The organism is Haematospirillum sp. H4485, from assembly GCF_012102745.1.
Classification (GTDB): Bacteria; Pseudomonadota; Alphaproteobacteria; order Rhodospirillales; family Rhodospirillaceae; genus Haematospirillum.
On record NZ_JAAVSY010000004.1, the window covers coordinates 115,344 to 161,146 of the forward strand.

39 protein-coding genes and 4 tRNA genes (1 of these 43 only partly in view) are annotated in these 45,803 nt (G+C 54.7%); 15 read left to right on the top strand and 28 right to left on the bottom strand.

The features are described 5' to 3' along the window. From tuf (HEQ61_RS05035) to HEQ61_RS05110, 16 genes are all read right to left on the bottom strand, one after another. Positions 1 to 504, bottom strand: partial view of an elongation factor Tu gene (gene tuf, locus HEQ61_RS05035; RefSeq protein ID WP_168019992.1) — the 5' end (the start) only. Its footprint begins 687 nt before the window's first position; the window shows 504 of its 1,191 coding nt (coding positions 1-504); its start codon is at positions 502 to 504; its stop codon lies beyond the left edge, outside the window. Positions 505 to 539: 35 nt separating this feature from the next. Continuing rightward, positions 540 to 2,618 (bottom strand): elongation factor G, encoded by a 2,079-nt coding sequence (fusA, locus tag HEQ61_RS05040; RefSeq protein ID WP_168019994.1) that lies wholly within the window; start codon positions 2,616 to 2,618, stop codon positions 540 to 542. 27 nt (positions 2,619 to 2,645) lie between these two features. Next, positions 2,646 to 3,116, bottom strand: coding sequence for a 30S ribosomal protein S7 (gene rpsG, locus HEQ61_RS05045; RefSeq protein ID WP_066132251.1), 471 nt, complete (start codon positions 3,114 to 3,116; stop codon positions 2,646 to 2,648). 28 nt (positions 3,117 to 3,144) lie between these two features. Continuing rightward, a complete protein-coding gene (gene rpsL / locus HEQ61_RS05050) occupies positions 3,145 to 3,516 on the bottom strand; it encodes a 30S ribosomal protein S12 (RefSeq protein WP_066132254.1) in 372 nt (123 codons plus the stop codon). 427 nt (positions 3,517 to 3,943) lie between these two features. Next, positions 3,944 to 8,176, bottom strand: a complete 4,233-nt coding sequence (gene rpoC, locus HEQ61_RS05055; RefSeq protein WP_168019996.1) for a DNA-directed RNA polymerase subunit beta' — start codon at positions 8,174 to 8,176, stop codon at positions 3,944 to 3,946. 116 nt (positions 8,177 to 8,292) lie between these two features. Then, complete coding sequence (gene rpoB, locus HEQ61_RS05060; protein WP_168019998.1) at positions 8,293 to 12,474, bottom strand: DNA-directed RNA polymerase subunit beta; 4,182 nt, start codon at positions 12,472 to 12,474, stop codon at positions 8,293 to 8,295. Between the two features lie 380 nt (positions 12,475 to 12,854). Further along, a complete protein-coding gene (gene rplL, locus HEQ61_RS05065) occupies positions 12,855 to 13,235 on the bottom strand; it encodes a 50S ribosomal protein L7/L12 (RefSeq protein ID WP_168020000.1) in 381 nt (126 codons plus the stop codon). Positions 13,236 to 13,326: 91 nt separating this feature from the next. Then, complete coding sequence (gene rplJ / locus HEQ61_RS05070; protein ID WP_168020002.1) at positions 13,327 to 13,845, bottom strand: 50S ribosomal protein L10; 519 nt, start codon at positions 13,843 to 13,845, stop codon at positions 13,327 to 13,329. Positions 13,846 to 14,155: 310 nt separating this feature from the next. Further along, a complete protein-coding gene (gene rplA, locus HEQ61_RS05075; protein ID WP_168020004.1) occupies positions 14,156 to 14,851 on the bottom strand; it encodes a 50S ribosomal protein L1 in 696 nt (231 codons plus the stop codon). Positions 14,852 to 14,857: 6 nt separating this feature from the next. Beyond that, positions 14,858 to 15,289 carry a 50S ribosomal protein L11 gene (rplK, locus tag HEQ61_RS05080; protein ID WP_168020006.1) on the bottom strand — a complete coding sequence of 144 codons (432 nt, stop codon included), beginning with the start codon at positions 15,287 to 15,289 and terminating at the stop codon, positions 14,858 to 14,860. Between the two features lie 105 nt (positions 15,290 to 15,394). Continuing rightward, positions 15,395 to 15,925, bottom strand: coding sequence for a transcription termination/antitermination protein NusG (gene nusG, locus HEQ61_RS05085; protein WP_066132269.1), 531 nt, complete (start codon positions 15,923 to 15,925; stop codon positions 15,395 to 15,397). 3 nt (positions 15,926 to 15,928) lie between these two features. Next, positions 15,929 to 16,126, bottom strand: a complete 198-nt coding sequence (secE, locus tag HEQ61_RS05090) for a preprotein translocase subunit SecE (protein WP_168020008.1) — start codon at positions 16,124 to 16,126, stop codon at positions 15,929 to 15,931. A gap of 157 nt (positions 16,127 to 16,283) precedes the next feature. Next, positions 16,284 to 16,359, bottom strand: a tRNA-Trp gene (locus HEQ61_RS05095). A 175-nt stretch (positions 16,360 to 16,534) separates the two neighbouring features. After that, entirely contained in the window at positions 16,535 to 17,725 is a 1,191-nt protein-coding gene (gene tuf / locus HEQ61_RS05100) for an elongation factor Tu (protein WP_168019992.1), read from the bottom strand. Positions 17,726 to 17,815: 90 nt separating this feature from the next. Further along, positions 17,816 to 17,889: transfer RNA gene (locus HEQ61_RS05105), tRNA-Gly, on the bottom strand. A 53-nt stretch (positions 17,890 to 17,942) separates the two neighbouring features. Then, positions 17,943 to 18,028 (bottom strand) — tRNA-Tyr (locus tag HEQ61_RS05110). Between the two features lie 132 nt (positions 18,029 to 18,160). On the opposite strand from HEQ61_RS05110, the gene rlmB reads away from it, so the two are divergent. The 5 genes from rlmB to HEQ61_RS05135 all read left to right on the top strand — a co-directional run bounded on the left by rlmB (position 18,161) and on the right by HEQ61_RS05135 (position 20,661). After that, positions 18,161 to 19,006, top strand: coding sequence for a 23S rRNA (guanosine(2251)-2'-O)-methyltransferase RlmB (gene rlmB / locus HEQ61_RS05115; protein ID WP_168020010.1), 846 nt, complete (start codon positions 18,161 to 18,163; stop codon positions 19,004 to 19,006). 76 nt (positions 19,007 to 19,082) lie between these two features. Beyond that, positions 19,083 to 19,158: transfer RNA gene (locus HEQ61_RS05120), tRNA-Thr, on the top strand. 318 nt (positions 19,159 to 19,476) lie between these two features. Further along, complete coding sequence (locus HEQ61_RS05125) at positions 19,477 to 19,935, top strand: hypothetical protein (protein WP_168020012.1); 459 nt, start codon at positions 19,477 to 19,479, stop codon at positions 19,933 to 19,935. A 43-nt stretch (positions 19,936 to 19,978) separates the two neighbouring features. Continuing rightward, positions 19,979 to 20,362 carry a hypothetical protein gene (locus HEQ61_RS05130; protein WP_168020013.1) on the top strand — a complete coding sequence of 128 codons (384 nt, stop codon included), beginning with the start codon at positions 19,979 to 19,981 and terminating at the stop codon, positions 20,360 to 20,362. Continuing rightward, positions 20,359 to 20,661: a hypothetical protein gene (locus tag HEQ61_RS05135; RefSeq protein WP_168020014.1), complete on the top strand. Its 303-nt coding sequence runs from the start codon at positions 20,359 to 20,361 to the stop codon at positions 20,659 to 20,661. The genes HEQ61_RS05130 and HEQ61_RS05135 overlap by 4 nt, the downstream gene beginning before the upstream one ends. A 3-nt stretch (positions 20,662 to 20,664) precedes the next feature. Here the strand turns inward: HEQ61_RS05135 and cyoE are convergent, their stop codons facing one another. Genes cyoE through HEQ61_RS05150 form a run of 3 tightly spaced genes read right to left on the bottom strand, consistent with a single transcriptional unit; the run spans position 20,665 to position 23,165 of the window. Beyond that, positions 20,665 to 21,531, bottom strand: coding sequence for a heme o synthase (gene cyoE / locus HEQ61_RS05140; RefSeq protein WP_168020015.1), 867 nt, complete (start codon positions 21,529 to 21,531; stop codon positions 20,665 to 20,667). Positions 21,532 to 21,583: 52 nt separating this feature from the next. Next, entirely contained in the window at positions 21,584 to 23,002 is a 1,419-nt protein-coding gene (locus tag HEQ61_RS05145) for a cbb3-type cytochrome c oxidase subunit I (RefSeq protein WP_168020016.1), read from the bottom strand. Between the two features lie 10 nt (positions 23,003 to 23,012). After that, on the bottom strand, positions 23,013 to 23,165 hold the full coding sequence (locus HEQ61_RS05150) for a hypothetical protein (RefSeq protein WP_168019837.1): 153 nt from the start codon (positions 23,163 to 23,165) through the stop codon (positions 23,013 to 23,015). Positions 23,166 to 23,420: 255 nt separating this feature from the next. Between HEQ61_RS05150 and HEQ61_RS05155 the strand changes: the two genes are divergently transcribed. Next, entirely contained in the window at positions 23,421 to 24,260 is an 840-nt protein-coding gene (locus HEQ61_RS05155; RefSeq protein WP_168020017.1) for a DUF2189 domain-containing protein, read from the top strand. On the opposite strand, the gene HEQ61_RS05160 is transcribed toward HEQ61_RS05155, so the two are convergent. Continuing rightward, the gene (locus HEQ61_RS05160) at positions 24,257 to 24,523 is read right to left on the bottom strand and encodes a sulfurtransferase TusA family protein (protein WP_209315642.1); all 267 of its coding nucleotides are present in this window, start codon (positions 24,521 to 24,523) and stop codon (positions 24,257 to 24,259) included. The genes HEQ61_RS05155 and HEQ61_RS05160 overlap by 4 nt on opposite strands. Before the next feature lie 94 nt (positions 24,524 to 24,617). Between HEQ61_RS05160 and HEQ61_RS05165 the strand changes: the two genes are divergently transcribed. Beyond that, positions 24,618 to 24,977, top strand: a complete 360-nt coding sequence (locus tag HEQ61_RS05165; RefSeq protein ID WP_168020019.1) for a rhodanese-like domain-containing protein — start codon at positions 24,618 to 24,620, stop codon at positions 24,975 to 24,977. 160 nt (positions 24,978 to 25,137) lie between these two features. Continuing rightward, complete coding sequence (locus tag HEQ61_RS05170) at positions 25,138 to 25,707, top strand: universal stress protein (protein ID WP_168020020.1); 570 nt, start codon at positions 25,138 to 25,140, stop codon at positions 25,705 to 25,707. 82 nt (positions 25,708 to 25,789) lie between these two features. Here the strand turns inward: HEQ61_RS05170 and HEQ61_RS05175 are convergent, their stop codons facing one another. Next, positions 25,790 to 26,293 (bottom strand): MarR family winged helix-turn-helix transcriptional regulator, encoded by a 504-nt coding sequence (locus HEQ61_RS05175; RefSeq protein WP_168020022.1) that lies wholly within the window; start codon positions 26,291 to 26,293, stop codon positions 25,790 to 25,792. Positions 26,294 to 27,103: 810 nt separating this feature from the next. Here HEQ61_RS05175 and HEQ61_RS05180 point away from each other — a divergent pair. The 4 genes from HEQ61_RS05180 (at position 27,104) to HEQ61_RS05195 (ending at position 31,511) form a co-directional block, all read left to right on the top strand. Continuing rightward, positions 27,104 to 28,933 carry a ribonucleoside-diphosphate reductase subunit alpha gene (locus HEQ61_RS05180; RefSeq protein WP_322099198.1) on the top strand — a complete coding sequence of 610 codons (1,830 nt, stop codon included), beginning with the start codon at positions 27,104 to 27,106 and terminating at the stop codon, positions 28,931 to 28,933. A gap of 55 nt (positions 28,934 to 28,988) precedes the next feature. Next, the gene (locus HEQ61_RS05185) at positions 28,989 to 29,951 is read left to right on the top strand and encodes a ribonucleotide-diphosphate reductase subunit beta (protein WP_168020024.1); all 963 of its coding nucleotides are present in this window, start codon (positions 28,989 to 28,991) and stop codon (positions 29,949 to 29,951) included. After that, positions 29,938 to 30,399 carry a YaiI/YqxD family protein gene (locus HEQ61_RS05190; protein ID WP_209315643.1) on the top strand — a complete coding sequence of 154 codons (462 nt, stop codon included), beginning with the start codon at positions 29,938 to 29,940 and terminating at the stop codon, positions 30,397 to 30,399. Before HEQ61_RS05185 ends, HEQ61_RS05190 begins: the two co-directional genes overlap by 14 nt. A 149-nt stretch (positions 30,400 to 30,548) precedes the next feature. Continuing rightward, positions 30,549 to 31,511, top strand: coding sequence for a protein phosphatase CheZ (locus tag HEQ61_RS05195; RefSeq protein ID WP_322099199.1), 963 nt, complete (start codon positions 30,549 to 30,551; stop codon positions 31,509 to 31,511). A gap of 13 nt (positions 31,512 to 31,524) precedes the next feature. Here HEQ61_RS05195 and HEQ61_RS05200 read toward each other — a convergent pair whose 3' ends face one another. Continuing rightward, positions 31,525 to 33,363, bottom strand: a complete 1,839-nt coding sequence (locus HEQ61_RS05200; protein ID WP_245183133.1) for an aminopeptidase P family protein — start codon at positions 33,361 to 33,363, stop codon at positions 31,525 to 31,527. 363 nt (positions 33,364 to 33,726) lie between these two features. Between HEQ61_RS05200 and HEQ61_RS05205 the strand changes: the two genes are divergently transcribed. Then, positions 33,727 to 33,957 carry a DUF1127 domain-containing protein gene (locus HEQ61_RS05205; protein ID WP_168020025.1) on the top strand — a complete coding sequence of 77 codons (231 nt, stop codon included), beginning with the start codon at positions 33,727 to 33,729 and terminating at the stop codon, positions 33,955 to 33,957. A 39-nt stretch (positions 33,958 to 33,996) separates the two neighbouring features. Here HEQ61_RS05205 and HEQ61_RS05210 read toward each other — a convergent pair whose 3' ends face one another. From HEQ61_RS05210 to HEQ61_RS05235, 6 genes are all read right to left on the bottom strand, one after another. Then, positions 33,997 to 34,926: a 50S ribosomal protein L11 methyltransferase gene (locus HEQ61_RS05210; protein WP_168020026.1), complete on the bottom strand. Its 930-nt coding sequence runs from the start codon at positions 34,924 to 34,926 to the stop codon at positions 33,997 to 33,999. An 84-nt stretch (positions 34,927 to 35,010) separates the two neighbouring features. Continuing rightward, positions 35,011 to 35,316 (bottom strand): Dabb family protein, encoded by a 306-nt coding sequence (locus tag HEQ61_RS05215; protein WP_168020027.1) that lies wholly within the window; start codon positions 35,314 to 35,316, stop codon positions 35,011 to 35,013. A gap of 108 nt (positions 35,317 to 35,424) precedes the next feature. Further along, positions 35,425 to 37,698 (bottom strand): ATP-dependent helicase, encoded by a 2,274-nt coding sequence (locus HEQ61_RS05220; RefSeq protein ID WP_168020049.1) that lies wholly within the window; start codon positions 37,696 to 37,698, stop codon positions 35,425 to 35,427. A 64-nt stretch (positions 37,699 to 37,762) separates the two neighbouring features. Next, positions 37,763 to 41,284: a methionine synthase gene (gene metH, locus HEQ61_RS05225; RefSeq protein ID WP_168020052.1), complete on the bottom strand. Its 3,522-nt coding sequence runs from the start codon at positions 41,282 to 41,284 to the stop codon at positions 37,763 to 37,765. A 27-nt stretch (positions 41,285 to 41,311) separates the two neighbouring features. Further along, entirely contained in the window at positions 41,312 to 42,190 is an 879-nt protein-coding gene (gene metF / locus HEQ61_RS05230) for a methylenetetrahydrofolate reductase [NAD(P)H] (protein ID WP_168020028.1), read from the bottom strand. Between the two features lie 22 nt (positions 42,191 to 42,212). Beyond that, positions 42,213 to 43,184: an ArsR/SmtB family transcription factor gene (locus HEQ61_RS05235; protein WP_168020029.1), complete on the bottom strand. Its 972-nt coding sequence runs from the start codon at positions 43,182 to 43,184 to the stop codon at positions 42,213 to 42,215. Positions 43,185 to 43,534: 350 nt separating this feature from the next. Between HEQ61_RS05235 and HEQ61_RS05240 the strand changes: the two genes are divergently transcribed. Both HEQ61_RS05240 and HEQ61_RS05245 read left to right on the top strand, forming a co-directional pair. Next, entirely contained in the window at positions 43,535 to 44,314 is a 780-nt protein-coding gene (locus HEQ61_RS05240; RefSeq protein ID WP_168020030.1) for a VacJ family lipoprotein, read from the top strand. Between the two features lie 37 nt (positions 44,315 to 44,351). Next, positions 44,352 to 44,987 carry a phospholipid-binding protein MlaC gene (locus HEQ61_RS05245; protein WP_168020031.1) on the top strand — a complete coding sequence of 212 codons (636 nt, stop codon included), beginning with the start codon at positions 44,352 to 44,354 and terminating at the stop codon, positions 44,985 to 44,987. Positions 44,988 to 45,803 lie beyond the last annotated feature (816 nt).

Sequence of the window (45,803 nt, forward strand, 5' to 3'; positions counted from 1 at the left end):
AATATCATCCCCGGGGAAGTCATACGAGGACAGAAGCTCGCGGATTTCCAGCTCAACCAGCTCCAGAAGCTCTGGATCGTCAACCTGGTCAACCTTGTTCAGGAACACAACCAGGGCCGGAACACCAACCTGGCGAGCCAGCAGAATGTGTTCGCGGGTCTGCGGCATCGGGCCATCCGCGGCAGAAACAACCAGAATGGCACCATCCATCTGCGCGGCACCGGTGATCATGTTCTTCACATAGTCAGCGTGACCCGGGCAGTCAACGTGTGCGTAATGGCGGTTTGTCGTTTCATACTCAACGTGGGCCGTCGAGATCGTAATACCGCGGGCGCGTTCTTCGGGAGCCTTGTCAATCTGGTCATACGCAGAAAACGTAGCACCACCTGTCTCGGCCAGAACCTTCGTGATCGCCGCCGTCAATGACGTCTTCCCATGGTCAACGTGGCCAATCGTGCCAACGTTGCAGTGCGGCTTCGTCCGCTCAAATTTTGCCTTGCTCATTGTCTACTCCATCAGGCCGTAAGGCCACGTTTTCATCAACCAGCCAATTTGGCCTTGATTTCTTCAGAAACGTTATTGGGCACTTCAGCGTACTTATCAAACACCATGCTGTACTGGGCACGCCCTTGGGACATCCCGCGCAGAGTATTTACATACCCAAACATATTCGCCAAGGGAACAGATGCATCAATAACACGGGCATTGCCACGCTGATCCATACCACTAATCTGACCACGACGAGAGTTGAGATCCCCAATTATATCGCCAAGATACTCGTCAGGGGTGACAACCTCAACCTTCATCACGGGCTCAAGCAAACGAGGCCCCGCATTTGGCATAGCTTCACGGAAAGCAGCACGAGCCGCAATCTCGAAGGCAAGCACACTGGAGTCAACGTCATGGAACCCGCCGTCAGTCAACGTAACCTTGAAGTCCGTAACAGGGAAACCGACAATTGTCCCCGTATCCATAGCGGAACGCAGGCCTTTTTCCACACCAGGGATATATTCTCTTGGAACAGCACCACCAACAATGGCGCTTTCAAAAACAAACCCTGAACCAGGCTCCAACGGCTCAAACCTCAACTGGATCTTGGCAAATTGCCCTGTCCCACCAGATTGTTTTTTGTGTGTATAGTCGCAAACGTACGCCTTTGAGATTGTTTCGCGATACGCAACCTGTGGCGCACCCACGTTTGCATCAACCTTGAACTCGCGACGCATACGATCGACTATAATCTCGAGATGAAGTTCGCCCATCCCCTTGATCACGGTCTGACCTGATTCTTGGTCACTGGATACACGGAAAGAAGGGTCTTCGGCAGCCAAGCGCGCCAAAGCCATCCCCATTTTCTCCATATCCGCCTTGGTCTTGGGCTCAACAGCAACCTCGATAACCGGCTCGGGGAACTCCATGCGCTCCAGAATTACCGGCTTAACTGGGTCGCAAAGCGTATCGCCGGTCGTTGTATCTTTCAACCCAACAACAGCGACGATATCCCCGGCAGAGGCGACTTTTATTTCTTCACGGTTATTTGCATGCATCAAAAGCATGCGACCGATACGCTCACGCTTTTCCTTGACCGTATTCATAACATACGACCCAGACTCAAGGATACCGGAGTAAATGCGAACAAATGTCAGCGAACCAACAAACGGATCATTCATAATCTTGAATGCAAGAGCAGAGAAGGGCTCAGCATCAGAGGACTGACGCGTAACCTCCGTTTCCCCATCAACCAGAACTCCCTTGATAGCCGGTACATCAACAGGGGCAGGAAGGAAATCAATGACAGCATCCAGCATAGTCTGGACACCTTTGTTCTTGAAAGCAGAGCCGCACAGAACAGGGACAAAGCGACGATCGATCGTCCCTTTGCGAATACAGGCTTTCAGCGTAGCTTCATCAGGCTCTTTGCCCTCCAGATACGCCTCCATCACAGCATCATCAACCTCAACTGCTGTCTCCAGCAGCTTTTCACGGTATTCCGCAGCCTTGTCCTTGAGTTCACCCGGTATATCAACGTATTCATACGCCGCACCAAGGTCGTCACCTTTCCAGACAACAGCCTGCATCTTGACGAGATCAACAATGCCAGCGAAATCTGACTCCGCACCAATCGGAAGATTGACAACCAAAGGCACAGCCCCCAGCCGATCAACAATCATGTCGACACAACGATAGAAGTTCGCGCCCATACGGTCCATTTTATTGACAAAGCACATGCGCGGAACGCCGTACTTGTCAGCCTGACGCCAGACAGTTTCTGACTGCGGCTCGACACCGGCCACAGAGTCAAAAACGGTCACCGCGCCGTCCAGAACGCGCAGCGAACGCTCAACTTCAATCGTGAAATCAACGTGGCCTGGCGTATCAATAATATTGATACGATGGTCTTTCCAGAAGCAGGTGGTAGCAGCAGAGGTAATCGTAATACCACGCTCCTGCTCTTGCTCCATCCAGTCCATGGTCGCAGCACCCTCATGGACTTCGCCAATCTTGTGCGACTTTCCTGTGTAATACAGGATACGTTCAGTTGTCGTCGTTTTACCGGCATCAATGTGCGCCATGATGCCAATATTACGATATCTCTCAAGCGGAGTTTCGCGCTTCATAATGAGACCTTGCACCCTCTATTCACGTTACCAGCGGTAATGAGAGAAGGCCTTGTTGGCCTCTGCCATACGATGGGTATCCTCACGCTTCTTGACAGCGCCACCACGATTGTTGGCAGCATCCAGAAGCTCGCCGGAAAGACGATCAATCATCGTGGACTCAGAACGCTTGCGCGCAAAGTCTGCCAACCAACGGAAGGCCAGCGCCTGACGACGCTCAGGACGCACCTCCACAGGAACCTGGTAGGTCGCACCGCCAACACGGCGGGAACGCACCTCAACAGAAGGCTTTATATTATCAACCGCACCATGGAACAGCTGCACAGGATCAGAGCCTGACTTGGCACCAATCTTATCCAGAGCACCGTAGACAATCTTCTCAGCAACGGCCTTCTTGCCATCCAGCATGATGGAGTTGATGAACTTGGCGATTACAAGATCACCAAATTTCGCATCGGGCAGAATTTCGCGCTTTTCAGCTCTATGACGACGAGACATGGGTTATATTTCCCTGGAACCTGAGGACTTACTTCGGACGCTTCGCGCCATACTTCGAGCGACGCTGCTTGCGATCCTTCACGCCCTGGGTATCCAGGGTACCGCGGATGATATGGTAACGCACACCCGGCAAGTCAGGCACACGCCCACCGCGAGCCAGAACGACAGAGTGCTCCTGAAGATTATGACCCTCACCAGGAATATAGGCCGTCACCTCAAAACCATTGGTCAGACGAAGACGCGCCACCTTACGAAGCGCCGAGTTCGGCTTCTTTGGGGTCGTCGTATAAACACGGGTACAAACGCCACGCTTCTGTGGGCAACCCTGCATAGCCGGGGCCTTGTTCCGTTTTACAGCCGGCTGGCGGCCTTGACGGACCAGCTGATTGATTGTCGGCATTGCCGTTCCTTCTTTACTTACGCTTGCGCGTTGCCTTTTTCGACACCTTGAATGGCGCCACTATTCCGCACGGCCGACGTCAAAAGACGCCTGCTCACACACCCCCGACCCAAAGCTGCTCCACGATAAGTTCCATAGAACAGACGAGCACAAAACACCCTACAGAGACCCGAAGGCGATTCGGCTCTTATGCACGAAAGAGGCTGGCTTCAGAAAAACCGCCACATAATCATGGCACACGATAAAACCGGGCAATCGAGGCGCGCATACTATGATCAGCCCCTGCCAGCGTCAAGAAAAAGCTTTTGAACAGGATTTCTGACGAGCACTGGCACGAAAAAGGCCCGGGTCACAAAAATAATCATGACCCGGGCCATCTTGGCAAAACATGTTAAATCAACGGCAAAATACCAAATCCTGCACAAAATTACTCAGCAGGAGGAACGACTCCAGCCGCTGATAATGACGAGATAACAGGTACCGACTCGGCTGCGGCCTCTTGGACAGCCGCAAGCTCGCGATCGCGACGTGCCGCAACCTGACGGTACTTGTTCATCGCAGCACCCGTTCCGGCTGGAATCAGGCGACCGACGATCACATTTTCCTTCAGGCCTACCAGAGCATCCACCTTTCCAGAAGTAGATGCTTCGGTCAGAACCCGGGTCGTCTCCTGGAACGAAGCCGCAGAAACGAAAGAGTGGGTCTGCAAAGATGCCTTGGTGATACCCTGAAGAACAGGAACACCCACAGCCTCACGGCCACCTTCACGAATGGTCTTCTCGTTTTCGTTCTGGAAGTCGATACGATCGACCTGCTCACCAACCAGGAAGGTGGTGTCGCCAGCCTCGGAGACTTCAACCTTCTGGAGCATCTGACGAACAATGACCTCAATGTGCTTGTCATTGATCTTGACGCCCTGAAGACGATAAACGTCCTGGATCTCCTTGATCAAATAGTCAGCCAAAGCCTCAACTCCCATGACCCGCAAGATATCATGCGGGACGGGGTTTCCATCCATCAACGGATCGCCTCTCTTGACATAATCACCTTCCTGGACGGCCAGGTGCTTACCCTTGGGAACCAAGTATTCCATCGGCTCGCCCGGACCATCTTCTGTGATGGGAACGACCAGAACACGACGCTTGTTCTTGTAGTCCTTACCGAACTCAACCCGACCATCGATCTCGGCGATAATCGCGTGATCTTTCGGCTTCCGTGCTTCAAACAACTCCGCAACCCGGGGCAGACCACCGGTGATGTCGCGTGTTTTGGAGCTTTCGCGCGGAATACGAGCCAAAACGTCACCCGCACTGACACGCTGCCCCGGCTCGACAGAAAGGATCGAGTCGACAGACATGTAATAACGTGCTTCAACCCCGCTCGGCAGCATGATCAGCTCACCGGCCTCATCACGCAGAGTAATTCTGGGGCGCAGATCCGCACCACGCGGCTGCGATTTCCAGTCCACGACCACACGCGAGGAAATACCGGTCGCTTCGTCCATCTGCTCACGCATGGACACGCCTTCGACGAGATCCATGAAGTGAACCGTACCTTCTTTTTCAGTAATGATGGGCAGCGTATACGGATCCCACTCGGCCATCTTGGTCGCACGGGTTACATTCTGACCATCCGTTACATACAGCTTTGCGCCGTATGGAACCCGATGACGGGCGCGCTCACGACCCGAAGCATCCAGCAGGACAACTTCGCAGTTGCGCGACAAGACGATATTGATGCCTTCGGAATTGCGGACAATACCAAGATTTTCCAGCTTCACGCGGGAGTCGAACGATGCCTCGATACTGGACTGCTCCGCACCACGCTGGGCCGCACCACCGATGTGGAACGTACGCATGGTCAACTGCGTGCCCGGCTCACCAATGGACTGCGCGGCAATCACACCAACAGCCTCACCGATATTTACCGGCGTTCCACGTGCCAAGTCGCGACCGTAGCACTTCGCACAGGTTCCTGTCTGCGTTTCGCATGTCAGAACTGACCGAATAAGCAAGGATTCAATCCCGGCTGCCTCAATCCGCTCTACATCGGCTTCGGTAATAATCTCACCTTTGGGGAAAACGACTTCACCCGTGGAAGGGTTCAGCGCATCTTCCGCAGCCGTCCGACCCAGAATACGTTCAGCAAGGGAAACAACCAGCTCACCACCGTCCATCACCGGAACAGCGGTTAAGCCGCGCTCTGTTCCGCAGTCTTCTTCGGTGATGATGGCATCCTGGGCCACATCGACCAGACGGCGGGTCAGATATCCGGAATTTGCTGTTTTCAGAGCGGTATCCGCCAGCCCCTTACGGGCACCGTGAGTAGAGTTGAAGTACTCAAGAACCGTCAAACCTTCCTTGAAGTTCGACAGAATAGGCGTCTCGATGATAGAACCGTCCGGCTTGGCCATAAGGCCACGCATCCCGGCCAGCTGCTTCATCTGGGCAGCTGATCCACGCGCACCGGAGTGTGCCATCATGTAAACTGAGTTGATCGGCTTGCCCGGCTCGATGCGCGAGATTTCCTTCATCATCTCGTCGGCAACACGATCCGTACACTGCGACCAAGCATCAACAACCTTGTTGTACTTTTCGCCCTGGGTAATCAGGCCTTCCTGGTACTGCTGCTCGAACTCCTTGACCTGGGTCTCGGTCTCCAGCACCAGCTTTTCCTTGGTGGCTGGGATGACCATGTCGTCCTTGCCGAAGGAAATACCGGCCTTTGCAGCCTGACGGAAGCCCAGAGCCATGATGCGATCACAGAAAATCACGGTCTCTTTCTGACCGCAGTGACGGTAAACCGTATCAATAACGTCCTGGATATCCTTCTTGCGCAGCAAGCGGTTGATCAGTTCGAAAGGCACCTTGGCGTGGTGCGGCAACACACTGGCCAAGATCATCCGGCCCGGGGTTGTAACCACCGTACGCACAACAGGCTGACCTTCTGCATCCACGGTTTTCAACCGGGCCTTCACCCGGGCATGCAGAGAAACAGTGCCGGCATTCAAGGCATGCTCGATTTCAGCCAGATCGCCGAACGTGGTCCAGCGCTCATGCTCAACGCCACCAACCATGACCTTGGCGACACCGCCCTTCTCGCCTTCGCGTTCGAGACTCATGTAGTACAGCCCAAGAACCATGTCCTGGGTTGGCACAATAATGGGCTTTCCGTTCGCCGGGCTAAGGATGTTGTTGGTTGACATCATCAACACACGGGCTTCCAGCTGTGCCTCAAGGGACAGCGGAACGTGTACGGCCATCTGGTCACCGTCAAAGTCGGCGTTGAATGCCGTACACACCAACGGATGCAGGTTAATCGCCTTACCTTCAACCAGAACCGGCTCAAACGCCTGGATCCCCAGGCGGTGCAATGTCGGAGCACGGTTGAGCATCACGGGATGCTCGCGGATGACCTCTTCCAGAATATCCCAAACCTCGGGACGCTCCTTCTCGACCATACGCTTGGCCGCCTTGATGGTCGTGGCCAAACCGTACAGTTCAAGCTTGGAGTAAATAAAGGGCTTGAAGAGTTCCAGCGCCATCTTCTTCGGCAAACCGCACTGGTGCAGCTTCAACTCCGGACCAACCACGATGACCGAACGACCGGAATAATCGACGCGCTTGCCAAGCAGGTTCTGACGGAAGCGACCCTGCTTGCCCTTGAGCATGTCAGCCAAAGACTTCAGCGGACGCTTGTTGGCCCCGGTAATCGCACGACCACGACGACCGTTGTCGAACAGGGCATCTACAGATTCCTGCAGCATACGCTTTTCGTTGCGGATAATGATTTCCGGACAACGCAATTCGATCAAACGCTTGAGGCGGTTGTTACGGTTGATCACACGCCGGTACAGATCATTGAGGTCCGACGTGGCGAAACGACCACCGTCAAGAGGCACCAGCGGGCGCAATTCAGGCGGGATAACTGGAATAACTTCCAGAATCATCCACTCCGGACGACAGCTGGATTCCAGGAAAGCCTCAACAAGCTTCAAGCGCTTGACCAACTTCTTGCGCTTGGCTTCCGAAGACGTCTCACGCATCTCAGTGCGAATCTGAACCTTGAGCTCCTCAAGATCCAAGGCCATCAGCATATCGCGAATCGCCTCGGCACCAATTCCGGCCGTAAAGCTGTCCTCGCCATATTCTTCCTGGGCACGCTGGTACTGCTCTTCTGTCAGCAGCTCATACTGCTTCAGAGGGGTCAGCCCAGGTTCGATAACCAAGTAGTTTTCAAAATACAGAAGGCGTTCCAGATCCTTCAGCGTCATGTCCAGCAACAAACCGATGCGGCTGGGCAACGACTTCAGAAACCAGATATGAGCCACGGGAGCAGCAAGCTCGATATGGCCCATACGCTCGCGGCGGACTTTGGAAAGGGTGACTTCAACACCGCACTTTTCGCAGATAATGCCGCGGAACTTCATGCGCTTGTACTTGCCGCACAAGCACTCATAGTCCTTCACCGGCCCAAAGGTGCGGGCGCAGAAAAGCCCGTCACGCTCTGGCTTGAAGGTACGATAGTTTATCGTTTCCGGCTTTTTGATCTCGCCAAAAGACCAGGAACGGATCTTCTCAGGGCTGGCGATGGAAATCTTGATCTGGTCAAATGACTGGCTGCCGCTGGCCTGACCGAAGATCTTCATGAGGTCATTCATGCCTGCTCTCCTGTCGCGGGAAGGGATGAAACCGCTCTTTGGTTTTCATCCCGCTGTCCGCGCTCTTCCTTTAAAAATGGTTACGTCAGGGGCTGTTCGATATGGACAGGGATTGCCTAGCTGTCGCTCTGCAAAAGCTCCACATCCAGACCCAACGACCGCATCTCTTTCACCAGAACGTTGAACGATTCAGGGATACCTGCCTCGAACGTATCGTCACCGCGCACGATCGCCTCATAGACCTTCGTACGACCGGAAACATCGTCCGACTTGACCGTCAACATTTCCTGCAGGGTATAGGCTGCCCCATACGCCTCCAAGGCCCACACTTCCATTTCCCCGAAGCGCTGTCCACCAAACTGGGCCTTACCGCCCAGAGGCTGCTGGGTCACAAGCGAATAGGGGCCGATGGAACGGGCGTGTATCTTGTCATCAACCAAGTGGTGAAGCTTGAGCATGTAGATATAGCCCACAGTAACTTCCCGGTCGAACGGTTCACCCGTCCGGCCATCATACAGCATCACTTGACCAGATGTCTGCAGGCCGGCCATGGCCAGATGCTCAGCGATGTCGCTTTCACGCGCACCATCGAACACAGGCGTGGCAATGGGGATGCCATTTCTCAGGTTGGAAGCCAGCTCACGCACTTCCTCGTCACCCAGATCGGCCACCTCGGCTTTGTAGGCTTCTGGCCCATAGACAGCTTTCAGCTTGTCACGCAGATCATCCATGGTCCGGTTGTTATACCGCACGGCATCCAGATACTCACCAACCTGCTTGCCAAGACCACGGCAGGCCCAGCCCAGATGGGTCTCCAGAATCTGTCCGACGTTCATACGGGAAGGCACGCCCAACGGATTGAGCACGATATCCACCTGCGTTCCATCAGCAAGGTAGGGCATGTCCTCAATCGGAACAATGCGGGAGATAACACCCTTGTTCCCATGGCGTCCGGCCATCTTGTCTCCGGGCTGCAACTTGCGCTTCACAGCCACGAAAACCTTGACCATCTTCAAAACGCCCGGAGGCAGCTCGTCACCACGCTGCAGCTTCTCCACCTTGCTTTCAAAGCGAGCCTGAAGCTGGGCAATAGCCTCCTCGTGGGTCTTCTTCATCCCCTCGATCTCGGCCATGACATCATCCGCTTCAAGAGCAAACTGACGCCACTGCCCCGGAGTATATTCCTTCAGCACTTCATCTGACAGCACGGCTCCAACACGGAAACCACGTGGGCCGGCCACAGCCTTCTGCCCCAGCAGCTTCTCCTTCAGGCGATTGCTGAAAGAACCGTCCAGGATAGCCCGTTCGTCATCACGATCCTTGGCCAAGGCCTCGATCTCGGCACGCTCAATCGCCAAGGTACGCTCGTCTTTTTCCACACCGCGGCGGTTGAAAACACGCACTTCGACCACAGTACCCTGAACACCCGGCGGCAAGCGCAGCGATGTATCACGGACATCAGAAGCCTTCTCACCGAAAATGGCACGCAGAAGCTTTTCTTCCGGTGTCACGGGGCTTTCGCCCTTTGGCGTTACCTTGCCGACCAGAATATCCCCGGCCTTGACCTCAGCACCGATGTAAACAATGCCGGCTTCATCAAGATTGCGCAGGGCATCCTCACCAACATTGGGAATGTCGCGGCTGATTTCTTCCTGACCCAGCTTGGTATCACGTGCCATGACTTCAAATTCTTCGATATGAATCGAGGTGAACACGTCATCGCGCACGATCCGTTCAGAAATCAGGATCGAATCTTCATAGTTGAAGCCATTCCATGGCATGAAGGCGACCAGCACGTTACGTCCAAGAGCCAGTTCACCCAAGTCCGTCGATGGACCATCGGCAATAATATCACCCTTGCGGACGATATCACCCACCTTGACCAAAGGACGCTGGGTAATACAAGTGCTCTGGTTTGAACGCTGGAACTTGGCCAGACGATAGATATCCACACCAGAACGCGCCGCATCTACATCTTCGGTTGCCCGAATCACGATACGCGTTGCGTCAACCTGCTGGACAATACCGGTCCGGCCAGCTGAAATGGCCGCCCCGGAATCACGGGCCACGACACCTTCCATACCAGTACCGACAAAAGGTGCTTCGGCACGGATCAGAGGCACAGCCTGGCGCTGCATGTTCGATCCCATGAGGGCGCGGTTGGCATCGTCATTTTCCAGGAACGGAATCAGGGCTGCAGCCACAGAGACCAGCTGCTTGGGCGACACGTCGGCATAGTCAATGTCCGAAGGCGGCACCATAACGTAGTCACTAGCCGCCCGACAGGACACCAGATCGCCGACAAAACGACCCTCTGCATCCAGTTCGGCATTAGCCTGGGCCACTGTGTAGCGACCCTCTTCCATTGCGGACATGTAGATGACTTCATCGGTCACACGCCCGTCGACAACCTTGCGATAAGGAGCCTCGATAAACCCGTACTGATTGACACGAGCATACGTTGCCAAGCTGTTGATCAGACCAATGTTCGGCCCTTCCGGCGTTTCAATCGGGCAGATACGACCGTAGTGGGTCGGGTGAACGTCTCGAACCTCGAACCCGGCACGCTCACGCGTCAGACCACCTGGACCCAAGGCCGACAAACGCCGCTTGTGCGTCACTTCCGACAGTGGGTTGGTCTGGTCCATGAACTGCGAAAGCTGGGAAGACCCAAAGAACTCGCGCACAGCAGCAGCAGCAGGCTTGGCATTGACAAGATCATGAGGCATGACCGTATCAATATCCACGCTGGACATACGCTCGCGGATTGCGCGCTCCATACGCAGCAAGCCAACACGGTACTGGTTTTCCATCAATTCGCCGACAGAGCGAACACGACGGTTACCCAAGTGATCGATATCATCGATCTCCCCACGCCCGTCCTTCAACTCTACCAGAACCTTGATAATACGCAGGATGTCATCCCGACGGAGAACACGAACCGTATCCGGCACCTCATCCATCGACAGACTCAAGCGGGAGTTCATCTTCACGCGACCAACGGCCGAAAGGTCGTAACGCTCCGGATCGAAGAACAAGCCACGGAACAGCAGTTCAGCTGCCTCAAGTGTTGGCGGCTCACCCGGGCGCATAACACGGTAAATATCGATTAGCGCTTCTTCACGGCAGGCATTCTTGTCCGCGAACAACGTATTACGGATATACGGCCCAACCTGAACATGATCAATATGCAGGGTTGGCAACTCGTCAATACCGTTCCTGTCAAGCTCCGCCAAGCTTGACTCGGTAATTTCCTGACCCGCTTCAAGGAACACTTCCCCTGTCGCCGGATTAATGATGTCTTCGGCAACATAGCGCCCGACGAGGTCCTCGACAGGGACACGCATCTCCGAAAGTCCATCATCGATCAGCTTCTTGCCAAGACGTGGGCTAACCTTGGTACCGGCTTCCGCTTTCAGCTCACCCGTAGCAGCATCAATCAAATCATAGGGAAGCTTCACGCCCTTCAGACGTTCGGGAACAAAAGCCGTCTTCCACCCACGAGCATCGGCCGTATAGACGATACGGTCGTAGAAATAGTTCAGAATATCTTCGGCACACAGCCCGGTCAGCTCAGCAGGATCCAGTGGCTGGCGGGCACGGGCGCGCTCCACACGCAAAGCCTCTGCAGCCTTGGAATCAAGCGCATACAACAGGGTGCTGACCGGCAGCTTGCGGCGACGGTCGATACGGACATAGACCATGTCCTTTGCATCAAACTCAAAATCCAGCCACGAGCCACGGTAGGGAATCACGCGCGCGGCAAAGAGGTATTTGCCCGACGAATGGGTCTTGCCCTTGTCATGATCAAAAAACACACCAGGAGAACGGTGCATCTGGGAAACGATAACACGCTCGGTACCATTCACAATAAAGGTACCATTACGGGTCATCAGGGGCATATCCCCCATGTACACATCCTGCTCCTTGATATCGCGAACAGAACGGGCACCCGTATCTTCATCAATGTCCCAGACGACCAAACGAAGCGTTACCTTCAGCGGAGCCGCAAAGGTCATTCCACGCTGCTGGCACTCGTCAACGTCATACTTGGGATCTTCCAGCTCATAACGGACAAACTCAAGCTCGCCCTTCCCGGCAAAATCCTTGATCGGAAAAACTGACTTGAACACTTCCTGCAAACCCGAAGGGGTTCTTTTATCCGCAGGGATTCCTGTCTGAAGGAACTGATCGTAGGAGTTTTTCTGAACCTCAATCAGGTTCGGCATGGGGGCCACCGTGCGGATGCGCCCAAAACTCTTACGTACCCGTTTCCGACCTGTAAAGGACCTAGCCATTGTCGCTCCTTAGTCTGTGACATGCCCGCGTGGATCTTTGAAGATCTTGCAGACTGAACGCGGCCCACTCCTGAAATCTACAGAAGAAGGCCGTGGCAGAAGGCGCCAGAGCATGCACCAAACCGCCATTCCCAAATACAAGGTGGCTCAGTCCTACTGCCCGCATGTGCCCTGTCATACGGCGTCCGGACTGACCTCCGCAAAACCTAGAACAGCCAGATTCTGGGGAGGAACCCTGAACTATTAAAATACGCTGCCACGCAGCAAGCTCCGCTTTTCTAACACCACACGCCTCATCCTGCAATTCAGGATATAAGAACGACAGCGTGCCGGGGGTCGCATTTGTGACCCCCGGCAAAACTGGGACAGCAGAACGGAAATTACTTCAGCTCAGCCTTAGCGCCAACTTTCTCCAACTGCTCCTTGATCTTTTGAGCCTCTTCCTTGGAAACAGCTGCCTTCACAACTTTCGGCGCGCTTTCAACGATCTCCTTCGCTTGTTTCAGATCCAATTTGGGATCTATAACGCGAACTTCCTTGATTACGGCAATCTTTACGCTCTGATCGACGGAAGCGAGAACAACATCAAATTCTGTCTTTTCTTCAGCGGCCGGGGCAGCAGCACCCGGGGCAGCGGCAGCGACAGCCACCGGAGCGGCAGCGGAAACGCCCCACTTCTCTTCCAGCAGCTTGGACAGTTCAGCGGCTTCAAGAACAGTCAGGGAGGACAGTTCATCAACAAGCTTGGCAAGATCAGCCATTTTTTTACTCCGTATGTCAGCCGGACCCAATACACATCAAGCAATCCGGCAAATGTTTTTTCTTCCCCGCCTACTGCGGGAAAACAGCGGCTCAGGCGGCTTCGCCCTTGGTTGCATAGGCGCTGAGAACACGAGCCACACCGGCGCCGGGCTGAGACAGCACGGTCGCCACACGCGTGGCCGGGGTTTGCAGCATGCCAACCAGCTTGGCACGAAGTTCATCGAGGCTGGGCAAGGATGCCAAGGCCTTGACGCCATCGACGTTCAGGGCATTTCCATCCATGACACCGCCAAGAATAATCAACTTTGGATTCGTCTTGGCAAACTCGACCATGGCCTTCGCAGCAGCTACCGGGTCAGCCGACACGGCCATGCCGGTCGGTCCGGTAAGAAGGCTGGAAAGGCCATCAAACTTCGTACCCTCAAGAGCAATACGCGTGAGCCGATTCTTGGTTACACGGAAACTGGCGCCTACTGCGCGCATCTGTTTACGAAGAGATTCCAGATCCGCCACGGTCAGCCCGGAATAATGGGCAACCACAACGGTGGATACTTCTCCGAACAGACCGTGGAGTTCGGACACCAACTCCTGTTTCTGTTCACGGTTCACGGTGCGTCTCCGCTTCTTCACCCTGACCCGGCAAACATACCGGACAGGATTGGTTGCGACGTCCTCCAATACAAAAAGTACGGAGGGTATCATCTGCCCCGGAAGCTGAAACTCGACAACGGAACTCTGACACACAGGCATCAGGAAAACCGACTGACAAACTCTTCAACTCCCGTCTGTACAGGCGGGGCGCTCCCCTCTTAGAACCTTGCCCACGCAAGGTACCCGTAGTCTTGGACAGGTCATAAACCCCGGATCAACCAGAGCTTCCGCCAAGGCGGCATAAAAACCGCCCTGACAGACAACAGCATTACCCCGCAATGGAAGGAATGCTGACCTTAACACCCGGCCCCATGGTGGAGCTGAGCGAAACTTTCTGCATATAGGACCCCTTCGCCCCAGACGGCTTCGCCTTCTGAAGAGCATCAACAAAGGCCCGGACATTCTCTACCAGCTTACCCTCATCAAAGGAAGCCTTACCAATACCTGCGTGAACAATACCGGCTTTTTCGACACGGAACTGAACCTGACCTGCCTTGGCTGCCTTGACAGCAGAGGCGACATCAACCGTCACGGTACCCAGCTTTGGGTTGGGCATCAGACCACGAGGACCAAGGATTTTTGCAACACGCCCAACCAGACCCATCATGTCAGGCGATGCAATGCAGCGATCAAAGTCGATCTTGCCCTGCTGGATTGTTTCCAGAAGCTCTTCGGCACCGACAATATCAGCCCCGGCAGCCTTTGCTTCATCAGCCTTGCCGGCCTTTGCAAACACAGCAACCCGAACAGCCTTGCCTGTTCCGTGCGGCAACTCCACGACACCACGAACCATCTGGTCAGCGTGCCGGGGATCAACACCCAAATTAACCGCAACCTCGATCGTCTCGTCGAACTTGGCCCGGGAGCCTTCCTTCACAAGACCAACTGCCTCAACCAATGTGTACAGCTTCTCGCGATTAACGCTTTCATAAGCTGCGGACAGACGCTTGCCAAGCTTTGCCATCGTCCCTTACTCCTCAACCACCAGACCCATGGAACGGGCAGAACCCCTGATCATCTCAGCGGCGGATTCAACTGTATCGCAGTTAAGATCAACCATCTTGACCTGAGCAATCTTGTGAACCTGCGCCATTGTGACCCGACCAACACTGGCACCGCGACCCGGCGTTGTAGACCCCTTGGCAACACCTGCTTCTTTCTTCAAGAAGAAGCTGACAGGCGGCGTCTTAAGAATAAAGGAGAACGTACGGTCACCATAGGCCGTAATGACAACCGGAATTGGCGTACCCGGCTCAATTCCCTGGGTTGCAGCATTGAAGTTCTTACAGAACTCCATGATATTCAGGCCACGCTGACCAAGCGCCGGACCAATAGGCGGAGACGGATTAGCCTTGCCCGCCGGCACCTGCAAATTGATATAGCCAACTATTTTTTTTGCCATTTTTTACCTCATCACAAAGAAAGGCTGTGGTACAGCCCGGCACAGGCCTTCCACACAAAAATTCCTGCTCAGCGCAAAGCATAGCCGCAGAAGCAGAAACACTCCCTAGACCTTTTCGACCTGGGAGAACTCAAGATCCACGGGCGTTGCACGACCGAAGATAGACACAGAAACCTTCAAACGGGCGCGCTCTTCGTCAACTTCCTCAACCATTCCATTGAACGAAGCAAACGGGCCATCCGCAACACGAATTTGCTCACCTACCTCAAACGTAACAGAGGACTTGGGATGCTCAACGCCCTCACGCACTTGATTGATAATGCGCTCAGCCTCTTGCTGAGTGATCGGAACAGGACGCCCGCGACCACCCAGAAACCCTGTGACCTTCGGCGTATCCTTCACCAAATGCCAGCTCTCGTCCGTCATCTGCATCTTGAGAAGAACATAACCGGGGAAAAACTTGCGATCAGCATGAACCTTGGAGCCACGGCGGATTTCCACCACCTCCTCGGTCGGCACCATAATTTCCTCAAACTGCGCATCCAGCCCCTTGCGAACAGCCTGCTCGCGAATGGACTGGGCAACCTTGTTCTCAAACCCGGAATAAACGTGCAGAACGTACCAACGCGCTTCCATAGATCAGCCTCCCAGGCCAAAAATCAGCTTCACGCCCCAAGCAAGAACCTGGTCCACCATCAAGAAAAAAAGCGCTGCGAGAACAACCATCACAAAGACCATGACGGTAGATACCGCGGCCTCCTTGCGGGTTGGCCACACAACACGCGCAACCTCTTGGCGGACCTGCCGCACAAACTGACCAAGATTGGTTTTTGCCATGGCTCTACTCAACACCCACCGGAAAACTGCACAACATCAAACACAGGAAACGACACAACAAGGAGGCTCCGGACCAACTTGTGCAGGAACCACACACAGACACCAACACGATACGACAGCGCCCGGCATTGGCCGGGCACGGTCTTTCAGAAATCCTTGGCAGGGGCGACAGGGATCGAACCTGCAACCCCCGGTTTTGGAGACCGGTGCTCTACCAGTTGAGCTACACCCCTTCAGGACGCCTAGACCGAACCAAAAAACACAAGATGCGCATTACACTGCAAATTTTGCCTTGGCTTTTCTCCGAAATGACCGGAGCGGCAGGGTATAACCGGACACCCCGGAAAGATCAAGCCTTTTCCGGAAGATTTCATTCAAACCTTCCGGAACGACTTCGATTTTGGATTGTTACTTGTTAATTTTGGAGACGACGCCGGCGCCGACGGTTCTGCCGCCTTCACGGATGGCGAAGCGGAGACCTTCATCCATGGCAATGGGGGCAATCAGGCGAACGCTGATACGGATATTGTCTCCGGGCATGACCATCTCGGTACCTTCCGGCAGCTCGATTGTTCCGGTCACGTCGGTAGTACGGAAGTAGAACTGCGGACGGTAATTGGAGAAGAACGGCGTATGACGGCCGCCTTCATCCTTGGACAGGATATAGCATTCCGATTCAAAATCGGTATGCGGCGTAATCGAACCTGGCTTGGCCAGAACCTGGCCACGCACCACGTCGTCACGCTTTACGCCACGCAGCAGCGCACCGATGTTGTCACCGGCCTCACCCTGATCCAGAAGCTTGCGGAACATTTCCACACCGGTACAGGTGGTCTTGGTGGTATCTTTCAGGCCAATGATCTCGACTTCGTCGTTGACCTTCAGGATACCGCGCTCCACACGACCGGTTGCAACAGTACCACGACCCGAAATCGTGAACACGTCTTCGATCGGCATCAGGAACGGCAGATCTTTCGGACGATCCGGCTGCGGGATGTATTCATCAACAGCACGCATCAGCTCCAGAATTGCTTCCTTGCCGATCTTCGGGTCACTGTCTTCCAGAACGGCCAACGCGGAACCCTTGATGATAGGAATATCATCCCCGGGGAAGTCATACGAGGACAGAAGCTCGCGGATTTCCAGCTCAACCAGCTCCAGAAGCTCTGGATCGTCAACCTGGTCAACCTTGTTCAGGAACACAACCAGGGCCGGAACACCAACCTGGCGAGCCAGCAGAATGTGTTCGCGGGTCTGCGGCATCGGGCCATCCGCGGCAGAAACAACCAGAATGGCACCATCCATCTGCGCGGCACCGGTGATCATGTTCTTCACATAGTCAGCGTGACCCGGGCAGTCAACGTGTGCGTAATGGCGGTTTGTCGTTTCATACTCAACGTGGGCCGTCGAGATCGTAATACCGCGGGCGCGTTCTTCGGGAGCCTTGTCAATCTGGTCATACGCAGAAAACGTAGCACCACCTGTCTCGGCCAGAACCTTCGTGATCGCCGCCGTCAATGACGTCTTCCCATGGTCAACGTGGCCAATCGTGCCAACGTTGCAGTGCGGCTTCGTCCGCTCAAATTTTGCCTTGCTCATTTCAGCACATGCCTTCTGAATGCTACCTGTTAGGGGGTTGACGTGCGCCAAGGCCGCCCCCGGCACAACACCAGAGAATGTTCAGTGCATTGGAGCGGGTGATGGGAATCGAACCCACGTAGCCAGCTTGGAAGGCTGGAGCTTTACCATTAAGCTACACCCGCACACATGTACCCTATGATACAGGCAGCGTAAAAATCTGTATGACGCTGCTGTATGGTGGAGGGAGTAGGATTCGAACCTACGTAGACATCCGTCGGCAGATTTACAGTCTGCTGCCATTAACCACTCGGCCACCCCTCCATGGGTACCGCGATAACCCGCATCGGCGGGAGGCCCGGGTTTACTAGGACACAGCCCCCCTTGTCAACGGGAAAATAAGCCCTACTCTGCACGCCAACCTATTCCGGCACCCTTACTTTTCAGGAGTCCCCCATGCCCCGCAAGCCGCGTTCCCAAACCTCCGGACGACGCGACACCCCACGCTCCCGTGCAGCAGGCCACCAGCGCGAAGAGCGTACCCGGCATCCCGATGCGGGAACAGGCATCTGGCTGTACGGAAAGCACCCCGTGGAAGCGGCACTGCTCAACCCGGATCGCCCGTGCATACAGCTGATGGCTACACGTGATGCGCTGGAGACACTAGACACAGCCGCCAGGCAGGCACTCCGCCAGATTCCCGCTACGATTATGGACCGGGAAGAACTGGATCTGCTTCTGCCACCTGGCAGCGTGCACCAGGGCCTTGCCCTGCAGGTCAGAGCCTTGCCCGCCATAGGCCCCGAAGATGTTGTTGCCAGAGCCCACAACATGGATTCAGCAACCGTGCTGATCCTGGATCAGGTGACAGACCCACACAATGTCGGAGCGATCATCCGGTCAGCCGCCGCTTTCGGAGCATTGGCCGTTATCATACAGGACCGGCATTCACCGGAAGAAACAGGAACACTGGCCAAATCCGCATCCGGTGCCTTGGAACGCATGCCCCTGATACGCGTTTCCAACCTGGTACGGGCAATGTCTGTTCTCAAGGACGGCGGTTTCTGGATTGCTGGATTGACCGCAGATGCCCCCTCCACCCTTCCGGAAGCACGGCTATCCGGAAAAGTAGCGCTGACACTTGGATCAGAGGGAAGCGGCCTGCGTCGGCTGACCCGCGAAAACTGCGACATTCTCACAGCCCTGCCGATGAGCGGGGCCGTCGAGAGTCTGAACGTTTCCAATGCTGCTGCCGTGGCCTTGTACGAGCTTTTCCGGACACAAACAGCAAGAACAGTATAAAAAACATACTGTCAGACACAAAAAAGGGGTTTCCCTCTGGCGAGCAGCGGTTTATTTAGTGCCGCAGCCAGATCATGCCCCTATAGCTCAGCTGGTAGAGCACCTGATTTGTAATCAGGGGGTCGCGGGTTCAAGTCCTGCTGGGGGCACCAGATATCACAAGATCCCCGGACATCGCCAAAAGTCCGGGGATCTTGTCTGTTCCAACCCCATCCGGTTTGGAGCAAGCCAGTTTCGTCTCGCCAGAAACGCATGATCGGTCATTCAAGCCACAACATAAACGCCTTAGAATCAGCATGATACACACTCTTCCGATGTTCCTGAACAGGACTATCGACAGAAAAATGCGTGATCACATGCATGCATGTGGACGCCGGGCACCCCCGGGGTAAGAGTGGTGGGAGAGATGCGCACACATACAACTGACTCTGGCTGTTGTGGCGCAACAGGGGCACAGCAGGATTCTGCGTATGGCAGATTCGCCACATACAACACCAACGTTTCTGTATCCAGGCATCTTGGTTGTTGCCCTGATGCTCTGTCTGCCACCACGCCCCGCCTCGGGATCCCCCGAGACCGGAGCCGATGAAAGCATCATGCAAATCTCCGTGGCCTTTGCTGAATGCGCCGGCTTCTACCGCGCCTTGTCAATGGCGAGTCGCAACCGGAAAACAGCCGAACAGATAGGGCAAATCGGCACCGACGTTGGCGTAACGGCAACCCTGATCGCATCCCTGTCCATGGAATGGGACCAAGCCATGCACTTTACCCGCCACGTTGCCGGTCAATCCGCATCACGCTGGAAGCCTGCTATCACCGCCCGCAATCCAGCTGTTCTCCAACACTACCTCGCCTGCGAAAGCTTGGGTGCCCTTCATGGAGACCTGTCCATAGAAGGCCAGGACAGAACTATTCCTGGCAACCCGTGACTGTGTTAGCCTGTGTCACCAACGGGCTTTGAAGCGTGCTGCCATGACCCGCCCCTCTGTTTTCCTGACTGATGACACCGAAGGCCTGCAGCAACGGCGCAGGTTCCTGGACGAGGTCGAGATCTCCATCAGATCGGCAAACCGCGAAATTATTCACGAAAAGGTTCCCCGCTTTACAAGGGACTCCTTTTTTCGCGTCGCTGTTTCCGTTGCACGCCTGCGGGCCAGCTATCTGCTTGCTGTCACAACCATGGATTGGCAACGCGCCTCGGAGACAGGCATCCGGGATATCGGGCGCCTGCGCACCATGTATGAAGAAGCACGTGAAGGCCTTGTCGCACTGGAACACGCCATAGAGGTCGGCTACGTCGACATTGTTGAAGATGCCATCCCCATGCCACCACCACCACCGGAGCCACCGGAATGACACTCCCTCCCCGTCAGGATCGTCCCTTGCCGCCACCGGTTCGACGCGGCGAAGGTCCGGGCCTTCCCTTGCCGGGTCGGCCTGCCACCCCCACCGCAAAAGCACTCGGATTACGGGGATCAAAGACACTACGGACAGCCACCGATGAGAAGGTATGTCAAAAATGCGGCGCCCTGTTCCGGTGGGAACACCCCGGAGCCGACCAGCAGGGAGCACCGCTGACACTCAAGCTGATGACACCAGGGCAGAAGTGCGACTGCGGCTATGGGGCCGTACGCGCCAAACCGCGCAAACCCTGATCCCTACCATAAGACTGGCAGGTGTCGGTCCAGAACAACAGCCAAGAAGACAAGGGACAGATACTGCATCGATCCCAGGAAGACCTGCCGTGCCTCTGATCGACCCGGGGCACGAACCAGCTGTATATTCTGCCAAAGGAACAGCAACGCAGCCCCTGTCGAGACAGCACCATACACCGGCCCAAGAAGTCCCATCACCCAAGGAACTCCTGCAGAAATAACAAGAAGAATGGTGTTGCCCAGAATCCACCGTGAACAACGGGCCTCCCCAACCAGAACCGGCAACATGGGAACACCAACACCTGCATAATCATCCTTGAGCAGGATAGCCAAGGCCCAGAAGTGGGAGGGCGTCCAGAGAAACAAGGTAGTCGCCATAAGTACGGGCAACAACCAAACACCGGGATCAAAGGCCGCGGCACCCGCCAGAACAGCAAAACTGCCCGCAGCACCGCCAATAACAATATTCAGCCATGTGCGACGCTTGAGCCAGACCGTATAGACAATGGCATAAATAAACGCCCCCAGAAAAAGGTGCAACGCCACGGCCCAGTTAAAAGCACCCAAGGCCAGCCACAGGCCCGCCATAAGAAGAAGCCCCGAAAACCACAAGGCATGTACCGGCTTGCTGATCAGGCCAGCAGCCAAAGGACGACCGGCCGTGCGCTTCATCCGGCGATCAATGTCACGATCATAGAAATGATTGAAGACGGACGAACCCGCTGACCCGAGAAGCATGGCCAAGACCAGAACCACCAAGGCAGCCGGATCCAAGCTTTCGGCAACGGCCGCATACCCGACGGCTGCAGTCAGCGCAATCATGACACCAATTCTGGGCTTGCACAGCTCCAGATAACCAGAAAAATTCATAGGACTCCCCTTCCCTCCAAACCCCTTGGATCATCACCCCAAAACAGACCGCTCAGGTTTTTGCCAAATACCTGCCTTCACTCTCCGTCAAGGATTCAGACAAGACAGATGGCCGCCCCAGTAACCGGGATCCAATAATCCAGACAAAGGATGCACCCCCGATAACAGCAATAAAGGCTCCACAACCCATTGCCAGCATCGACACGATCTCGAGAGGCGTATCCAGCCCTTGGCTTCCCCCGGCGGTCTTGCGCGCAACACCGGAACTACCGGCAACAAACAACCCTCCGGCGTGCAAGAGCTGCCCGGCTCCATACAGCCCCAGACATCTCAGGACGGAGCGCATACGAGCCAAGGAATAACCCAGCCATGGCAACAACACCGTGGCGAGAAAAACCATCAGGGCCAGCATCACTCCACCAATCACAAGGTGATAATGAGCCGGCGTGCGCGTGTCCCCTCCTCCCAGGGCATAGCCAAACAGACCACCAACCACAAACAGCAAACACGATAATCCAAGCCCTGCTCCCTGCACCGTTCCTGGCTTCAACCCACTGCACAACAGGGCGCCCACAAGCCCTGCGACAGCAAGAAAGGGCTGACCAATCAACCCCAGCTGATACAGCAGGGTAAAGTGCGAGAACAAACGCGCATCACGTGGATCCAGAAACAAATAAAGAAACGGACCAAGCAAGGCCACAGATACGACAAGAACAACAATGGTGCGCAGCAAACCGGAAGACAGCGGATATTCCCCGTGCAGGCGACGCCCGACATCCTGCCAGATCAGCACCATCATCAGGAAATTCAGGAACTGCAACAGATGACCCGTTCCCCAGAACAAGGTTTCGTTGAAAGGAACGGACTGAAGCCCGGACGGCATGGTCAGCGCGGCAAGAACACAACATAACAGCGCCAGAAACCATACTGCCGCCAACCCACGGGCGCAGAACAAACAAGCTCCGGAATCCCGGCCATCGGGCCACATCAAAATACGATAAAAAGGAGCACTGAATGCAATGCCAAGCAACACCAGACCAAGCCCGAAAACCGGGTGGCCAATAACCGGCACATAATTGTTCAGGGATGGCTCCCCAAGGCCAAGAGAAAATGGAACCAGAAGGAGCACCATTCCCCCGGTCGCCAAGGACGGGGCAAAACGGAAGAGATCAGTCCGTTCTTCTGAAAAGTAGGGACTGCTACGCGCTGCAACAAGATAGGTACATACAGATGCCGCCATACCCAAATACCATATGACAACACTGAAAATAACGTGCGTAACCAGTGCCGCCCGGAAAAAACGAACTGGCAAATACTCCTGCACACCCGGCGTACGCAACAGGGCAAGCAACAGGGCAAGCCCACCGGCAAGAGCAAGAGAAGACAGCGACAGCAAAACCCAGTACCGCGTTTCGGAGCGTAGGCTTCCAGGCACCGGGATCATAGACCGGAAAACGGTTCTGCCCTTCATGGCAATACCCCTAGAGGCCAACAAGTCCTATCTTGACGATAATGCCAACATAAAAGCCCAAGGCCAGAACCGTAAGAAATACCCCAAGAAGAACGTTCCGCCAGAACAAACGTGAAGAACGCTTCTGCGCTATATCAACAGCAACCCCTGTTATATCGATCATACTTCCCCCTTACCGATCCCCCTGAATCAACACAAAATGATCATATATTGAAATGATCGGAGGGGACTTTATACACTTCATCATCAATCTGGAAGATGTATTATTGTCAATGCATCTACACACTCATTCGTCATAACACATATATGACCATCATTTACTGTCATAGATAAAAACCTTATTATCAAACAGCCTTCCGGATGAACTTCCTTCCCCGTATAGTACAGTGCATGTGGATCCAAGACGCGGAGACTGGTCATGTCAACAGAGACGTCCGAAGAATACCATCGCAATGCGCATCCAGAACAAGCCGTCTCTCCCGAGGCAGCCGCCAGCCTATGGTATGGAAGCACCTCGTGGCCGGGAATACGCAGTGTCAGCGTTGACCAGACAACGCGCTGGCTGGCCCGAGGATGGGATGACCTGATGACAGCCCCCACAATCAGCTTGGGCTACGGGGCTATTTTTTCCGTTATTGCCTGGCTTATGGCTTCCGGTCTTTTTTCCGTTGGTATGGAGTCCCTTCTGGTCCCGCTGGTTGCCGGCTTCATGCTGATTGCCCCGTTTGCCGCCGTTGGTCTTTATGAAATCAGCCGCTTGCACGCTGAAAACCAGCCTGTGACGTTTTCGGATACTCTCAGGGTCTATAAACGCAATTCCATGCAACTTGGCATGATTGGCATGACCTTGATGGTTGCCATGATGCTGTGGTTTGTTGTGTCACTGGTGCTGTTTGCGATCTTTTTCAGCAGTGCGCCGCCAAATATGAGCAACTTCATCGGCTCACTGCTGGCATCGCCGCAGGCACCCCCCTTTCTGGCACTGGGCACCCTGATTGGCGGCTTTATCGCCGCCGGTGTTTTTGCCATATCGGCAATCAGCCTGCCTATGGTGATTGACCGCAACATATCTGCCTACGCCGCCATGATTACCAGCGTCCGCGCCGTATACGGCAACAAACACGCCATGTTTGGCTGGGCTGCGGCCATTGTCCTGATTACAGGCGTCGGAATCGGCACGTTCTTTATTGGCCTTATTGTGACCCTGCCCCTGATTGCACATGCATCATGGCATGCATACAAGGCGATGGTTGACTAGCAGCAGCCGGTTATTCCTCCGTTGGCAGAATCGGGACAGCTGATCAGCATGATCAGCTGTCCCGTGCCTTTATCACTAGATACCAGCATCACGCCAGCTTTCTGACACAGTGCGCGAAAGTCACGTTCATCAATGCGGTCATCACAAATAACCCTCAAGCTCTCGCCAGGATGAAGATCTGCGATAGCACGAAGAGTCCTCAAGACAGGCAGCGGGCAGGACATACCACGACAATCCAGTTCATGACATGGCAAACGACTCAAAACCCCGCTCCCTGCAAATATGAACATAGAGATGCACTTACAGCATCAGGGTAGTATGAATACAGATCCGTTTCATGTCTTGTGGAAATCCGCCATGCACGCTTCACACACAGAAGACAACAACAAACCCCGTATCCAGATTGAAACCCCGGAAACCATCATGATGTGGCTGGAACGCGGGGAGGCCATCCTGATCGATGTGCGGGAAGAGCACGAATATCACGCGGAACACATCCCGGGCTCTATTTTAATACCCCTCAGCCGCTTTGACCCCTCAGACGTTCCGGATACAACCGGTAAAAAACTGGTTCTCCACTGCCGCAGCGGACAACGGTGCGGCGTCGCTTCTGGCATTCTGGCCGCAGCAGGATTCTCACAGGACCTGTTCCGTATGGAAGGAGGGATTCTGAACTGGGTGCAAAGGGGCGGCAAGACCCGACGCAGTGGCCCATAACCCCAATTTCGGAACAGGGCCATTTGGCTGCATGGCCCTGTTTCTGCATAATCAGGGATCACAGGTTGCAATCTGCCCGTCACAGGACATCATGAGACCAACAGGCATGTCCCTGCGATAGAATCTTGGCCGTTGAGCCTCCCTCTAAGGGGACAAACCCATGACCTCGTTTCTGGCATTGATAAAGCGCCTGATGGGGGTAGCCCCCACTCCTCGGCTCGCCTCGGATCCTCCCCAGCCTTCAGATCCATCAGCATGCACCATAAGGGGCGAAAATGGTCTACGTGGTTTCTTGGTACTGATTGACGAAACGCCGGAGATTCAGGCCGTCATACGCTATGTCGCCTGGAGGGCCTATAATGAATCAGCCCGTATAACCCTGCTGAGCATTGCTCCTTCCTCTGAACAAACGGACTGGATCTTGGTCGGCTCCAGAATGCGTGATGATTCCGTACAACAGGCCGAAGAACGTCTGCAACGAGCAGCCGCTGAGATACACCGGATCAGCGGAGTCTTTTCCCAACTGATCCTGCGGGAAGGTGATCCACTGCAAGAGGTTCTGTCTGTCCTGGACGAATACCGGGACATTACCATTATGGTCACGGCATCCAAGCCACATGGGGAGGGGATGGCCCCTCTGATACAGGCTGCTACAGCAACATCCCTGCCCGTTCCAGTTACAATCATTCCCGGATTCCTGACACCCGTGGATATTGATGCACTGTGCTGAACACCGTATTGCGGAGCTTGAAAACACTGCAGCCGGACATGACATGTCCGGCTGCATAATGATACACAATCAAGAAAAAAGATCAGGTCAGTCGACGCAGAAGACGCAGGAAAGTCTGTTGTTCCCGCGGCGTCAGCGGGGCCAGCGTCTGTTCTGCAGCCCTGGCAACAGCCTGTACAGCAGAAGAAACCATCCGACGCCCATCCGACGTGGCCGTCAACTTGACGCGCCTGCGGTCCCGCTCGTCAGCGCAACGCTCTATCATGCCTCTTTCACTAAGCCGCCTCACCACACCCTGCATGGTTGCAGCATCCATACCGATCAGGCGGCCAAGGGAGTTCTGGGAAACAGTGCCTTTTTCCAGCAACTTAACTAGAGCAGAGAACTGCGGTAATGTGAATTCCGCACTTCCCAGCTGGGACTGGAAAATGGCCGTAGCCCGCTGATTGGCTTTACGAAGCAAATGCCCGATCTGCTCTTCCAGCACAACTGGAGCGGGACTCTCATCGACCCGGACGTTTCTCTGATGGTGATCCGGAACTTCGGAAGCATGGTCTTTTGTCAGCGTCAGGACGTCTTCATACATCTCTTTATTACCCCACACTGTTACGTTCGGGACCGGTGTCCTCGCCCGCACCGGTTTTCCCTTCATGCACCGTGATACAGAGTTATCGGTATGATGGCAAAGAAAAAGAAAGCCTATGGTTGCAAACATTATACAGCCAAAGTATAAGCAATATGTGAACGCTTGATAAAATATTATTATATTACATTGCATTAGCTATGTTCATCAGGATGGGAGCCAACAAAAAGAACGTCGTGCAACCTGTAAAATTTAACAGGTCACACCATTCGTAGGCTCTACCAACCCAACCGCACTGCAGCACCTGAATTGTCGAAAAAACAAAGAAAGGAAGTAAGAAGAGACCGAATGCACGCATGAGGTCAGCCACAAAAACTATCGCAAGAATAGTATTCTGCAGCAAAGAATTCTGCACTCCTGTCAGGGGGGACGCACAAGATAGCAGGCATGCCTTTTTCTTGCAGATTGCCCCAAGCAAAAAAGGTCGATATGGTGTGCCCCCGACGGCGCAAGCCCCCCTGCCACGATTTGCCGAAAAACGCAAGATATTGACGCAAATCAAAATACATTTACTATATATAGACGCGATGGCAATCACGCTGCCAAACAGGGCCTACCGTAAAGACGGGGGCTACGGTGTCCGTAGTGGGCTGCTCTCATCCGGTTGACGTCGCACTGCTTGAATGTATCTGGACCCCATGGATAAGGAGCTGAAAAGAGCCGCCGCGTGCCTGAAAAAGGCACCACTTTGCCATCACCGCACTGTTCAGTGCCCTGACCATGTCCTGCAAAGACCCCCCGGGAGATATCGTCGTGCTTAATGCCGTACAGCTTGCCACCCCCCCTCAGATCCAGATCAATACCGCGCACGATGACCTGCTGACCAATTTTGGAAAAGCAGTTCTTGCGGATCGTTACCTGCTCCCTGACGAAAGCTATCAAGATCTTTTTGCCCGGGTCGCCAGTGCCTACGCGGACAACGACGAGCATGCCTGCCGTCTGTATGATTATATTTCCAAGCTGTGGTTCATGCCGGCAACGCCGGTTCTGTCCAATGGCGGATCAAGCCGCGGTCTTCCCATATCCTGCTTCCTGAACGAAGCGGACGATTCCCTTGCTGGTATCGTTGACCTATGGACTGAAAATGTATGGCTGGCTGCTCGGGGGGGAGGAATTGGCAGCTATTGGGGGAACCTGCGCTCAATCGGTGAAAAGGTTGGAACGGTTGGAAAAACATCGGGTGTTGTCCCCTTTATCCGGGTTATGGACAGCCTGACCCTGGCCATTTCCCAAGGGTCACTGCGGCGCGGTTCCGCTGCGGTGTATCTGCCGGTCTGGCATCCGGAAATCGAGGAATTTATAGAGCTGCGCCGCCCGACAGGGGGTGATCCCAACCGCAAAGCCCTGAACCTGCATCATGGCATTTTGCTGTCTGACGCGTTTATGGACGCTGTGGAAAAAGACGGTGACTGGGCCCTGATCAGCCCGCGGGATGGCCAGGTCATGCGACAGGTCAAGGCTCGCGCCCTATGGATCCGCATCATGCTGGCCCGGGTTGAAACCGGGGAACCATACATTATCTACTCCGATACAGTGAACCGTGCCCTCCCCGAACATCAGAAAATGGCCGGGCTGAGCGTACGCACATCCAACTTGTGCGCCGAAATTACCTTGCCGACGGGGCGGGATCACCTTGGAAATGACCGCACAGCGGTGTGCTGCCTGTCGTCCCTGAACCTTGAAACCTATATGGAATGGAAAGACGAGCCCCGCTTTATCGAAGACGTCATGCGTTTTCTTGATAACGTACTGCAAGACTTTATCGATCGGGCCCCGGACAGCATGGCCAAGGCAAAATACTCTGCCATGCGCGAGCGTTCTGTCGGCTTGGGGGTTATGGGGTACCATTCGTTTCTACAGAACAACATGATTCCGTTCGAGTCTGTCATGGCAAAGGTCTGGAACAGAACGATTTTCCGGCACATCAAGACACAGGCTGACGCTGCATCCCGCGCCCTGGCTGCCGAGCGGGGGCCATGCCCTGATGCTGCTGATTATGGAATCATGGAGCGCTTCTCCAATAAAACAGCGATTGCACCGACCGCATCCATTTCCATTATCTGCGGTGGAACCAGCCCGGGCATTGAACCGATTGCCGCAAACGCCTTTACCCACAAAACGCTTTCCGGAAGTTTCCTGGTACGCAATCATGCCCTGGAAAAGGTTCTGGCTGACAAAGGGCGCAACGACGAGGAAACGTGGACCTCGATTACAGTCAATGAAGGTTCCGTGCAGCACCTGGATTTCCTGACCCAGGACGAAAAAGATGTTTTCAAGACAGCTTTTGAGCTGGACCAGCGCTGGATCATCGAACATGCCGCAGACAGGGCACCGCTGGTTGACCAGGCCCAGTCTCTGAACATTTTCCTGCCCGCAGACGTACACAAGCGTGACCTGCACCAGATCCACATGCTGGCGTGGAAGAAAGGCGTCAAAAGCCTGTACTATTGTCGCTCCAAGTCCTTGCAAAGGGCAGAGGTAGTATCGGCCCGTGATCGGGTTGCCAGCAACACGTTCCCTGTTGAACAGGACAATGCAGGCAGTACCCCAACCAACTACGAGGAATGCTTGGCCTGCCAGTAAATCGCTTACCAGGCCCCGCTCTCGTTCTGTACTCTATCTGGACGGTATCATTGCCATGTCACTGCTGACCCCCACGAATCACGTCTACAAGCCATTTCGCTATCCTTGGTGCTACGATGCCTGGCTGATCCAGCAACAGCTCCACTGGCTACCGGAAGAAGTGCCATTGGCCGAAGATGTCAAGGACTGGCGCCATAAGCTGAGTGAAGGCGAGCAACATCTCCTGACCCAGATTTTCCGCTTCTTCACCCAGTCTGACATCGAGGTGAACAACTGCTACATGCGCAACTACACGCGCGTGTTCCAACCAACCGAAGTGCAGATGATGCTTGCGGCCTTTTCCAATATGGAAACCATTCATATTGCCGCGTATGCCCATCTTCTGGACACCATCGGGATGCCCGAAACAGAATATGCTGCCTTCCTCCACTACAAGGAAATGAAGGATAAGTACGACTATATGCAGCTGTGGGGCGTTGAAACACCCGCAGACATTGCCCGTACACTGGCCGTCTTTGGTGCTTTTACCGAAGGTCTCCAGCTGTTTGCCAGCTTTGCCATCCTGCTCAACTTCCCGCGCTTCAACAAAATGAAGGGTATGGGACAGATTGTGACATGGTCTGTGCGCGATGAAACCCTGCACTGCAACTCTATCATCCGTCTTTACAAGACATTCTTGGGGGAAAACCCGGATATTGACCAAGCGGCCTTGGCACAAGACCTGAGACAAGCGTGCCAGACCATTGTAGGACTGGAAGATGCATTCATCGATCTGGCCTTTGAAGCCGGTCCGGTAGAAGGCCTGACAGCACACGACATCAAGGACTATATCCGCTACATCGCAGACCTGCGGCTGACCCAGCTTGGCCTGGATCCCGCTTACCACATTGACCGCAACCCACTGCCTTGGCTGGATGCAATCCTGAACGGGGTCGAGCACACCAACTTCTTCGAAAACCGGGCAACAGAGTACTCAAAGGCGGCCACACGCGGCAGCTGGGAAGATGCCTTTGCATAAGGACGTTGTGCTTTACATTGATTCAGATGCCTGCCCGGTCAAGGAAGATGCTGTCCGGGCAGCCCGGCGTCATGGCATTGCCGTGGTGCTGGTCGGGAACCAGTGGATCCGCTCGCTGGAGGGAACACACATCCGGCAGGTTGTTGTACCGGTAGAGCCAGATGCCGCAGACCACTGGATTGCCGCCGAGATTGGAAATGGTGATATCTGCATTACAAACGACATCCCGCTGGCTGCCCGCTGTGTAGAAGCCGGTGCAACGGCCCTATCTCCATCCGGGCGTATCTTGGATGCAGCCTCGGCAGGCATGGCCTTGGCTGTTCGTGACTTGATGACCAACCTGCGTGACAGTGGCGAAATTACGGGAGGGCCGCGCCCTTATTCATCCCGTGATCGGCAGGCTTTTTTGAATGCCCTTGAACGTCTTCTTGTCAGAGGCAAAACGTAGCACATACCCGAAAAGAGGGCTTCTAATGACATAACCTTCTCTATGCCGACCCCTTGTGTGTCGCGGCAGAAATACTGGCAGTTGACGATGATAGCCAGCTAGGCCAACCGTTATGGTGATCTATAGCCTGCCGGCAATACTTTTACGAAGTGCTCAAGGTTCAACACACCGAAAACAAAGGAACCCTGATCAAACGCCCCACGTTCCCGGCCCTGACCGGGCACAACCCGGGCACATACCCTAGTCACTTTGCCTGCCTTGACCCCCGGCACCCCCTGCCCGATCATCAGGGCCTTGGCGTGGACCACAGCGTGCAAGCTTCTGGTCCATGGCTCGCTTTGTGCATGCACGACAATGCAGGTGGAGTTCTGATGACCAAGCAGTCAGACGAGCCAGAAGCAGTCCTGGGGCGCGAGTTTGGGAATCTTGCCGCAGCCGTTACGGCCATGTCCCGGGAGATTCAGGGCGCTGTGGTCAAAGCCATACGCGATGAAATCAACCGCATGGCTGCAGATGGTATTCTGATCAAGCCGGTTACTCCTGAACAGCCCGAAGCGAACCGCCCACGCTCACTCCACGACGGAAATTTCAGCCTGGTACGGGATGGATTGCAGGAACTGGTAGAACGGATCGAAATGACCCGTGACCATGTATCGGCACTAACCCCGGCCGCAGGAGAAAGTGATCAAATTCTGGCGGCAACATCGGAATTGAAGTCGGTTGTTGATGCAACCGAGCAAGCAACCCAGACCATTTTGACCGCAACAGAAGCCATACAGGCTATCATCGATCAGGCACATACCGCTGGCGATCTTGATACCGGCCTGTACCAGAAGCTGGGCGAACAATCGATTCAGATCATGACAGCCTGCAGCTTCCAGGATTTGACCGGGCAAAGAATATCCGCAACGGTCAACACCCTGATGCATGTGGAAGCCGAACTGAAACGACTGGTCGAACTGTGGGAAATCGAAGAAGGGCTTGCCAAAGCAGAAAATGTGCGCAACCGCCCCGACGACAACCGCCCGGACAAACACCTCCTCCACGGGCCGCAAGCCGATGGCAAGGGCGTATCCCAAGACGATATCGACTCCATGCTGCGCAACTGGTAAAAGCCCTGCGGCATCATCCTTGGCATGGATCATGGAGGGGACGAGTCATCTGCTCGAGCCACGCCCTGTCCTCTTCTTTGAGAAACGAGCTGACATCCCTGGAAATGCGATGGTGATAGGCATCGATCCATTCACTCTCGTCATCTGTCAGGAGGGAATGGTCAATCAGACGATGATCCAACGGAACCAAGGTCAGGGTTTCAAAACCCAGCATGGTCCGTGTAGCATCAGGGGGCTGGGGAAACAGCTCGATAACAACCTGCAACATCTCGATCCGGATCCCGTACGCCCCGTCCTTGTAATAGCCGGGTTCATTGGACAGGATCATACCGGGACACAGGGGCACAGAGGCAGGAAGCTTGGATATACGCTGCGGCCCTTCATGAACAGACAGATAACTGCCAACACCATGCCCGGTACCATGATCATAATCCAGACCATCATCCCATAAAAAGCGGCGCGCCAGCACATCCAGCTGACTCCCGGTCGTTCCTTCGGGGAAACGCACAGTGGCCAAGGCAATATGGCCCTTCAGAACCTGGGTATAACGGCGTCGGTGCTCTGGCTCCACAACACCACTGACAACAGTTCTGGTCACATCGGTTGTGCCATCCAGAAACTGACCGCCACTATCAACCAGATATAATGGCCCGGATGTAACCGGAATATCTGATTCCCGTGAAACGCGGTAATGACAGATAGCACCATGATGCCCGGCAGCAGAAATAGTCTCGAAGCTTGGCCCCCGAAAATGCTCCAGATCACGGCGAAAACCCTGCAGCGTCTCTGCAACCTGGTATTCTCCGGGCGCCTCCCCCGCTTGCAGCGTTCGGTCAAGCCAACCCAGGAAACGGATCATGGCGATGGCATCACGGTGATGGGCAGCCCGGGCCCCACGCAGCTCAATGCTATTCTTGCAGGCTCGCGGCAAGGCGCAAGGATCATCGCCCACACACACCACAGCGCCAGAGGAAGAAAGGATATCCGTGATGGCAACGGTCCCTGTCTGCCGATCAACACGGACCTTTTGCCCTGACAGCGCACGCAACCCGTCGACAAACAAAGCCCTGTCATGCAAACGCACAGAAACCGGGCTGGCCATATCTGCAAGGTGATCACGCACCTCCGCCGTAACCTTGACCGGATCGATATAAAGATCCACCGTGGCATTGGCATGAACAAGCGCATAGCACAAGACAAGGGGCGTACATGGAACATCACTCCCCCTGATATTCAAAAGCCAGCACACGCTTTCCGGCACCCCCAGAACGGCAGCATGAACCCCGGATGCCGATAAAAGACCAGAAATCTGCAAGATTTTTTCGCTGGCAGAAACACCGGCATATTTCAACGGATGCGGAACAGCCGGTGCATCGGGCAAGGCCGGACGATTTCCCCAGATCACATCAACAGGGTTTGGACCCAGAGGGACCAGACGTGCCCCAACCTTCTCCAGGACAGAACGTATTTTCTCAAGAGAACCCGCAGTATGCAACCATGGGTCAAACCCTATGAGCTGCCCCGGACGAATATGACTTTCCAGCCACTTTGACGGAGGAAAATCAGTCAGATGGCAATGGTGATACAAACCACCATCGGTTTCCTCCCGGGCCTGGATTGTATACCGGCCATCGACAAACAGACCGGCCTGATCCGGCAGCACAACAGCAATTCCGGCAGAGCCCGTGAAACCAGTCAACCAAGCAAGACGCTCGCTGGCAGGGGGAACATACTCCCCCTGATATTCATCCTGTCGCGGGATCAAAAAGCCATCAATCCCTTGATTCGAAAGAGCATCACGCACACGGGCCAAACGGCTGGCCTGCTGTTCCCGGTTCATGAAGCCTCCCATTCTATTAAATCCGTTGGCTGAAATTATGTCTGCCAACAGGCAGTATCGGCATACTATCGCATGCCTTTTCCTATGGCTTTACAGAAAAAATGATTCTCTTTCATGAATAGAGAGCTATGCTTTATTGTCAGAACCATGCACTGGATGCATTACTGCATCGCGAAAGAAGCGTATATTGGTCTGCAAGAGTCCGAATTACAGTGTCCTGAGTTTGGAATCATCCCAGTTGGCAACGGTTTTGCGTCGTCGATACGGTGTTTGGTGTCTGTACGGGGACGGATTTTTCCGAATCCCCCTTGGTGTGTCGGTCATACAGGATGTCGGTTGTCTTCAGAAACCCCTGCCCGGTCTCGGAGCATTAACATGAGCGCAAGCACAGTCTTCGGAAGCCTTATCGAGCAGTTCCGCTCTTGGCGCGACCGCACGCGGGAGGCCGATCTCCTCAGGTCCATGAGTGACCGTGAGCTGATGGATCTTGGCCTGTCACGCGGAGACGTGGAGCAAATTATTGCCGGCACGTATCTTGACCGAAGGAAAGCGCAGGCACGTCGCCAGCACCCGGTGTCCCGCGGGGGGACGCACCCGGAATCCTGAGGCTGAACAGCACTCCCGAAAGATGGCAACACGCCACCTTCAGGACGGAATATTTTGCTGCGCCTCAAGAACAAGGGTCACCCAAGGATCCAGCTCGATGCGTTCGCGCAGGCACAGGCCCGATGCCCGATAGGCATCCAGAACCATATTTTCTTGGTTGATCAGAAGCCCGGCCAAGATGACGCGCCCACCGGGGGCCAAAACCTTGGCCATGTCAGAGGCCATCTCACAAAGAGGGCGTGCCAGAATATTGGCACAGATCACGTTATAAGGAGCCGGATCCTGTACACCGGCATTTGTGAAGCCATCCCCCGGAAAAACGGTCATCAGGCCGGAAACCCGGTTCCGCTCCGCATTCAGCTGGGCCACCCGGGTACTTTCCTCATCAATATCTGTCGCAACCACCGGAATTCCCCAGCAGCGTGCCAACGCCAAGCCAAGAATACCGGAGCCACAGCCCATATCCAGCGCCCGTCCCTGCCCTTGGCCCAGAACCTCCCCGGCAGCAGCCATACGATCCAGAGCCAACAAGCAACCGTATGTGCTTTGGTGCTCACCGGACCCAAAGGCCGTAGAGGCATCAACCTGCAGGGCAATCGTTCCTTCCGGTGGCGGCTCGGCCCAATGGGAGCCATGCACAAAAAAGCGCCCCGCTTGAATCGGAGGAAAAGCCAACAGGTTCTCAGCCAGCCAGTTGCGTGGTGGCTCATGCTCAACTGTCACCGCAGGCTCTTCAATCCCGGCCGCCTCAGCCGCCAAAGACAAGGACACAGAAACAGCCGGCTTGTCATATGGGCCATCTGAATAGGCATCAACAACCCATTTCCCGTGATCCGGTCCACCATCTTCTATTTCAAAACACAGAACCGCATCAAAGTATGGCTCAAGCGCAGCTTCATACAATTCCAGTGCTGTGTGGGGAACAACCAGACGGATACGCCACGTATCCTCAGCTTTCTTGATGGACATGGGAACTTTAGAAATCCAGATGAAGAATGATCCGACCGCTTCTAGCAGACCAGAACACGAAAGTCATGGCCAACCTTGCCCCAACTAGGCAGGACACGTTGCATATGTGCTTTCAAAATCAGCCGCTACGCGCTGGTCCCGCAAGGGGCGAACCCGGCGAATGGATTCCTCATAAAGGGGGTGCTTCTTGTAGGCATCCAGATCTTCAAGGGAATCAAACTCGCAATAGACGACAACATCCATCTCACGGGACAGCGTATCGCGTTTCGTATTATAGCAAACCTCGAAATTATGAGCCCCGGGAATACCAGCCAGAATCTCCAGCCCTTCCTTGATGGCTGGCAGGTACGCTGGATCCTTGGCGCTGAACAGAACAACGTGGCGAATCACGATCTCGTCTCCGGAAAATACAAGGGATGAAAAAAGACAGGAAAGGGTATCATAATCCAGCGAACCCGCAGGAAAAACACATCCGAGCCGGACATTGGCAAGATCCCGTCAGAAGGGAACATCCCCCCCATCATCTGCCGAGGATGCATTTACAAAACTGGCCAGAACACGCTTGACGCCTGCTTTGTCGAACGCAACTTCCAGCTTGTCCCCCTCGACCGCGAGAACTGTACCCGGTCCAAACTTCTGGTGAAAAACACGATTCCCAAGGGACCAGCCACCAGCAGGTTTTGCCGACGCCGCCCGTGAAGACAATGACACACCAGAACCAGCCCGGGAAGAAAACGACTGGCGGTAATAGCCCATGGACGCCGCACCGGTGTCAGAGCGCTCCTCAACACACTCCTGCGGCAATTCCCCGATAAAGCGCGATGGCAGGCACTGCTGCCAATCACGAAATATACGACGCTGAGAGGCATGGCTGATAAAAACCCGCCGACGGGCCCGGGTCAACCCGACATAAGCCAACCGGCGCTCTTCTTCCAAGGATTGCTGGCCACCATCATCCAAGGCCCGACGATTGGGAAAAACGTCTTCCTCCCACCCCGGCAGGAAAACCGTATCGAACTCAAGACCCTTGGCGGCGTGCAGGGTCATCAGCGTTACGCTCTCTCCCGTTCCGGCCTTGCTGTCATTTTCCATAACCAAGGCTACATGCTCCAGAAACTCCTCCAGAGCTTCATAATCCTCCAGCCCACGGACAAATTCCTGCAGGTTCTCCACACGCCCCGGCGCCTCGGGGGTCTTGTCGCGTTTCCACATCTCCATATACCCGGACCCATCCAGAACCATGGACGCCAGCTCGGATGGAGGCAAGGAAAGCCGCAAGGTCGCCCATTCATCAAGACGGGCGATAAAATCAGCCAGAACCGCCCGGGGACGGGGCTTCATCTCATCGGTTCCAATAACAGAACGGGCTGCATCCAGAAGAGACAGGCTTCCGGCACGGGCCACGCGGTGAACAACCTGAAGGGCCGCATCCCCCAAACCACGCTTGGGCGTATTGATAATCCGTTCAAACGCCAGATCATCTTGTGGCTGACAGATCAAACGCAAATAGGCCAAGATATCCCGAATTTCCAGACGCTCGTAGAATCGCAGCCCCCCAACCATCCGGTAGGGGGTTCCTGTCGCAATCAGACGTTCTTCAAATTCACGGGTCTGGAACCCGGCCCGCACCAGTATCGCCATACTGGACAAGGACTCACCGTGTCGGCGCAGATCCTCTACTTGACTGACAACGGTCCGCGCCTCCGCAGAGCCATCCCACACAGCAGACACCACTATCTTCTCACCACGTTCGGTACTACCTGCCGCGTACAAATCCTTGCCCAGGCGACTGCTGTTATGGCGAATCAAGGCAGAAGCCGCACCCAGGATAACCGGAGTGGAACGATAATTACGTTCCAAGCGCACAACCGTTGCACCGGGAAAATCGTGTTCAAATTTCAGGATATTACCGACTTCAGCCCCGCGCCACGAGTAGATCGACTGATCATCATCACCAACACAGCAAATATTACCGTGCCCCTGCGCCAGAAGACGCAGCCACAGGTACTGGGCCACGTTGGTATCCTGATATTCATCAACCAGAATATAGCGGAACTGCTGCTGATAGCCCTGCAAGATATCCGGACAAGATCGGAACAGCGACAACACATGCAGCAAAAGATCGCCGAAATCACAGGCATTGAGTTCCATCAGGCGCGCCTGATAGGACCGGTACAAATCCTTCCCTGTCCCGCCAGCCAGACTACCAATCTCAAGAGCAGGGACGTCATGCGGCGTCCAGCCGCGATCTTTCCAACGCTGAAGAATGGCCATCACCATGGGAACCGGCCACTTCTTGAGATCAAGACCAGCCTCCAGCATCAAGGCTTTCAGAACCCTCTGCTGATCATCGGTGTCCAGTATGGAAAAGCCGCTGCGCAGCCCGACCTGCTCCCCATGCCGACGGAGAATCTTCACACACAGGGCATGGAAAGTCCCCAGCCAGACCTGATCCGCTGTCGGCCCCAGCAAGGCCGACACCCTTTCCCGCATTTCGCGGGCAGCACGGTTGGTAAAGGTGACGGCCATAATCTGCCATGGGCGGGCCAGATGCGTACCCGCAATATGTGTCAGACGGGCTGTCAACACCCGGGTTTTGCCTGTACCAGCCCCGGACAGGACCAGAAGCGGGCCTTCGGTCGTCGTGACCGCCCGCAACTGCTCGGGGTTAAGTCCGTCAAGCCAAGGTGTCGCAACCGGCTCCTGGTCCGCATCAGCAGGGGAGAAGGGAGTGTTGCTGTCATCAGCAAGGTCAAAAGGATCGCTATTCATGCCGGTCACTATAGGGGTTCCTGTTCATCGAAACAGCCCTAAAACGCCATCGGGATCATCCATACTAGACCTTGAAGTACTTGGCCTGGGGATGATGCAGGACAATGGCGCTGGTGGATTGCTCGGGGTGCAGCTGGTCCCCTTCACTCATCTCCAGACCCAAGCGGCCTGCACCCAGCAAATCCAGCAGCTTCTCCTGATCGGCCATATTGGGACAGGCCGGATACCCAAAGGAATAGCGGGCACCCCGGTAGCCCTGCTTGAGCAGGTCGGCAATATCGCGGGCATCTTCGGCAGCAAATCCCAACTCTGCTCTTATCCGCTTGTGCACGTACTCAGCCATGGCTTCCGCCATTTCCACTGAAAGGCCATGCAGGTACAAATAATCCTGGTATCGGTTTTCGGAGAACCAGTGTCTCGCCACATCAGACACATGACTGCCCATCGTAACAACCTGCAGGGCGACGACATCGCGGGGGCCATCGGCATCAAGCTCCCGAACAAAATCGGCCAGACACAGGCCCCCCTTAAAACGCTGGCGCGGAAATGTAAACCGGGCTGCCTCACGCAGGCCATCTTCGTGGAAAAGGATAACAGTGTCCCCTTCACTACCTGCCTTCCAGTACCCGTAGGCCGCCTTGGGGTGCAAGATAGTCTCGGTATTACAGATATCAAGCATCCGTTGCAGGATGGGGCGCACCTCGTCCCGGGTCCATGCCCGCCATTCCGCGCGGTCACGTCCCTGTTTGCGGAATCCCCACTGGAACTGATACAACATCACTTCATTCAGATAAGGTACAAGAGCCTTGATCGGCACCTGCTCCACCAACGCTGCACCCCAGAAAGGCGGTACCGGCAAAGTAGACGTTGCGGCCAGTTCCTGCCGACGCAGGGAGACTTCGTTCCAGTCCACCGGCCGTTCCGCCATTGTATGCACAGCGACTTTTGCGGTCTCTGCAGCCGGGTGAGTGGATCGCGAAGGACGCCCTGCCCGCTTGACCCTGGCGGCCTCCACATGCTCTGCAAAGCGCCCCTCCACCACCTTGGCCATCAGGTCCAGGCCATCAAACGCATCCCGCGCATAGGCTACCAGCCCATTATTCCCGTTGGCGGCATAAGCTTCGGAACAGTCTGTTTCCACAAACGCCCGTGTCAAGGCTGCCCCACCCAGCATAACCGGGATGGACAGTCCCTGCCGGGCCATTTCTTCCAGGTTTTCCTTCATGATCACTGTTGATTTGACCAGCAGGCCAGACATGCCTATGGCATCCGCATGATGCGCATGGGCAGCCTCAATAATGGCCGAAACCGGCTGCTTGATGCCAAGGTTGATGACCCGGTATCCATTGTTGGTCAGGATGATATCAACCAGATTCTTGCCGATATCGTGCACATCGCCCTTCACGGTGGCCAGCACCAGTGTTCCCCTGCTCTGGCCATCGGTCTTTTCCATAAAGGGTTCCAGCCATGATACCGCAGCTTTCATGGTCTCGGCAGATTGCAGGACAAACGGCAACTGCATTTGGCCTGCCCCGAACAATTCACCGACTTCCTTCATGCCATCCAGAAGATAGATATTGATGATGTCCAGGGGCGGATGGACCTTCATCGCCTCTTCCAGGTCCACCTCCAGCCCCTGACGATCCCCGTCGATAATACGCTGGCGCAACCGTTCTTCCACGGTTGTGGCCACCACAGCCGTTGGGCCGGACACCCCCTCCCGGTCACGGAACAGGGCAATAAAAGCATGCAGGGGATCATAGCCCGGCGCACGACGGTCAAAGATCAGGTCTTCGGCGCACTTGACCTCTTCCGGAGCCAGTTTGTGCAACGGCATGATCTTGGACACGTGCACAATGGCACCGGTCATACCACGCTTGACCGCATGGTGCAGGAAAACCGAATTAAGGACCTGTCGTGCCAATGGTTTCAAGCCAAAGGAAATATTGGAAAGACCGAGAATAATCTGGCATTCCGGCAGGATACGGGCAATGTCCTCTATGGCATCCAGGGTCTCCATCCCCAAGCGCCGGTCATCATCATTTCCGGTACAAATGGTAAATGTCAGGGGATCAAACATCAGGTCAGAGGCTGGCAACCCATGGCGCGTACAGGCAAAGTCATAGAGACGCCGGGCAACCCTGACCTTGCCGGCACAATCTTTTGCCATGCCGTCCTCATCAATGGTCAGGGCAATCACCGAGGCACCAAATCGGCGGGCCAGCCGCACCCGGTCTGCTGCATGCCCCTCTCCATCCTCGAAGTTGATGGAATTGATAACGGCCTTGCCGCCATACAGCTTCAACGCCGCTTCAATCACCGGGGTTTCCGTGGAATCAATCACCAAGGGCGCGTTGACAGTCCCCCGCATCCGGCTGACAACCGCCAACATGTCTGCTGTTTCATTGCGCCCGACAAATGCTGTGCAAACATCCAGGGTATTGGATCCCTCCCGCACCTGTTCACGGCCCATGGCCACCGCACCGTCCCAGTCCTCTGCCTCCTGGAGCTGGCGGAACTTCTTGGATCCATTGGCGTTGCAGCGCTCTCCGATCGACAGGAACGCATTTTCCTGACGCAGATCAACCCGGCTGTAAAGCGAGGCAACAGCCGGCACCCAGTGGAACTGCCGACGGACAGGAGCAGGACGCAGCGAAGCATCGCCCATACGCCGCAACATGGTATCAACAGCCATGGTATGCGCTGGCGTTGATCCACAACAGGACCCGACAATATTAACACCATCTTCCCTGATAAAACGTTCATGCCAGCTGGCCAGTTCCGGCGGTGTCAGGGGATAAAACGTCTTTCCGTCTCTCAACTCGGGAAGGCCGGCATTGGGCTGCAATGATATGTATCCCGGCCAATTCTCTGACAGCCAGCGCACATGCTCTGCCATTTCCGCAGGACCAGTCGCACAGTTCAGGCCCAGACAATCAACACCCAATGCATGGGCCACCGTTGCAGCAGCACCAATATCGGTCCCGACAAGAAGCGTCCCCGTAGTTTCAACGGTCACCTGCAGCAAAATTGGTATGTAGCGCCCCGCATCCTCCCGCGCTGCCTTCACACCATTCACAGCGGCCTTGAACTGAAGGGGGTCCTGGCATGTTTCAATCAACACCGCATCACAGCCACCGGCAATCAAGCCACGGGCCTGCACGATATAGGCCGTTTCCAGACTGTCGTAATCAATATGCCCAAGGCTTGGAAGCTTTGTACCAGGCCCAATCCCCCCAAGGACAAAGCGGTTGCGCCCGTCACCGGCAAACTGTTCCGCAGCCTCACGAGCTATCTCAACCGCCCTTCTGTTTATCTCTTCTGCCCGATCCTGAAGATCAAACTCTGCCAAGGTTACAGGACTGGCACCAAAAGTATTGGACTGCACCATGTCCGCACCGGCAGCAAAATACCGCTCGTGGATTGAGCGCACCACGTCAGGACGTGTCAGGTTCAAAACCTCGGTACAATTTTCCCGGCCATCGTAGTCATCTTCCACAGTCAAGGGCATAGCCTGAACCAAGCTACCCATAGCCCCGTCACACAGGAGAACGCGCTCTTCAAGAGCATTCAGGAAATTACGCATTGGCACATCATGCTCCGGCAAACAGAATCAGGGAGAAGAAAAGGCAGGAGGCCGGACACCCAAAGTATGGCAAATTGCAAAAACAAGATCGGCCCGGTTCAGGGTGTAGAAATGGAAATGACGAACACCGTCACGCTGCAATTCCTCACACAGTTCGATCGCTGTTGTTGCGGCAACAAGCTCCCGCGTACGGTGGTCTTCATCCAGTCCCTCGAACCGATCCCGCAGCCACGCCGGAATGGAAGTGCCACAGGCACGGGAAAACTTCACCACCTGGGAGAAATTGGTAACCGGAAGAATGCCTGGAACAATAGGGACCGAAATACCGGCCGACCTGGCCCGGTCAACAAAACGCCGGTACGTATCAGCATCGAAGAAGTACTGGGTAATGGCCCGGGTTGCACCGGCATCAATCTTGCGGCGCAAATTCTCCAGATCATCACGGGCTGAACGTGCAGCCGGATGGACTTCGGGATAGGCCGCAACGGAAATTTCAAAATCCGCAATCCGCCGCAACCCGGCAACCAGATCAACAGCAAAAGGATACCCGCCCGGATGAGGCATATACTCCACAGACCCCTCGGGTGGATCTCCACGCAGGGCGACAATATGCCGGATACCGGCATCGCGGTAATCACGGGCAACAGCATCAATATCGTCCCGGGTGGCCTGCACACAGGTCAAATGCGCCGCCGCCGGAATGCCCCACTCTTTCTGAAGGCGGATCACGGTATCGTGTGTGCGTTCACGGGTTGATCCCCCAGCCCCATAGGTTACTGACACAAACAATGGCGCCAAAGGAGCCAGTCGCTTGACACAGCCCCAAAGGCTCTCCTGCATTTTTTCCGTTTTCGGCGGAAAAAACTCAAAACTGACCTGAAGCGCACGCTGTGTTGCCGTATGCATTCCCAATATACCCCACCCTGTATTACTCAGACAAAGAACAAGTTTCCGCGCCTGGTCGTGCGGCCAGCCAGATCATAACCGTCAACATCCCGGGTTCTCTTTTCGTACCGGGAAGGGACACAGACCTTACTGGCTCCAATCCTGCCGCTATAAGCCAAGCGTGTATCTCGTGATCCGCGAAGCCCAATCTTAGGTGGTTGTGATCACAGCACAACTCCTCATGATTATGGGGGGCAAAATCAACAAGGACCAGACGCCCCCCTGGGCGCAGAACACGTGCGGATTCGGCAATGACAGCGGATGGGGAGTCTGCGTAATGGAGAACCTGATGAACAGTAACCAGATCAGCCGCATGATCAGGAAATGGAAGGGCATACATATCACCTAGACGTACCGTACAGTGGCGCAGAGCTTCATCCGCCTCCAAGGCACTACGCGCCAAGGCAAGCATTTCCCGACTGAGGTCAAGGCCAACAGCTCTCCGGGCATGGCGACCCAGTAACCCCAGGATACGGCCAGTTCCGGTTCCCACATCAATCATGTCCGTAAAGGGCTTCTGCAGGGCTATGTCAAGCAAGGTACCCTCGATCTCGGCTTCATCGACATGCAAGGTACGAATTGCATTCCATTCACTGGCATTGGCACTGAAATATGCTTCTGCGATACGTCGACGTTCATCACGCAGTTGATCCAGCCGCGCACGGTCAGCCATCAGGACGCTATCCGAGGAGGGCAACAAACCGATGATCTGTGCAGCCAACTGCGCACCAACCCCATCTGGAGCCAAACGACAAAAAACACGGCTCCCCTCGCGGAAGCGTTCCAGAAGACCGCTGTCACACAATATTTTCAAATGACGGGAAATACGTGGCTGACTTTGACCAAGAATCCGGCAGAGATCGGAGACTGTTCGGTCACCATAAGCACAGAGCACCAGCAGACGAAGCCGGGTTTCCTCTCCCGCAGCCCGTAATCCAGCGAGAATATGCTCCATCTTCAGGTCATCCCGCAGAAACAAAAGAGAACATAAGGATATATTTATATATCCATGTGTCCAGCCCCTGTGTTTGTCTACAAGGGATTACAGTTGCGTGTGTCTATCCCGGCACGCTGTATTCCATATCTGTACAACTGACCCAATGTGGCTGGCTTTTTCAGGGGCCATGTGGTACCGCTGTGCAAGTATAAAGTGCCTTATTAAGCTGTTCACGGGTACACAACAACAAACTTCCATCATGCCGTGTGCGGGTATATCAGCTTATGGCTCCGCATCCAGCAAACAAGTAGAGTTAAAGGCAAAGATTTGGCAACGTCACACAGAGATAATAAACCGGGGATGCATTGATGAGAACTGAGTTCTTCCCACGCATGAGGGTATTTCTCGCCGTTGCCTCGGTTGCTTTCATGTCGGCCTGCACAACGCATACCGATGAAGATGCCAACGATCCGATTGAACCCGTCAACAGAGCCGTACACGGTTTCAACAAGGCTGTTGATACTGTCGTGATACGGCCTGTTGCCTGGACCTACCGCGAAGTTATACCCGACCCGGTACAGGAAAGAATCGGCAACGGACTGCGCAACCTGAAAAGCCCTGTGATTCTGGCAAACGATCTGATGCAGGGAGAATTCGACAACGCATGGGTAACGTTCATGCGCTTGCTGATCAACTCCACATGGGGCTTGGCAGGCCTGCACGATGTCGCCGGCGAAATGGGCTTCACCTATCATAATGAAGATTTTGGCCAAACTTTGGCCGTCGCCGGTGTGGAGGAAGGCCCTTATCTGGTTTTGCCCATTCTTGGTCCTTCCAATCCACGTGATACCGTCGGCCTTGTTGTTGACTGGATTATGGATCCCTTCCGGCTCTATACGGCAGCCAAGAATGTGGAAGAAGCCAACTACGTCAGAACTGGCTTGCAGCTGATCGACACGCGTGCCGGACTAATCGACGTCCTGGATGATGTGGAAAAGACATCTCTGGATACGTACGTGTCCTACCGGACCCTTTATCGCCAGAGGCGAGCCGCAGAAATCAAGAACCAGACGCTTGGGCATGAAGTGGACGGGGAAGCATTTGATTTCAATGATACACCAGAGCAGAGCACCCCTGCACCCAAGTAAAATTGGTATGTAGAACCCATAGAGCAACACAGAACACATGACATCAAGAATACCCTTTACCATCTCCATTTTTGGCCTTCTTCTTGCGATCGGCCTCGTATTCTCACAGGCTCAGGCTGCCCCGGATCTCGAAGGTGCCCGGAAAGTCGTACAGAAAATTGCCGACACCGGAATCAGCGAAGTTGTAGGGGCCGACGTCTCCTATGACGAGAAAATAGAGCGGTTCCGGAAATTATTCGACACATGGTTTGACATGCCGGCAGTCTCCCGTTTCGTTCTGGGACGTTTCTGGCGCACAGCCCCTGAAGAAGAACAAAAACGCTTCATCGAGCAATTCAGGGAACTCAACATCTACACATGGGCGCAACGCTTCAACGAATACAATGGCCAAAAACTGGTTGTCACCACGGCTACAGCCGATGGGGACGGCGGGGCTTTTGTTGAAAGCCAGATCGAAAGAGAGGCCGCAAAGCCTATGGTCGTTCTTTGGCGCCTTCGCCTGCGCGGATCAGAATGGAAAGTCGTTGATCTCAGCATCGAAGGTGTATCCATGGCCATCACGTTCCGGTCTGAATACGCGGCCAAGCTTTCGGAACCCGGGGCAAGCGTAGCATCATTGAATGCATTGATCTCTGCACAGACCCATCAGCTTTCAAGTCAAACACGTCGCTAGGGTTACAAGGACCTTTATGGAGACTCCCTGCTCCATAAAGGTCCTTGATTGCACTTCCCAAATAGTTCCTATTGGGCATAGAAGAGGATGCTATAGAAGCTTCCACCTAATATTCCACGTATCTAAGATAGAACTGCTATCACCTGATGGAGCTAATTTTCAGGGGATTAATATTGTATTCACTCAGGCAAACGCATACAAACATTGCTTGCTTCTTCTTGCCTTGTGCATAGCATGCATACAACTTGTATCATTTTCTGTGAACACAGCATTGGTACATATGTCACATGACCTTGGGGCCATTAGAATACGATGAAGTGGGTTGTTGCTGCCGATCTCATTGAGGCAGGAACCTTGATATATCCTGCTGAGGTCATCGGTGATTCAATTGGGCATCATCGCACCTGTCAATGTGGGATATTTTGTTTCTAATTGCCACCGCACTCTGTACGCTCGCGAAACCTTTACCACACCAAAAAAATTGGCTGGGACCGTCTCTGGATTAGCCAAAACGCTTGTTACGATATTGGGTGACGTGGGGATCTTACCGCAGGCGCTTCCATTGCCCCTTTCACAGAGGGGGGGGACGTACGAGCGCATCTAATAAATATATCTCCTTATTATGTGGATCCTTAGCTCTCCCCTTGCTTTGGTACCTCAATAGGATTCAAAGAATGGAGGGAGGATTACCGATGAGGCGAAGCTGAAACTGATGGAATTACAGCTGAGCGGTCAGCTTGAAGAGATCACGCAACAACAGTCAGTGAATCGTGCTGAGGCAGGATCTGGCAGTTTGTTTGTATCGGGTTGGCGTCC

Coding starts and splice junctions, on each gene's coding strand:
- fusA (WP_168019994.1), bottom strand. CDS start 2,618: ATGAAGCGCGAAACTCCGCTTGAGAGATATCGTAATATTGGCATCATG.
- rpsG (WP_066132251.1), bottom strand. CDS start 3,116: ATGTCTCGTCGTCATAGAGCTGAAAAGCGCGAAATTCTGCCCGATGCG.
- rpsL (WP_066132254.1), bottom strand. CDS start 3,516: ATGCCGACAATCAATCAGCTGGTCCGTCAAGGCCGCCAGCCGGCTGTA.
- rpoC (WP_168019996.1), bottom strand. CDS start 8,176: ATGAATGACCTCATGAAGATCTTCGGTCAGGCCAGCGGCAGCCAGTCA.
- rpoB (WP_168019998.1), bottom strand. CDS start 12,474: ATGGCTAGGTCCTTTACAGGTCGGAAACGGGTACGTAAGAGTTTTGGG.
- rplL (WP_168020000.1), bottom strand. CDS start 13,235: ATGGCTGATCTTGCCAAGCTTGTTGATGAACTGTCCTCCCTGACTGTT.
- rplA (WP_168020004.1), bottom strand. CDS start 14,851: ATGGCAAAGCTTGGCAAGCGTCTGTCCGCAGCTTATGAAAGCGTTAAT.
- rplK (WP_168020006.1), bottom strand. CDS start 15,289: ATGGCAAAAAAAATAGTTGGCTATATCAATTTGCAGGTGCCGGCGGGC.
- nusG (WP_066132269.1), bottom strand. CDS start 15,925: ATGGAAGCGCGTTGGTACGTTCTGCACGTTTATTCCGGGTTTGAGAAC.
- secE (WP_168020008.1), bottom strand. CDS start 16,126: ATGGCAAAAACCAATCTTGGTCAGTTTGTGCGGCAGGTCCGCCAAGAG.
- tuf (WP_168019992.1), bottom strand. CDS start 17,725: ATGAGCAAGGCAAAATTTGAGCGGACGAAGCCGCACTGCAACGTTGGC.
- rlmB (WP_168020010.1), top strand. CDS start 18,161: ATGCCCCGCAAGCCGCGTTCCCAAACCTCCGGACGACGCGACACCCCA.
- HEQ61_RS05125 (WP_168020012.1), top strand. CDS start 19,477: ATGGCAGATTCGCCACATACAACACCAACGTTTCTGTATCCAGGCATC.
- HEQ61_RS05130 (WP_168020013.1), top strand. CDS start 19,979: ATGACCCGCCCCTCTGTTTTCCTGACTGATGACACCGAAGGCCTGCAG.
- HEQ61_RS05135 (WP_168020014.1), top strand. CDS start 20,359: ATGACACTCCCTCCCCGTCAGGATCGTCCCTTGCCGCCACCGGTTCGA.
- cyoE (WP_168020015.1), bottom strand. CDS start 21,531: ATGAATTTTTCTGGTTATCTGGAGCTGTGCAAGCCCAGAATTGGTGTC.
- HEQ61_RS05145 (WP_168020016.1), bottom strand. CDS start 23,002: ATGAAGGGCAGAACCGTTTTCCGGTCTATGATCCCGGTGCCTGGAAGC.
- HEQ61_RS05150 (WP_168019837.1), bottom strand. CDS start 23,165: ATGATCGATATAACAGGGGTTGCTGTTGATATAGCGCAGAAGCGTTCT.
- HEQ61_RS05155 (WP_168020017.1), top strand. CDS start 23,421: ATGTCAACAGAGACGTCCGAAGAATACCATCGCAATGCGCATCCAGAA.
- HEQ61_RS05165 (WP_168020019.1), top strand. CDS start 24,618: ATGCACGCTTCACACACAGAAGACAACAACAAACCCCGTATCCAGATT.
- HEQ61_RS05170 (WP_168020020.1), top strand. CDS start 25,138: ATGACCTCGTTTCTGGCATTGATAAAGCGCCTGATGGGGGTAGCCCCC.
- HEQ61_RS05175 (WP_168020022.1), bottom strand. CDS start 26,293: ATGTATGAAGACGTCCTGACGCTGACAAAAGACCATGCTTCCGAAGTT.
- HEQ61_RS05185 (WP_168020024.1), top strand. CDS start 28,989: ATGTCACTGCTGACCCCCACGAATCACGTCTACAAGCCATTTCGCTAT.
- HEQ61_RS05190 (WP_209315643.1), top strand. CDS start 29,938: ATGCCTTTGCATAAGGACGTTGTGCTTTACATTGATTCAGATGCCTGC.
- HEQ61_RS05200 (WP_245183133.1), bottom strand. CDS start 33,363: ATGGGAGGCTTCATGAACCGGGAACAGCAGGCCAGCCGTTTGGCCCGT.
- HEQ61_RS05205 (WP_168020025.1), top strand. CDS start 33,727: ATGAGCGCAAGCACAGTCTTCGGAAGCCTTATCGAGCAGTTCCGCTCT.
- HEQ61_RS05210 (WP_168020026.1), bottom strand. CDS start 34,926: ATGTCCATCAAGAAAGCTGAGGATACGTGGCGTATCCGTCTGGTTGTT.
- HEQ61_RS05220 (WP_168020049.1), bottom strand. CDS start 37,698: ATGAATAGCGATCCTTTTGACCTTGCTGATGACAGCAACACTCCCTTC.
- metH (WP_168020052.1), bottom strand. CDS start 41,284: ATGCGTAATTTCCTGAATGCTCTTGAAGAGCGCGTTCTCCTGTGTGAC.
- metF (WP_168020028.1), bottom strand. CDS start 42,190: ATGCATACGGCAACACAGCGTGCGCTTCAGGTCAGTTTTGAGTTTTTT.
- HEQ61_RS05235 (WP_168020029.1), bottom strand. CDS start 43,184: ATGGAGCATATTCTCGCTGGATTACGGGCTGCGGGAGAGGAAACCCGG.
- HEQ61_RS05240 (WP_168020030.1), top strand. CDS start 43,535: ATGAGAACTGAGTTCTTCCCACGCATGAGGGTATTTCTCGCCGTTGCC.
- HEQ61_RS05245 (WP_168020031.1), top strand. CDS start 44,352: ATGACATCAAGAATACCCTTTACCATCTCCATTTTTGGCCTTCTTCTT.